Here is a 55,969-nt window from a genome sequence, read left to right on the forward strand (position 1 = left end):
TCCGACTCATTCGGCGGTACCTGCAGGCAGGAGTCATGGAAAACGGTATGACAAAAGCAAATGACATGGGGACACCGCAAGGAAGTCCCTTAAGCACGCTCCTATCTAATATTGTCCTGGATGAACTGGATAAGGAACTGGAAAAGAGGGGAGTCTCCTTTGTCCGTTACGCCGACGACTGCCAGATCTATGCAGGATCGAAGAAAGCAGCCCAGAGGGTGTACCAAAACATGCTCACGTTTATCGAGAAGAAGCTGAAACTGAAAGTCAATCGAGAAAAGAGCAGAATCGACCGACCCTGGAAACGGAAATTTCTTGGATTCAGCTTCACTCCGTCTGTCCAAGGAAAATCAAGAATTCGAATACACCAGAAGTCTATCGAAAGGGCAAAAGAACGGATACGAGCGCTGACTTCCAGAAGAAAGAGTATCTCTATGAAAGTCCGCCTCGAAAAGTTGAACCTGTTCTTCACCGGATGGAAGAACTATTTCGGTCTCGCAGAGACCCCGTCTACCTTTCGCAGGCTAATGGAATGGATACGACGAAGACTCCGGATGCTCAGGTGGAAGGAATGGAAGCGACCCAAAACACGAATCAGAGAACTGACCGCTTTAGGAGTATCCAAAGCAAAAGCGCACCAGTGGGGGAACACAAGAAAAGGCTACTGGCGTATTGCCTGTAGCCCAATCCTCCACCATACGCTAAATGACCAATACTGGCGACGTATGGGATTAAAGTCGTTGATATAACCACGTGGATTTTCATGAAACCGCCGAGTACGGATCCGTACGCTCGGTGGTGTGAGAGGTCGGGGGTTAATCACCCCCTCCTACTCGATTGGAAACAAAAGGGGGGCGGAAAGGGATTATAGAAGCCAGAGAGCACTTACAGAATGGGAAAAGCGTTTTAGTTGTCAAAAGGCTGATGCCGGCGGACGACGGCACGACAGACTGATCCAAAAGAACAAACCGTCTTTTGGTCATTCTGTGCGTGTCGCTTTGGTTCTAAACGGATCGATAACCACGGTCTGTACGGCTGACGTCGACTTGCCGTGCTCGCCGAATTGATCCACTGAATCCAGAATCTAAACGATTACAAGCCGGGAGGGCTGTCATAACAATGGTTAATGAGTGCCTGAGAGAAAGAAATAGCTTTTCCATTGAAACCACTCTGTCTGGAAAAAATATTATAGCCCAAATGGAGAGAGCGAAAAAAATGGATTTGTAACACTACAATTTACTACCAGAAATATAAAAAGAAGTATTCAAATTTATTGAACTAAAACCCACAAATAAAACTGTAGACACGGCGAATCGGATTGACTACTTCATATTGAATATTTGCAAAATACATAGAAATGTTGAGAAGTGTGTAATAATACCAGAAAGTGCTAAGTTTATAGAAGGAATAAGATAAAATAGATTTATCGTTTAGGTGGAATAAAAACAACAGCTTTTATACTAGTTTGCTAATATTAAGGTCATGTAGTTCGAGTATGGTTTTAATTCACTGGTGTATAGAGACGTTCTTCTAATGCTTCTTTTAAGATATCAACAAAGTCATCACTAAGCTTTAATTCCTTAGCCTTCGTGTATGCTTCCAGTAATTCAGAAGTTGATAATTCTTCTAATACCATGTAAACCATTCCTACTCATATATTCTCACGATGCAAATTTTAACTTAAATTCGTGCTTTTAAAAATAACTATTCTATTAAAATCATATTACAGATTAGTAGGTTGATCCTTATTGGCTAAAAAATCGTTTTTTGAAAGTTGATCGCTTTTCATTTTTATCGGTTTAACGAAGTCAAGTCATCAGGAGATCATAATCTTCATATTCCCGTAACGAATTTTGATAGATGACATAAGATTGAGAAAGTTAAGAAGAAACCGAACTGGATGATTTGATGCCTAATATAGCAGGATTTCACAGTGTTTGTGAATCAATATTCCCCGAGAAAGAATTTAGGGATGACTCAAAGTCTTTCTTTTGACCTCGCAGAACACAATATTCGCGTAAAAATTAGCTGAGGGAAATATCTCCAAATATAAGAATAAAAATAATGAGTAGTCTACCCTATTTTTATCGAGTGGGAAAGTTTTGCTCTTAAGAAACAATGATTACAAGGGCTGAAACAAAAAATTTTAGTCTCGACTTTGGTGGTTAAAATCACAACCAAAAAGGTTAAAAACAGTTTACATTATTCCAAAAATAATCCCGTATCACCATAAAAGTGGTACGAGATAATTGTTTTGGTACATCCCTGTCATCTACGAAATAGAAGCAAAGCTCTCCTGTTACTAAACATTAGCTACTTTTTGAAATATTATCATTCTCTTCTTTTGATTTTCTTTCTTCGAGCCTTTTCTCTAGCTCATCCATAGCAATTGCATCGCTTATCAGTTCTTCTTTATTTTCTTTAATAAGTTCTTCTAAAGTAGAACGTTTTGGTTTTCTCATCATTCACGCCCTCCTTTTTATGTTAATCTGCGCTCTCCACTTTTCTATTGTAACGATAAACATAGTAAATATGTTGGGAAAAGTTTAAAGAATTTTTGAACAATTATGATGATTGAAACACGTATATGGAAAAAACGAATTAACTCCTCTTTTCTAAACAACCCCTTAATAATGGGGAATTCCACTCAACATTCATAATTTCAATTACCGTACTTAAAAAATTAAATAAAAATAAAAAAATATTCGTTTGCCCATGATAAGTCAGCCATAAGAAGTTTCTACACCAAGTGGTAGATTAATAAAAGGGACATCCGGTCTTTCTTCAGGAAAACGTATAATGGAATTATCACATTTAATAAAAAAAGTATAAATGAACACAGATACGTAATACTTAAACGTAACAGTTTATTTGAACCCTTCACCCGCTTCTTTTCTTTCATTCTAGGGTACTGCCGACAAAACGCGGATATTATACGATAAGACATTTTTTGGAAATAAAAACCCTGATTTTTCTACGCTAAGCAGAAGAATCAGGGTTTAATATTTTCTTCGTATTCTTTTGTGGGTATTCGGATTATCGTGTAGAAGACCTTAAAATATTTTCTTTTTAAATTAATATATAGGAACCTGACTGTTCATAATCAACAGGTTCCTATATCATTTATGCCTTAGACTGATAAAATTGCTTAAAGTGAAGGTTGATTGTTTTGTTTGCGAAATTCGCTAAAATAATGATACACAAAATCTTGAAATTTACGTGCCGCAATGGACAAGTATCGATCTTCGAGCCATGCTATTTGGTAGGTACGCTGACAAAATGGCTTATCAATATGCAAAAGGCGAAAAGGTACATTTTTATCTTCTATTAAAGTTTCTGGCAAAAAAGCAACACCAATACCGGTGCGAATGAAATGACTTATTGCAGAAAGTTCGTCAACTTCACAAACTACATTTGGAGTAAAACCTTCTTTTTTACAAAAATCATCCGTCATTGCCCGAAAAGGATTCCCATCTTTTATACTTATAAAAGCATCGTCAGATAACTCGCTCAGGTCGACACTTTTCCGGTTAGCGAATCGATGCTTGAAAGGAACAGCTAGTAATATTTCTTCAGTGAGAAAGGATTGCCCGCTTATTCCTTCTACTTCAAGTGGTGGAAAAGTAATGCAAAAATCGATATCGCCATTTCTTAGTTGTTTCACCTTTTCGTATGTTGAAGCTTGGCTGATTTGGAGTTTAATATCAGGATGCTCCGATATGAAAGAGCCTATGAGGTCAGAAAAACATTTATGAGTGGTTGTTGATAAATAAACACGCCCTCGTTCCATCCCCGCAAGATCCTCGACTTCTTTTCTCCCTTCTTCAAGTGCCGAAAGTGCAATCTCCACTTTTTTCAAAAATACCTTTCCAAACGAATTGAGTCGGATATTCCTTCCCTTACGGTCAAATAATGGTACACCCAAATCCTCTTCCAATCGGGCAATGGTTTTACTGAGAGCGGGTTGCGCAATGCGAATTTCTTGCGCCGCTTTTGTCATATGTTCTAACCTGGCAACCATTCGAAAATATTGTAGTTGCAACAGTTCCATTTTTGCTCCTCCTATTAATATACTCAAGGTTATATATTTATATAAATATATATATTTTAATTTATTTATTATTTATCATAAGATAATTATTACAAGATAACAACAGATTTTACTGGCAAGAAGGAGATGTAACCGATGAAACTAAACCACATGAATCTTACTGTCACTGACGTTAATGCTACTCGAAAGTTTTTTGAGAAATATTTTAACGTTCAGACCAAAGGTAATCATAGCGATTCATTCGCTATAATGGTCGATGAAGACGGATTTTTGCTCGCCTTAATGAAAGGTTCCAATGTCGACTACCCCAAGTCTTTTCATATAGGTTTTGAACAGGAGAGCAAAGAGCATGTAAATGAAATCAATCAACGATTAAAGGATGATGGATATAATGTAAAACCGCCAATAAGGACTCATCGTTGGACTTTCTATGTTAAAGCTCCTGGTGGATTTACTGTTGAGGTTTTCAGCTGACTAAAGAAACATCCGATAACCTTTTATAGAAATGTAAGTGGAATTTGAAAAGGAGAGATGTTATATGCGAGTAGCAGCATTTTCTAGTTATGGGCCTCCGGAAGTGTTGCGAGTAATGGAATTTGATGACCCACAAGTTGGAGCAGGTCAAGTTCGAGTTCGGGTCAAAACTGCTGGCGTCCAACCGTTTGATTGTGCTGTACGCAATAGTGGTTGGACACCACCGGGACTAAAGATCATTTTCCCACAGATTCTTGGCAACGAGTTCTCTGGAATGATCGATCATGTCGGGGAAGATGTCACAGGCTTTAATGTCGGCGATGAGGTGTTAGGCTGGGCGTTAATGACTTGTTATGCCGAATATGTAGTCGTAAGTATCGATCAAATTGTACAAAAGCCACAGGGTATGCCTTGGGAGCATGCTGGTGTTATAACAGCCTCTGGCCAAACCGCTCACACGGCATTACGTGAGCTAGATGTTGGCAAGGGGGACACCGTATTGATTCACGCTGCAGCTGGTGGAGTTGGTACCTTCGCAGTACAACTGGCACAAGCATGGGGAGCAGCAACAGTCATCGGCACCGCCAGCGAACGCAATCACGATTACCTTCGTTCACTAGGTGCAATCCCTGTTACCTATGGAGAAGGACTTGTCGACAGAGTACGTTCACTCTCCCCGAAAGGTGTAGACGTTGCCTTTGATGCCGCTGGGGGTGACGCTTTGGAAGCTTCAGTGAAGCTTGTCGAAAACAAGAAGCGTATTGGCACAATTGTTGCGTTCGATCTTGTAGAGGAACTTGGTGTTCGCCCTATACGAAGCGAACGTTCAACTGATCGGCTTTCTGAACTCGTTAACCTTTACATTCAAGGGAAGATAAACATACACATTAGAAATACATTCCCACTTGATGACGTTGTAAAGGCACATCGAGAAGTCGAAACTGGTCACGGTTACGGAAAAATTGTACTGACAATCGACTAGATATGTTGTTAAACCGTATTTTTAGAGACTGATAACTGGAGGCTGTCCCCAAAAATTTACTTTTGGTGACAACCTCTTTTTCATTTCTCTTTAATCCTTAACAACTAAAGGTAAGGCGGATTAATACAACTATCATGAAAGGAAAAAAATAAATGATAACCAATATGCTCAACCTGCCAAACTTTATTATTCTTGATATGACAGAGAGTGAGAGTGATTACCGATTCTTAGTAGAGACAAGTCCTACACCACCCTCACACTGTCACTTTAGCTATTTTCGATTGCTTTTCGTAATACAAAAGTTAAAAATATCATATATTTGCTAGCCTCACATTCGTTCGCAGAGCGTTTGAGAGGCTTTTTTGTTGTTACTTAACTCAAGCTCAAGAGGTTGTTGGGCTTACCCATAAGAACCATAGGTTGTTTCTACTACCTTTGACAAAATAGCTTAAGATGTTATTATGAACATGTTCATAATATGAACGTATTCATATTGGTAGAATATTAAATTTTTTATAGGGGGAAGAGAATGCAAAAAAATAAGGTTGATCATTCCATTTTTTGGCCATCGATCACTTTAATTGTTGTAGCAACGGTTTTGTTAGTGGTCTTCCGGGGTACGGCAGGTCCAGTTATATCAAACATGATGACAGGGATTACATTCCGTTTAGACTGGGCATTTGAGTTTTTGACAATTGGACTTTTCGTTATTCTTCTTTGGTTGATATTTGGGAGATGTGGAAAAATTAAACTGGGTAATGCAGAGGACCGGCCTGAATTTTCTCGTTTTAGCTGGGGAGGAATGCTTTTTTGTGCCAGTATGGGAACTAGTATCATGTTCTGGTCTATTGTTGAACCTTTGTATTATTACACGGGACCACCTTTTGGAATAGAAGGTAAAAGTACAGAGAGTGCTGAATTCGCAGTTAGTTATGGATTATTTCATTGGGGAATTTCTGCTTGGGCCCTTTACGCACTTCCAGCAGTTGTTATGGCCTATAGTTTCTTTGTAAGGAAGAATCACTCATTGAAAATAAGTGCAGCATGTCGAGGAGTATTGGGTAAACATGCGGATGGATTCCTGGGGAAAGCGATTGATGTTCTAGTCATATGGAGTATGATTGGGGGACTCGGGACATCATTGGGACTTGGTGTGCCAATGGTGGCAGCCGTGCTTGGTAACCTGTTGGGAATTGAGCCTTCTTTATGGCTGAATATTGTCATTATTATTATTTGGACGTTTATTTTCAGCTCCAGTGCTTATTTAGGATTATACAAAGGAATTAGAAAGTTAAGTGATTGGAATGTATATATGGCACTAGGCATTGCTTTGTTCGTCATTATTGTAGGCCCCACCCTTTTTATCTTATCTTATTTTACCAACAGTTTTGGTCTGATGCTTGATAACTTTATGAAAATGAGCTTATATACGGACCCAATCAATAAAGGTGGATTTCCGCAAGCTTGGACCGTTTTCTATTGGGCCTGGTTTGCAGCTACAGCCCCTTTCATTGGTATTTTCGTTGCCCGTATCTCAAAAGGAAGAAGCTTGAGGGAATTGGTTTCTAATGTTCTTTTATGGGGATCCGCAGGCAGTTGGCTGTACTTTGGAGTGTTCGGCGGGTATGCGATGGATCTTGAATTAAACACTCCATTGGATCTAACTAAGATATTAACTGAACAAGGAGGACCTGCAGTAATAGTGGAAGTATTAAATTCGCTGCCATTATCTATTGTTGTTTCAATCTTCTTTGTTATATTAGGGTTCATATTTTTAGCAACCTCCCTGGATTCAGCAAGCTACGTGATCGCTAGTGTGGCGACGAAAGAATTGCACGATCAGGATGAACCAGCTCGCTGGCACCGTCTCCTATGGGGGGTATTACTTTCTGCACTAGCTATTAGCTTGACCATAGTAGGGGGGCTGGATGTGGTTCAAACCTCTTCAGTCTTAGTTTCCGTACCAGTACTGATCATGTACGCTTTAATGACCATGTCTTTAGTCAAATGGTTGAAGGAAGATGAAAGTATTCATATTTATATAAATACAAAAACTGTACAAAAGGAAGTGAATAAATGACAGCTGGACGTAAAGGGGTTCAAAGAGCTCGGATGTGGAAGTATTTTCTAGATGCTGCTACTCAAACGATTGAAGAAGAAGGGATTGATCAAGTAACGATACGAAAAATTGCGGCACGTGCTGGTTTTACTAGTTCTACGGCCTACAATTACTTTAAAGATTTGTCCCATCTGAAATTTTTTGCTGCCATGAGGTTCACAAAAGATTATACAGATGAACTGCCCTCGTATATGGAAAAAGGTACAAACACTATTGAGAAATGGTTATATTCTTGGGAGTGTTTTTGTAAGCACTCTTTTAAAGAACCTCGAATCTACTCGGTTATTTTTATGGATGATCTAGGTTATTCACCGGAAGATTTATTAGATGATTATTACAAAATTTATGAGAGTGAGTTAATTGGACTGCCTTTAGAAATCAAATCGATCATTATGAAGCATAACTTTTCTAAGAGGAGTGCTCTGTTCATTCAACAAGCTGTAGAGGAAGGGTATCTAAATCAAGAGGATGTTGATTTGATTTCTGATCTTACTTTGATGGTCTGGAAAGGGATGATGAATACCTATTTAAATAATAGGTCTAACTCATCAAAAGAAGAAGCGGCCAAACAAACGATCTACTTTTTATCTAAAAATATAATGAGATTTGTTACGCCAGAGTATAAAGAAAAAATTAACTATGTCATACCTGACGACTTCAGTTCATGATCATAAGGGAGAGAGAAAAATGGTCTTTAACATAAAAGATTCTCAAAAACGTACGGTAAAAACTGATTTTCCAAGAGAAGTAAAAAAAGAGCAGCACGTGAAAATTCCTATGTCCGATGGTAGTTATTTAGCAGCAACAATTTGGATCCCTAAAGATGCACAAACGAATCCGGTCCCAGCAATCTTGGAATATATTCCATATCGAAAAAATGATTTTACAGCAATCCGAGATTCTGTCCGTCATCCTTATTTCGCAGGACATGGGTATGCGAGCATAAGGGTGGATATCCGTGGATCTGGCGATTCTGATGGGGTATTGAAGGATGAATACCTTAAACAAGAACAAGACGATGCGCTTGAGGTGCTGGATTGGATAACTGATCAGCCATGGTCCACCGGTTCTATTGGGATGATCGGGAAATCCTGGGGAGGATTTAACAGCTTACAAGTGGCCGCAAGACAGCATCCATCCTTAAAAGCCATAATTACTTTATGTTCGACAGACGATCGTTATGCGGATGACGTCCATTATAGAGGAGGCAATGTCTTAGCTTCAGATATGCTTTGGTGGGCTTCAACTATGTTCGTTTATAATGCACGCCCTCAAGATCCGGAAGTAGTGGGAGAAAGCTGGAGGGGAAATTGGTTAGACAGACTGGAGAATACACCTCCTTTTGTGGAGGAATGGATGCGCCATCAGCGAAGAGACGATTACTGGAAGCATGGATCGGTGTGTGAAAATTATAATGATATTCAAATCCCTGTATTTGCGGTCAGTGGATGGCAGGATGGATATACAGACGCCGTGCTCCGTCTGTTGAAGAACCTTCCATATGATAGTAAAGGATTGATTGGTCCATGGGCCCATGAGTATCCAGAAGTAGCAACGCCCGAACCCGCCATCGGATTCTTACAGGAGTGCTTGCGCTGGTGGAATCAGTGGTTAAAAGGCGAGGATACAGGAATCATGGAGGAGCCTAAATTGATCTCGTGGATTCAAAACAGCGAGAAGCCTGCCGTCAGCTATAAGGAAAGACCAGGAAAATGGGTGGCGGATGACGCTTGGCCTTCTGAAAATGTTGCTCCGAAGAAATTATGGATCAGTGATGGGAAGTTGAAAGTGACGGATAAAATCGGGGAAGGTTCATATATTATTCCTAGCGTGCAAGAGCACGGATTTTATGCAGGTGTCTTTTGTCCATTTGGTCAGTCTGGAGACCTCCCAGCAGATCAACGGTTAGAAAATGGCAAGTCTGTTGTTTTTACGAGCGAGCCTTTTCAAGCGACTACAGACCTGCTTGGCCACCCTGTGTTTAACGCAGAATTGAGCTCTGATAAAGAAAACGCCTTAGTAGCAGTTAGGCTATGTGATAAAGCACCAACGGGAGAATCGACGCTGATCAGCTGGGGAATGCTGAACCTTAACCATAAACATTCTCATGAGTATCCGGAAAAACTGGAACCAGGGAAAAAGTTCAAAGTATCAATAAAATTAGATGCACTAGGCCAGCAAATTCCAGAAGGTCATCGTTTGGAGGTGGCTATATCTCCAACCTATTGGCCACAAGCATGGCCATCACCTGAACCTGTACAGCTTACGTTACATGAATCAAGTGATACCTATTTAAGTCTGCCAGTACGTAAATTTACGGAAGATAAGGATTTCACTACCTTTTTTGAGAATCCAGAAACTGCAGTAGTTATGGATCGCGAAATCATTAGAGAAGAAGATAGAACAAGAGAAGTGATCCATAATCCAATTGATCGCGTTTGGAAATTGGAAGATTTCTCTGATGAAGGAATGCGTCGTCTACCTGAGAATGGATTAGAATATGGAAGTAAGAATAAAAATACCTTCATGATTAAAGAGGGAGACCCTTTGTCTGCTACAGTTCAGTGTGAATGGGAATTACATGTAGGAAGGGGAGAGTGGCAAACGAAGCTTGAAGCTTTTTGCAAAATGACCTCTGATTCAACTAAGTTTTACTTGGTTAATAAGATGAATGCATATGAAGGAAACAATCGTGTTTTTTCTAAAACTTGGGAGGAAGAAATAGAACGCGACTATGTGTAATGATGTTGATAGAAGTTGTAAGGGATGCCTGTTTTAAAACAGGCATCCCTACATGTGTATAAACAATATTGATACGATAGAAAAAGCAGGAAACCCGATAAGCATGGCTGAAGAAAAAACAAACATTACGAAAAGTAACTTATATAAGTACATGAATACTCTACTAAACACTGGTTTTGTCCAAAAAAGCTGGGTCTGTGGATTACCAGTTGGGTAGTCGATTGGTTAAATACGGGATGTCATCTTTAGGGAAACAAGGTAAGTAGAAATGGTTAGACCTTATTAAAAAACAATCAGTGAGTCCAGCCAAAGTTCTCAGTTGAGACAAACCAGGCATCCGTCGTGGCGAAAATTTGAAACTCTACAGATACATTGAAATTAGGGCGAGTATTGGTACGGTTTTACCACCAAACTTATCCACTGGTAATATTTAAAATACTTTTTCTGTTAAATATGGAGAAATTGATACCGGTGAGAAAAGTGAGATTAATGAAAATAACATTGCATTTGCTAGTGAACCAATTGTTGAATCCATTTCGTCTGTTTCAGGTGACATACATTTTGACATACTTCCATTCATTTTTCGTTATATCTTAATAGACTAAGTGATTATTCGAACCATATGAAAGTGTTTATCTCCCGATGTTTCGACCTCTATAATCCTTTATATAACATACCGAAACCATGGGCGGCATGATGTAACAACGCTTAGAATGTTTCCGCTGACCAATGTAGACCCGCATCTTTCTTTTTAGAAATTGTTTCTGCAACATACCCCTCTGTTGTCACCTTTGATTGATGGCCCACTGTTTTTTGAACTTGTTCAATCGGTAGTCCTAGGGTTAAAACAGAGTAATTCACAAAGAAATGGCGGAAGAAATGGGGGGTAACTGGCCCTTTAACCTTCAGCCATGAAAACCCTGTTTCCTGTATAATCCTCGTTACATACTGACTTAGATATTTAAACCCGTACGCTTTCCCCTTATTCGTAGTAAACAAAGGGCAAAGATCCTCAGCGTTTACATCTACGGAAAGACCTCTTCTTTTTCTAAAGCGTTGAATACTTTCCAAGGTTGAGGGCAAAATTACGGCATGTCTCTTCACATCATTTTTTCCTATTACCTTTAAGAAGTAGGTGCCTCCGTTAATGGAAGGATCATAATACAAATCTCCCCACTTTGCTTTCGCTACCTCTTGTACTCTCAGGCCAGTAGTCGCTAGCAACAATAAAATCGCATGGTTAATCGGGTGATCTTTGTAGTAGTCCATCAAAGATTTTACTTCCTCATAGGTTAGTTCCCGCTTTGGTTTATCTTTTTTTCGTACGGTGCTCTTTTTAAACGCCACTTGTAACGGAAACTCCACGATTTCTTCCTCATATAAAAACTCTAAAAAGCTTCTAACCACGGTAATTTTTCTCGCACGAGTTGCCACCGCGTACCCTTGTTTTCTATGCATAAATTCCCCATCCTTTAACCACTCTTGGTAAGCTCTGACGTGTTTCTTCCTTATATAAGGGAACAAAGTAGAAGAGACTTCTTCATTCTGCAGCTGCACTTGAAGGAATGTATAAAACTGGAGAAGATCTCGGAGGTATTCTTTTTTGGTTTGGCTTTTCCGGTTTTTGGCTTCATCGTCATGCGTTTCTCGATGGACATAGAAATACAGCACCTCTAGATCAGATAACGAAGAAAAAGTAGGCAGCATCGCATCTTCGTTTTCTTCCATTTTGGAATAAACTGATGGAAGGTAGGTAGCATTACTCAGCTGTGCAAGCAACTGATTTTTATGAGATAAAAGAACGTCTTTTTCATTTGTATGTATGGAAGCATGATCCATTAATGTATAAGAAAAAGGCATATCAGAAAACCACCTCTATTATTTTAAAGTTAGGTAATAACTTTATTTAGAAACATGTTTTCTATAATTATTATTTTACTTGATGTTTAGTTAAATGCCAATTCTTTCTCTACACGAATAAGAACTTATTTTTCATGTATGAAGGTAATAATAAAAATAATAACTTTAATATGATTTAATTTACAATAAAACATGTAGATATGTTTTGTAATTAAGTAACATATAAATTCTATTAAATGATAGATTACTATAAAAGCTTTATGTATAATAATGAACATAGATATTAGTGGTATGATAATACCTTTTATAAATTTGTTAAGTTGCTAAGTTTATATTATCTGTTTGAACAAACGATAAAGCGAGGGAGAGAGAATGGATAAATCTTATTATGTATCGAAAGATTTAGCGAAATTGTTAGAGGTATCTGAAGCGACCATTTATAAGTACATAAAAGATGGAAAAGTAATTCCTTATAATAAAGAGACATGGAATATTGATGGAGAATATCGTTTTTCTGAAGAAGAGGCCTTAAAGGGACTGGAAGCGCAAGAAGAAAAGCCGGGAATGACCACCAAAGATATAGCAGAACAATTAGGAATTACAGCATATACGGTAAGTCGTCATATTAAAAGCGGGAAGTTACCAGCAGAAAAGATAATGTATAAAGGATTAGAGCGATACTTTGTGACAGAAGAAGATTTTCACACCTATGCTTCTTCGATTCAAGAGACGAAACAAGAAAAAGTGTATAACAAAGACTTAGAATTTTATTTGTTTGAACCCTTGTATAATCATCAAGGAGAACTCGTGGCAAGAGTATTAAATGCAGAAGAGCCTGTCATTCAAAGTAAAAGTGGAAAAGAGCTTTCGGTAGAGGAGGCCCTTCCATTACAGCGTTCTGATGAGAAAATAAACGTAATGAAGGGGAAAATCGTCCGAAAACCCGGGTATGCGGTGTTTTCTTTTCCAAAAAGTGATAATATCTTTTCTTCTACATATCAATTTATGCATTACCTTATTTCCCATGTCCATATAAACAATGTGATTGTTAAACAAGAAGATTCGATGATTACTTTTATGGTACGAAGCTTTGATGTTCCTTTCCCTGAGGAAGAATCCATTCAAATCGAAGAGATGATGAAATACTTAGTGAAGGGAACTTGGATACAGCGACCTAATTCTTTTTATATAGATAGTGAAACAGAAGTCGTACAAGCTAATATACATTCTGATACAAAAGGAAAGTTAAAAAGAGAAGCTATAGCAGAAGGACTGAGTATGAATGATTATGTGGGAAAGCTATTAAACCATCTATATGAAGATAAGTCTAATAGAAATTCTTAACGCTTATTCAAACGTTTGTTTGACATTTGGCATGAAGCAAACATGATCCACTTCCTTTGATATAAAGAATTTCGTATGCTTACTACCTTATTTGCCTAGAGTTAAATATTGGTAATAGTTGGTGGATTAGATATTCCGTTCATTGAGAAAACAAAGGAACTTATATTAAATACTGAACCAAATTACGATGAGGAAGAAATGGAAGAACTCATGAACACCAGTGAGGGAGCTGGGGATCATGAAAAAGTCTAAACAATCGTATAAAAAGAAATCATCAGAAAAGGTTAAAGAAGAGATCAATCGACTTACAGAGGGGATGAAAAAAAGGATTTCAAACCATTTCCATTCTCCTGAACAAAGGAAAGACTATCTAGACTTTATGGGGAAGTTCCATCGGTATTCTCCATGTAATACAGCACTCATTGATTCACAGTTTCCGGGAGCTGAGGCAGTAGGTTCCTACGCCTTCTAGAAAGACAAAGGGTTCTCCGTAAACAAAGGAGAGAAAAGTCTAAAGGTTCTTGTGCCTAACCGATTAGGACAACAGTTTAAAGATGAAGAGGGCGAATGGAAACCTTTGAAATATGCGACGAAAACAGAAAAGCAGCAAGTAAAAGACGGCCAACTCGATAAAAGAGATGGTCGTCTTGTTTATTCAACTGGAAGTGTTTTCGATGTTTCGCAGACAACAGCCACTCAAAAAGATCTGCCTCAAATCTTTCCTAACAAATGGATCGATGGGAAGGTTCAAAATTACAGTCAGATTCGACAAGGGATGGAAGCAATAGCTGATAACAATAACATTAAAATTGTAGAGCCTTATGAAGAGTTAGGAGCAGCTAAAGGCGTAAGTTACACAGGAAGAGGTGAAGTCGCTCTTAATCCGCGTAACTCTGAGCGACAAGTTACAAAAACTCTGTTACATGAACTAACCCATGCCAAACTTCATACAGAAGAAAACGTTAATGACTATACCAAGCCGGAGAAAGAGTTTCAGGCGGAAATGACTGCTTATACCGTTGCTTCTTATTTCAACATCGATACCAGCATCATTCGGATTATTAATTTCACCAGGTGCAGATATGATCTTATTAACTAATAACACCATCAATAAGGGAAAAGGAATAGGGATTATTACAGCTATCGGAACACTAAGTGGCGCTTTTGTTCATATTCTTTTGGTTATTGTAGGAGTATCGACTATCATTGCAACATCTCCTATTCTTTATAACGGTTTGAAATGGGGAGGGGCATTATACTTAATTTACGTGGGAATAACCACTTTAATAAGCTCTATGGGTAAATCTGACCCTACTGTAGATAATCATATCCATCATACTGGCCCAAGCAAAAAGACTTCGATATATGGACAAGCATTTCTGATTAATGTATTGAATCCTAAAGTCATTATATTCTTTATGAGCTTTTTTCCACAATTCATTACTAAAAAAGCTCATTATACTCTAGAGTTAATTCAATTAGGTACTGTTTTTTTATTGATCGGTTTCTTATGGATGACGATTTACACTGTTCTAATTTCTACCATTCGTCCACTCATTCAGACACCTTTCATTCAAAAGATTATTAATGGTACAACAGGCTCTTTGTTCATTATAATTGCTCTATTTTTATTAGTATCTACATAAAATCCTAAAAGTAAGGGGCGAATATTTATTGGAATATCGCCCCAGATTGTGTAATAAAGTACTCTTAAATAATTCCTACTTATATACGGTGAAAAGAATAACACCAATAATAATTAATAAAAAATATAGGAAGAAACTTTCCCAATGCCAAAACGGAAACTTATCTCTAGTTTTGAGATGTAACTCATCAACTATCCACTTTGATTGCATCACGTAAAAAAAGCCAAAATGAGTGATGAGGTGGGTGGCAATTGCCTGTTTCGAAAGTGAAATATGATAAAACTCATTCTCAATTTCTTTCAGACGTGTCTTGTAAGCTTGCATTTCTGATTGATCATTGGATTCCTTCACTTCATTATACATGCTTCGTAATTCATTGAATAAAGATAGAAGTTTTTTGCCATTAACTTCATAGATATCTTTGTTGTCACCGTGGAAATCTAAAACTAATCCTATAATACCGATGATAATCAATAATGCAGAAAATAAATCACCAATATCATTTTGGACGTACACTTTGTATAAATTCGTTAGTTGTATGATACCAATACAGATAGTTGCACAACTAATAAACCTTGGAAAGATCCGGTACAAGTCATATGTCATAAAATGTTTTTTTGCCCCAAATCCAACGTTATACCCCGACTCAGCTATGTTTCTGAGTAATGTTTCTTTTTTCATTTATAACTCCTTAACGCGGGTAATATGAACCAAAAATTTTTCTCCAAGTTTGATATGCAATAATTGGATACTTTTCATCATCGCTAATAGCTTCTAACGCGTTTGAGTATCCTCTTTTTGCCTTATTTTCAAATTTTCCAGTTCGATAAACCTTTACATTACTTCCCTTAGCCCGCCAATAGGTCTGGTTCGGATCTCTCTCTGATAAATACTTCAAAAAGTCTCTAGTCATCCAATCATAATACGTATAACCTTTATCTTTATATGAATAACCATCTAAAAAATTCATAACAAGTGTTTCAAGCAGCATTCCTGATATAGGAACACTATTTGTTTTTCTCCATGCTTTCATGATTCGAACCAACTTTTTTACGTTTTTATTATACTTATTGTTCAATTCATTAATGGCTTCTACCTCTGCAACAGGGTATGTTTTTCTCCATGTCCCCCCATTATTTGAATCAGGATATGTATAACTTGTTCCATCTTTATTAATAAAAGCTGGAACAACTTCAAATCTCATGGTGTCACTAAACTGCACAACGACAACTTGTCCATCCCCACCGACGTCAGTAGCTGAATAAGTTTTACTGATTGATTTTTTAACCTCTTGTAATAGTGCAGACTGCCCATTCCCAAGGTATTTATTGTATCTGTCGTATATTGAATCAGGTAATTGCATCAATAAATCAACATCACTAAACCCTCTTATCGCCGTTCCTCTCCCATAAGAACCTACATACCTCGAATGAGATGTGGATGACTCAGTGTCCCAATACTCTATGTTTAACCTTTTGGTTATTTTCCCACATCGCTCAGTTACAGTTGAATGGTTGAGTGTTCGTGTATTTTGAACCAGCTTTGAAAAATTATCGTATGTACCCACTTTATCCCCCATAGAAATATTTTCTAATTTAAATAAAAAAATCCCACCAAATCAACATAAATATCTTAAACTATGTATTATCGAAATAATATTACTTTCATGTTTTATTTTACATTTATTGTATTAATAAGTCACCACAAGGTAATTATCTCGAAACTGAGTCTTCCACAATCCTGCCCTTTACTTGAAGACTCAGTTTCGAGATAAACGCCCAAACATTGAATAAAAATACACGTTAATGCACTTAATAACGCCTTTATTTATACACCTTGTCTAATAAACATGTTGCCAAAACCTACAAAGAATAAATGCCATATGCACCCTGGTAAATGACAGGTCATTTTGCGGTAAATTCCCTCTCATTCACTGGTACAAATTATGGCATAAGTGGTACATTTGGGTGGCTGTAATCAATCTAGGTCCCAACCAGCCTCAAACATGTTTCTACAAGTAGGGGGTGGACAGTATAGCGGACGGGATCAGAGTCCCACGGGGGCGAACGCCCTACCCGGCTACTTTAAGAATAACCTATAAAAAAAATAGGTCAACCAGATAAACTGGTTAACCTTATAATACGATTGGGGGTAGCTTTTGAAAGTATGGAAGTAGGTTAATGGGCGAAAGTTTTTAATGGAAGAGTACAACCTATAGGATGATAAAGTCTTAGATAATAATAATACCATTATCCATACAATGGTATTATTATTTAATTTGAGTATATCAAATTAAATTATGGAGGGGAAAAAACGTTCGGAAAAGAAAGTAGTACATTAAAAAACCTTAAAGGGAAGCCAATTACACACAGAGATCGTGATCCAGGGGTAAAAGAACCTTTCATTGAAGTTCAAAAGGAATATGACAATCCTTACAACAATTCAGGAAGTTAACCACAATGGTGTCTCCAGGTTACACTTAGCTGGACAGATTCGCTTAGTGAGTTTTCACTGAGCAAACAATTAAAAAGAAAACAAAGACCAGTTAATTTTGATTGATGTTTTTCTTTTTAAGCTATTGAGAGATAATGAGATTGGAAGGGAAATTATTATTTAACATTTTATACTTATAAAGGAAAAAATGAAAAACCAAAATGCTTTTTTCACATTTTTTTTAGATAATAACCAGCTCCAGGAGAATTAATAATAGTTGTTGGATTTGTTCCATTATCTCCTATTTTTCGTCTGAGTTTTTTGATGTAGTGCCGAACACGCTCTTTATCGGTAATTTCATCCCATATAGATTTTAATATTTCATCTGTTGTAATAATTTTTCCTTTATTTGAAGCAAGTAAATATAAGAGTTCATACTCTTTTTTAGGTAAAGGATAATATTTACCATTTCTAATAATATTCCACCCTTTTACATCAAAGATACTTTCAGCGTTTATCAAAATGTGATCTTTATTTTTTTTATAAAGCATACCTAATGTTTCACTAAAGTTGACAAGAATTCTTAAATATTCAGATGCTGGATTTGTAATACAGACTTCGCAACCATAGCTCATAAGTTTTAACCTGTTATTTGTAGAAACTTCTTGAGTTAAAACTATAGTTTTTGTCTGGTGTGATCTATGTATGAATTCTTTTAAAAAAATATCCAAATCCATATCTATATCTTTACATTTTGGTAAATCAAGGATAATCCCCTTTACGTACTTACTTTTTTTATCCCTTTTTGCTTTTCGTATATCTCTTTCATAAATAACTTCCTCTTTCTTTAGATTAAAAATTCTGTGTACATACCTAAAGTTTTCTAGGTTTTTACTAACTATTAATATCTTCACAACTCTTCCCTTCCATCTATGAATGAGTATTTTTTTATATAAAAAAATACTCATAGTTAGTATTATAATCAAACGTCAGTTTAGTCTATTAAATTAGTAAGATATTTAAAACGTGGGGATATAAATAAATTTTACATATATAAATACGGGGTTTTAGGTTTAATTAAGTTTTTTTTCTCAAATCTATCTAATCTAAGTTGGGTTAACAAATCACTTCTTTTTTCTTCTAATAATTCATTAGCAATTTCTTGTCCTACAGCAGGAGATATCTTAAAACCGCCTCCGCTAAAACCAGTAGCTAGGTATACACCATCTACTTCATTAAGATTTCCTATAATTGGATGTTTATCAGGAGTATACGCATCAAAACCACATCTGCCACCCATAGGTTTAAAAGATTTTGGAGATATTCGTTGAGTTATAGATTTATAGGCTTTATTAATATCTTCAGTGCTTAACACGTCTCTTAGTTCATCGCTTCTACTTTCTTGGTTATTAGCAGACACGCCTACTAAAATCTGATCTTTTGAAAGAGACCGAAAATAACACCCTTTAGTATCATCAATATAAGTTAACAAAGGATTGCTCTGATTATCTTTTCTCCATTTAAAAAAACTAATTCCTATTTGTTTCCTTTGTAAAGGAATAGCAACATTCAAAGGTTGTAGTAATTGAGCAGTCCAAGCTCCTCCACAAAGAATCACTTTTTCAGAATATATGTCACCAATATTTGTTTTTACCCCTTTAACTTTTTCTCCTTCTACTAAAAGTTCGATTACTTTAGTTCCTTCCAATAGTTCAAGGCCATTTTGCTTGGCCCTGTTAATAAAAGACGCTGCAGCTAAAGCAGGGTCTCCATATCCACTCATGGGTTCATAGGCTATAGAAGAGACTCCTTTCATAGATACATAAGGCTGCATCTTTTTAAAGTCATCAGGGGTTATAAGAGTGGTAGGAATTCCTATTTTTTGCATTTCACAAACATTTTTAAATAAATTTTTTTTTGAATTATCTCCTGCAAGTAAAGCAAAACCAGATTGATTAAAATCACAGCTCCCACCAATAATCTCTGACCAATTAGAAAAAACAGAATAGCTTTTCCACGCTAATTTTGTTTGAATGTCATTCGTATGATTCATTCTAATCAACCCACCGGACATTTTAGTTGCGCCAATTCCCGGTGGGCGATCTTGCTCACATAAAACAACATTTTTTTGACCAGCATTAGTGAGATAATGAGCTGTACTTGCACCGATTATTCCACCGCCTATAATAACGATATCAGTGTTAATACTCATTAAAGCACCTCTATTAAAAATATAATATTTATACTGTTTCTAGTTCTAAAGTTTTCTTTTTATTTAAGTCATCGAACATTTTTTTTGCTTTTAAAGCCATCATACTAAATGAAGTTGCATCACTTATACCATGAGTACGTTCTGTAATTCCGTTTGCATATAAACCCACATTGAAGTTACTTGCTGTTCTAATGTTATAATCTCTAGAAATGCTTATATCTCCGTCTTCTTCTAATTCTAAATAGCTTAGAATATTATTAAGAGAGGGTGGGATTTTTTCCTCTGTAAATCCTGTACATACGATAACTCCATCAACATTAATCATTTTTTCTTTATCATGGTATATATCTTTTAATTCTATTTGATATTTTTCATTATTCTTTTTCATATCTTGGATTTTCTGGCACCTCAATAAGTGAATTTTTTCCTCTCCTAATATGTTTTGTTCATATACTTTCCAATAAAGATCTGTACTAGTATGAGGGCCAATAGCTGAATAATTTGTTGCCTTCATTTGGTCGTCAAATAATTTTTGTCTTTCTTCTTTTGATAAATTATAAAAATAATCTACAAACTCCGGGTGGTAAACTTCATTACTAAATTGACCTAAATCATATGTTTTAAAGCCTAAATTTCTGTGTACTGAGTAAATATGAGAATTTGGAAATCTATTCGATAATTCAAGAATTATTTCAGCGGCATTTTGACCTGAACCAATAACAGCGAAAGTTGGAGTATCTTCTTTTTTAAAATGCTGAAGTTTTGTCTTGAAACATGAAGAATGAAAAACTTTTTTTCCCATGAAAGGTCTAAACATATCAGGTACAAAAGGCATTCGGCCAGAGTTAATAGCCAAATTTTTAGCTGTTAATTTATTCTTTTCTTTTGAAATTTTATCTTCTGTTATAACTTCTACATAATCAACTGTCCCATCTGTATTCTTTAATGGCTCTACGCGGAGAACATTCTGATTATATCTAACTGATCCCTCTAACTGTTCTGCTACCCATGAAATATAATCGTTCCATTCGATACGACCGGGAGTTAAATCAAGTAATCCAAATTCAAAAAGCCGTCCTTTATTTTGCAAATAATTTGCAAAAGTGAATTTACTTCGAGGATTATATGGAGTAGCAAAATCCCGAAAAAAATGATGTTGAATATGAGCTTTTTCTAAAAGCATATCTGATTGCCAAGTTGAATCTTTAGATCTCTCTATAAAAAGTTTTCTTAATGGACGCTCATCTTCGAGCTTTTCTTCATAATCTTCAATCGCTACTCCAAGTGCTATTCCTGCCGGTCCAAAACCTATTCCTATTAAATCGTATATTTCCTCTGTGTTTTCATTCATTTGTAGCCTCCTGATAATACATTATTGAGTTATGGTAAATTTTTGTCCTTCTAATTTCCACAAAGATAAAGGAGCATTTAACATTTCACCATTCTTAGTAAATTTTATTTTTCCTAGTATAGTTGAAAAGGAATTTTCATTTATAACTGTTAATAAATCTTGATCTAAATTATCTGCGTTGTTTATAGATTGTAGCAACACTTCAACTGCTGCGTATGTTGAAGCTGCATAAAATCCGGGTTTTAAACCTACTATTTCTTCATACTCATTAATAAATTGCTTAGCATTCGAATTTTCAGGTATTGACGGAGGACCAACAGCCCAAATATTATCTGGTGTACAATTTAAACTATCTGCATAATCCTTAACTATTACATCATCCCCAAATATAATAGGTATATTTGGTAGAATGTTACGGATGGTGTTTGTAAATTCTACAGCTATATGAAAACGCCCGGAAAAAATAATTAATTCAGGAGAAAAGCTAAGTAATTTTTGAATTAGTCCTTGATCTTTACTATTTGCTTCCCATGTTAATTTTATAGTTTTTATATTTCTGTTATTTAAATTTACAATATCGTTTTCGATATACCCAATATGGTTTAAACCGTAATAACTTTTATCATCTATCAAGGCTATTCGATTTGCTTGTAAATAGTTTATAGATTGATCAAGAATTAATGGACTTGTTTGATCGTCTCTTGAGCATAGTCTAAATACATTTTTAAATTCAGTTAAAGATGGATTAGTAGCAGCTGGGAGTAATAATGGAATACCTTTATCCATGTAAATTGGTGCTGCGTTCAAGGCACATTCACTACTGAAGTGACCAACTACTCCTTTTACTTCTTGATTTGCTAAATGTTCTGCGGCTCTGAGAGCTTTTTCTTTTGAGGCTTCATCATCAGACCAAACTATTTTTGCTTTTAAGGCATGATATTTATTCCAATTATCTACTGCAAGTTTTGCTCCATAGTAAAATTGTGGGGTCAGAGGAGTTAAAGGACCATTAATTTTTTTAAGTGCTGCAGATGCCCCTATTTTAATCTGATTCTTTGACATTACATTGTAACCTTTTCATAAGGTAATAATTTATCAAAAACAGATGTAGGAACTTTTGTAAAAAAGGGGCTTGCAGGTTTTTTAGGTGAAATCAGAACCTCATTTTCTAAATCACTCCAAAGGTATTCCTTTTCTTTATTAATGGTGTCATTTCCCAAAAGAGCTTTAATTTTTTTAGAGAATTCTGGCATTATCGGTGTAGTAACTATTGCGAGAATTCTAAGAGTTTTAAGGTTCTCTTTTAATTCTGCTATATAGCACTCTTTATTATTTGAATCTAAATTTTCTAAATGAAGGATAGCCTCATAGTGAAGAATGGATTCATTTGCTATACCTAAAATTGCCTTAGCAGTTCTTTGTAGTGAAAAAGTTTCTGCTTTATGACAATTAACGATGATTTCCAAATATTCATCCACTTTCTTTTGTAAGCATGTAGAGGAATGAGTTCTATTTTCTTTGTTTAGAAGAAAAGCGTCATATTTAGAAGCTCGATCCAATAGGCTTGTTAACCAAGTGTTCCACTTGTTTGCTAAATCGTTATTAACAAGCGATTTAAAATTATCGATTTGAAAGTCAGTTTCCTCATTTTCTGGAGCTGTTAAGCAAAGATAGAAGCGAACTACATCTGGATCTATAAGGCGAAAAATATCAGAGCCCCATATTGCATGGTTTCTGCTTGTAGAGATTTTTTGTTGATCAATTCCGTAAAATTTATTAGTTATAACAGTATCGGGATAAGTATATTTATCCTGTGCCATTAACATCCCAGGATAAAACACTCCATGGGAGAAAGTGCAATCAAAACCTACGAAAGCTACCCAGCTTGTATCTTCAGATTTCCAGTAATCTTCCCATTTATTCTTATTCGATAAATTTGAAGCCCAATCAATACAAGCACTAATGTATCCGGCAGGTCCTCCATACCATGTATCTAGTATATGGTCTGTCATATTATCTAAAGGTACTTCAACACCAAGTTCTGCTTTTCTAGTTATCGGTGCATCTACTTCATTATTAAGAATTTCTTTGCATAACTTTTCTGCATCAACTCTCCAATTCCGTTTTTCAAAGTATTTTTGCAGACTTTCTCTATATTTAACTAAAGAAAAATAGATTCTCTTCTCTGTACGTGTTTCTAGGCTCTTTTGACAAGTTGTACATTTGGCATTAACCAATTTCCCTGCTTCTTGTGGGTGACCACAATTTTCACAATAATTTGCATCAGATTTGCTGCCACAATAATGACATTCACCACGAGCATAAGCTTCATAGCAATGATTTTCACACTCGGAACAATAGAAAGTAGGTACCTCTTTTATTTCTAAACTGCCATAATTATATAGGTCTGTGAAAATTTCTTGCATAATTTGCTTGTGCTGAGGAAGAGATTTTGTTCCAGGAAAATGATCTGGTAACATTTTTGCCAATTTTAATGTCTTACCCATTGCATTTGTATAATAACCTGAAACTTCCTTTGGTGATTGATTTGTTTCCCTAGCTTTCCTATCTACGTAATCTTGATAGTCATCTCCATAGGAAATGTATAGTACATCGTTCTCTAACATACGTTGAAATCTCGAAAATACATCTGCACCTAGGAAAGGGCCTGCTAGATGGCCGATATGTAAGTTACCGTTAGATGTTGGAGGAGCAGCTGTAATTAAAAACTTTTTTTTACTCATTGTTACCTCCCGGGGATAATTTTAAATATGAAACTCACTCGAATTTTCTTCTTGTGCTGACCCGTCCCACCAAATACTTACAAATTCTAAGTCTTGTTCACCTATGTTTGTAATACTATGTTCTGTAAAAGGAGTAAAATATACAGTATCTCCTTCTTTAACTTCTTTATATTCATCTCCACTTTGAGCTTTTCCTACCCCTTTTACAATAATAAACACTTCTTTCTCATCGTGGTTATGAGGGGATGATTGTTGATTAGGAGGTAAAACGCACCAAGCCCCGCCGAATGGCGGATTAACTACTCCTTTCCATGGAAAATTTCTCTGGGCATATAAATCATATTCGTATTTCAAATTATCGCGCTCTAAATTTTTAATATGCATAGTTACCCTCCTTTGATAGAATTTGATTCTTTTTTACAACTCATAATTTACCGTATGAATTTTTTATATACTATGTATTTAACGTGTGTTTTTTGTGTAAAAATGTAATAATTTGGAATGAAGGTAAAGGAAAAGGGCCACTCTATTAGACAGAAGGTGACTCTAAAACGAGATTTCACCCTTATGGTGGAGGACTGTTTCTTTATTTGGCGAGATATGAATATCAAAAGGATTTTCTCGTTGGAATGTGTGTTTAAAAATAATGGATTTTTTTTCGGTATTTGAGGTTCTTTTTTTACGTGTGTCTGTACCGAACTATGCCGAGCAAAAAGAAAGGTTAAAAGTGTTATTGGTCCATATCAAGAGTAATAGCTCGTTCTGCCGAGTCGACCTTCGTTGATTCGATAAGGCTCGTACTGAATTTGGACTGGTCGATATCTCGCCTTAATTGCTGAAACAGGTGCAATGGAGAGCTGCCTGTTCAAAAATAAGAGAACAAACATAAAAACTGGTCGTAAAATTGTTATTTCACGACCAGTTTTTATGTTGTTATTTATTGTCATCCTCTTCAAACCAAGCACGTTGAAGGGATTTGATCCCTTCAGTGATTTGATCATTTGTTAATCCTCCGAATCCTAATTGAACCATAGCAGTTTTCATTTGATTTGGGTTCTCCCAATGTTTTGATACTGGGTAGACTTTAACTCCGAATTTTTTCGCTCTTTTTATCAGATGCCCTTCACTCTTACCTTGATATACTTCTAATAAAATGTGTAATCCTGCACCTTTTCCGATGATACGTACTTTCCCTTTCATAAAGTTTTGTATAGTAGAGATCAAGGTGTGTTGTTTTTTTTGATACACTATTCTCATTTTCCGTAAGTGTTTTTCCCAATGCCCATTTTCCATAAACCATTGTAATGTTGTTTGATGAATTCTTGAGACTGTTTGGTCGTAAAGTTGAAAATTATTTTCGTACCGTTTTAACAAAATAGATGGCAGCACCATGTATCCTATACGAAGGGATGGAAGAAGAGATTTTGAAAAGGTTCCTAGGTAAATAACTCTGTCATTTGTATCTATACCTTGTAAAGAAGGGATTGGTTTTCCAATATATCTAAACTCACTGTCGTAATCATCCTCAATAATAAAACTATCCTCTTCCTTAGCCCACTGTAATAGTTGCATTCTTTTTAAAAAAGGCATAACCATTCCACAAGGAAACTGATGGGAAGGGGTGATATAGACTAGCTTTGCATTATTCTTATATAGATCTTGAACATCAAGTCCATCTTTTTCCAAAGGAATAGAATTAATTATAAATCCATGATTCCGAAAAACCATTCTAACTCCATCGTATCCGGGGTTTTCCATTGCGAATGAGTTGTCAGTTACTTTAATGAGTTGAGCTAGTAAACTAAGTAGTTGCTGAATCCCAGCTCCAACAATAATTTGCTCTGGTGAACAATTGACACCACGAGAATAATGAAGATATTTGGCTATCTCCACACGAAGTCCAGGTTCTCCTTTAGGATCTCCATAAGAAAAAAGTTCCTGCTGGTCAGGGCTCAAACATTTATTAGTAAATTTTTTCCATACACTGAATGGAAAATGCTCTAAATCAACATTGCCGTAACGAAAGTCATAATCGATAAATTGCTGATTTGTTTGCTTGATATCAAAAGTTAGTTGCTGGTTCGAATAAAATGAGGGTAGTTCTTTATCAAACGCAATTACATAAAGGCCACTCCGAGGTCTACTTTGAACATATCCTTCTGATACTAACTGTTGATAAGCTAATTCAACGGTGTTTCTACTTATATTCAAATGTAATGATAAACCACGAATTGGCGGTAATCGAGTTTCAGGCAGAATCGTTCCACTTATAATTTTTCTTTTTATGTATTCATAAAGTTGAATATATAAAGGTTTTTTTGATTTGACATCGAGTTGAGGAGTTATTTCGACCATAATAGTTCACCTCTCTATAAGTCAATATTTTTTGTCCCCATATTTTAATTTAAAACTGTCACTATGAAAAGGGTCAACCAGCAATTACAATTAAATTTATTAAAATGAATTTCTTAATAAAAGGAGAATGTTCTCATGGTAAAACCAGAAGTGAGGAAAGCTGAACTGAAAGATTTAACCCCTTTAACTAAACTTATGAATGAGTATATTGTGGACTTTTACCTATGCACCAAACCGGAAGATGAAAAGTTACACAATTTAATTCGCACTCTATTGAATGAAAAAGAAGGTATTCAGTTTATAGCATTAAAAGAGGAAAAAATGGTGGGATTTGCAACATTATATTTTAGTTATGCCACAACTAGTGCAGATAAAATTACAATTATGAACGATTTATATACTGTTAAGGAAGTAAGAGGAGAAGGGATAGCTGCTGAATTATTCAACGCTTGTCATACATATACACAGGAAAATAATTACTACTGCATGAAATGGGAAACAGCAAGAAGCAATAAAAGAGCCCAGCAATTTTATAAAAAAATGGGTGCAGTCCCAGGTGATTGGATTACATACAATTTATAAAATATTGCCTACATAATAAGGACGTGTTTTGATGTTTAAATTTCATTATGGGTGGATTGCTTTATTGTTATCGTTTTTAGCCTTGCTTGCTGTTCAAGGTATACGCTCTTCTTTTGGAGCCTTTGTTGAACCATGGGAAACTGAGTTTAGAGCAAATAGAGGAACAGTCTCACTTATTGCTTTACTCAGCTTTTTTATTTATGGAATTTCGCAACCAATTATTGGTTACTTCATAGATCGTGTAGGTGCTCGAAAAGTACTTTCTTACAGTACTTTACTCGTTGGGGTAAGTACGTGTCTTACTTTTTTTGTTACATCATTCTGGCAGTTAATATTACTATATGGCATTGTATCATCGGTTGGTTTTGGTGGAGCATCTGGTGTAGCTGGATCAGTGATTGCAACAAACTGGTTTCACCGTAGAAAAGGAGTTGCTTTGGGAATCATTACATCTGGAATGAGCGCTGGACAGCTAGTCATTGTTCCTTTTTGCCTAATCTTAATCAATTGGATAGGTTGGCAACTTACCGTTCTTATTTTAGGAGTAACTCTCATGTTTGTTGTTTTTCCTATTTTGATCATTTTTTTAAGGTCGCATCCTGCAGAAAAAGGGTTATCACCCTATGGTGAAAACAATGATAACTATCAGGAAAACATAGATACTTCTTCATCGGAGAATCAAAATTCACTATCTAGGAAGAGTTTTTTTAATATTATTAGCAACCGGGGTTTCTGGTTCCTAGCGATCCCTTATATGATCTGTGGTTTTACAGCTGTAGGATTAATGGAGACACACTTGATCCCATTTGCTCACGATCACGGTCATTCTTCTAATATTGCTGGAACTACTGTAACCGTGCTCGCAACCTTCAATATCATAGGGACCTTACTTTCCGGTCAAATTGCTGATCATGTGAACAACAAAAAATTTCTTTTTTTATTATACTTTTCTCGTGGACTAACGATCATCCTTCTTCTTTTAAGTGAGCAAGTTTTCTTGTTGTTTGTTTTTGCCTTTCTATTTGGATTAGTTGATTTTGCTACGGTTGCACCAACTATGATGTTAGCAAATAAGTATTTTAGTAAACAGTCAATTGGATTTGTTTTCGGTTTATTATCTTTCAGTCATCAAATAGGCTCAGCTCTAGGTGCATACATCCCTGGTCTACTGTATGACTTATCAGGTAATTATATTTCCTCCTTTGTTTCTGCTATTTTTCTATTGATAGGAGCAGCTTTTATGTGTATTTTTCTTCCTGCAATCGACAAATATGAATCCGTTGAATTAGATAAAGACAATAATAAAGATATAGGTGTATAACAATGTATAGTTTTAGTTATATACTTGTCTTTCTAATAGTTTGAAATATTAAAAGTTATATGAAAAGGAGGTGTTCTTATTAAACCATCGATCAATTTACCTCAAGGCATTGCTTTATATATTGCTGCTATATTAGGTTCAGGAGTCCTTTTCATTTCCGGAACAGCCGCTTCTATAGCTGGGCCTGCTTCCTTAATTTCATGGGGTATTGTTATTTTCATTACTTTTCCTTTAGCATACTCTTTTGCATGTTTATCACAAAAATATCCGGACGCAGGAGGTGCAGCTACTTTTGTAAGGCATTCATTTGGGTATCATATGGGAAACCTGGTTGGATGGTTTTACTTTATTTGTGCTGCCGTTGGACAAACCATTGTCTCCTTAACAGGAGCTTTTTATGTTGAAAATGCTTTTCCGTTTCCCATTCCAACCATGTGGACCGCCATTCTTATTCTCTTTATCGGAGTCCTAATGAATTTTTTTGGTATCCAAATTAGTGGGAGGGTAGCTATATATATAAGCTCTTGTTTAGTTTTTCTTTTATTATCTGTTGTTTTTTTATCCTTACCATTTATTGAATTCGGTCACTTTTTTCCCTTCCGTCCATTTGGGTGGGAATCCATTGGAACTGCTGCAGCTATCATTTTTTGGTCTTACTTTGGATGGGAAGCTATATGTAATCTTGCTCCCCAATTTAAAAACCCACAAAAAGATATCATTGCTAGCACCTGGGTTAGTGCTATATTGATTGGTATTATTTTTTTACTTTTAAGTGTAATAACGATTGGAACTGGAACATATGGGAGTGTGGAAAACGATCTTTCCCCTATCGGCGTTATGATGGAACAATCACTGGGAGTAGGGGCAAAAGTAATAACAGCTATTTTAGCTTTTATTGTTTGTGTGGGAACCGTTAATGCCTTTGTGGCTAGTTTAGGACAACTTGGTTATTCTTTAAGTCGAGACGGTGCTTTTCCAAAATGGATGATCACAGGTAACACCCAAGTTCATTCTCCTAAACGTGTTGTTTTGTTTGTGTTTTTTTTCTCTGGTTTTGGAATAGTAGCAACGGAAATTATAAGAGTAGGTTTTTATGATATCTTGTTTATTCCTACTTCTTTAGGGGTTTGCGTTTATATACTTTCAATGGCAGCCGCAGTTAAATTATTTGATAAAGGGACACTACCTTGGAATGCCTCGCTTTTTTCCTTATCAGCATGTTTGCTCATTCTTCCGTTTTTTCAGCTATATATTGTTGTTCCTATCGTTATATTACTCCTTTATATTTTGTATATAAAATTCAAGAATACCAGTAGCCAGGCAGAGCAAAAAGTAAACCCATTTTAATGGCAGTCTATTCAACGGGATGTTATTACATTATTTTTTGGATTTTCTTGTCCTTCTAAGGTCCCGAAAGGGAAATAAGATTTCTAGCCTAAAAAATAAGAAAGGGAGATTAATATGAAGATCTTAACAGATAGCTATAAAAAACGTCCTATAAGATGTCTCGAAATTTGGGAATACGATAAATGGAAAATGAAGCTTTATAGTATTTCTTGTAACAAAGAGAAGATTTCAAAAATCGTTGTAGATACAACAAAAAGGATCACCGAACAAGACATATTAGAATCAAAAAATAATTCATATAAATTGGGGTTTTCGATTGCTCATCAAGCTCGTGAAGCTGTATTTATATTAGTAAATTGGTGGATTAAAGATAATATGTTAAGAAGTCATATATATCGTTCTCCTCTTCATTCACCAGAAAAGATAATCAATGTAACTAGTACAGGTGAAAGTATGTGTATATGGGAAATATACGTGCTTAATTTTGAGCGAAATGCCTGGGTAAAACATGTTTTACAAAATCAAAGCAAAGAAAGTATAAGTAATTACTTACATTGTCAATTAAACGATGAAATTTAATATGCATCTCCAAACCAAAATTTCGTTTATTTACACACCTAATTGCCGATTGAAGGGATTCAATTGGACAATTTTAGCTATGTTTATGTTCACAAGCAACAAGTTAAAAGTAGCGGAAAAAAGACTCCGTAATATAACTGTATAATTTTGTTAATAAATGAACAAAAATTTTGAGTAATATTAACTAAAAAATTTCTTCTGAACATAAAGTAAGTAGATTCTTTTCTAATTAATACTTCGATAGATAAGTAACCATATTTAAGTGATTAAATTATAAATACGAAAATATTCATTATTCTGGGGGACGGCGGAAATGAACCGGACGCAAGTGGTAATTGATTTGTAGAAAAACACACGAAAGCGTTTAAACCTGGTTCAGATATGTCGCTCTTGCTACTTATTATAGTAAAAAAATGGAGGCAACATTTGATATCGAAACTGAAAGTGTATTGTATCGGGGACAAAAATTCTCAGTTTCTTCTGCTGCTAGCAAAGCCAAAGAAGACATTTCAGGGAAAAGCACTTCAACAAATGGGTGGAAGTTTTGGAAGTATAGGAATGAACTTGGGGAAGAAAGGTTTATAGATGATTTTAGGAAGTGAAATAAAAATATAATGATGAGTGCGTATGTCAATGAATCTCACTTTTACGACTGGATTATGACTGGATATTGTTCATAAATATTTATATCTTATTTAACCTGGACTTAAGATAGGCAGCTTATAACACCTAATATAAAGGCACCTTTCACTCTTATCTTTAAGTATTTAATTCACACAGAGTATGGGCGGCATGATGTAATTACGCCAAAAACCCTATTATAAAGGCGCTCATAGCCTAATGTAATCCCTGAATGACATACTTTTTGTCATTCAAAAGGCAAAATATAAGCCTCTCATTAGTTCACAGAACTTATGAGAGGTTTTTTGTGTAAATAATTTTAATCATAAAAGTGGTAAAACCTTATGCTATAAGAGTTTCACAGTAAATAAGAAGTCTATCAGTACAAGAAAGAATCTTTCAAGAATTAACTTAATCGCGGATATGTAATTCCTGAATCTTAATGTATAACACTAACTTCTCCTCCAAAATCCTAACCTCCAGTAAAATAACGTCACGATCTATTTTACTAAAGTAGTAGGTTGATTGAGCAAAAGTGTAAAATCCTATCGAGCAAAAAGTGTCAACTTTATTCTAGCGTTTACACCTCTCAAGAGTTCATAAACTTTTGAGAGGCTTTTGTTTTATTGTAAGCGACGATTGTATCTGGGATTCGAATTCCATTGGATTCTTCTAAGAAGTGCTCTTATAAGTATCATATGAGGGGGCAAATCTGGAACTAAAAGGTTTGGCTCTTTATTTATGTCCAGGAAAGGATAGCACTATTAAATGGTGATGATTAAATTGGTTGACAGTGATATTACCAATCCAACAGAAGGCAAGGCTGCTGCGAGCTTTTTTTATTCATCTGATAAACAATTTGAAAATTTCTCCTGAATTTTTTTTATAAATATATCAGCAGCTGTGGAAAAAATTTGATGTTTTTTCCAAACAATATTTAAGCCTGATTCAAGTCTTGGCTCCAGCGGTCTAAAACAAAGGTTGCTTTCATTAGATGTATTTACTATTTTATCAAGTACTACAGCATAACCAATGCCCCCTTCAACCATAATAGAAGCATTATATGCAAGATTGTATGTAGTCACGACGTTTAATTTATCAAAATCTTCACCAAACCAATCCGCAAATTCATTTTTAGAAAATGTCTCTTTCATAACCTGGCGAGAACAGATTAGTGGAACATTTACTAAATCCACTGCTTGAATGGAATCTTTGAAAGCAAGAGGACTGTCTTTCCTCATCACTACACCCCAAACATCTTTGGCAGGTATGTTGATGTAATGGTATTTTGATAAATCAGCTGGTTCTATTAAAATGCCAAAGTCTAGCAACCCCTTGTCAAGCCGTTCAGTCACATCGTCTTCGTTTCCACTGTAGAGGTGATACCGTATATTTGGATAATTTAACTGTAAATCTTTTGCTACCCGTGAAATCTGTTTCATGGCTTCTGTTTCCCCGCTACCTATGTAAACATCCCCACTTATTGTATCTTCCATGGAATTAAATTCTGCCTCGGTTTTATTGACCATATCAATAATTTCTTCTGCCCTCTTTCGGAGAAGGATTCCTTCATCCGTAAGAATAATATGGTGACTGCTCCGAATAAATAATTTTTTCCCTAACGATTTTTCAAGATCTTTTAATTGTCTGGACAAAGTTGGCTGTGTCACATGCAGATAATCAGCAGCCCTCGTAATGCTTCCTTCTCTTGCAACAGTAAGAAAATAACGCAAAACTCTAAATTCCATCCTGTGATCCTCCTTTTAGTAGTCTTAGTATATCCATTTTAAGAATGCTCCTCAAGCATAACTTGATATATGATATAGGTATTTGATATATGCAATACCCCCAGCTAAAGTAAATAACAAAGTGGTGAAATAAACCGTAAGAGGGGAGTCATCAACTCAGTCTTCAAAACAAAATAAGAAAGGGTGTTTTTTATAATGAAAAGAAAATATACGATTACGCTGGTATTCACAGTGATAGCACTTGGTTTGATTTTATCCGCAACCGTATTTGCATCTTCGAACGGCGATAGTGAAGCATTCTCAACCAGCGATAGCGAAGCATCCGTTACCGAAGTTGACATCGACGATGCCTACACGCCGGACATGTCCAATGGAGCAGACAACTTTTATCAGAGCGAGGAGGTAACCATGCAGAAGGTTTCATTTGAAAATCAATACAACATGGAGGTTGCGGGGAATGTTTTTATTCCCGAAGATTTGAATAGAAACAAAAAACATCCTGCGATCATTGTCGGACATCCTATGGGAGCAGTAAAAGAGCAAAGTGCGAATTTGTATGCCCAGAAAATGGCTGAACGGGGATTCGTTACTTTATCCTTGGATTTGTCTTTCTGGGGAGAGAGTGAGGGTCAGCCACGCAACGCAGTGTCACCAGATATCTATGCCGAGGATTTCAGTGCCGCGGTCGATTATCTGGACACCCAAGACTTTGTCGATAGAGAGCGAATTGGTGTTCTTGGTATCTGTGGCAGTGGGAGTTTTGCGATTAGTGCAGCCAAAATTGACCCTCGTATGAAGGCCATTGCAACTGTGAGTATGTACAATATGGGGGCGGCCAACCGTAATGGATTAAACCACTCACAGACTGTAGAGCAAAGAAAAGAAATCATCGCAGGAGCTGCAGAGCAACGTTATGTCGAGTTTACAGGCGGTGAAACTCAATATACTGGTGGTACGGTGCATGAATTGACAGATAACACGGATCCGATTCAGCGTGAGTTTTATGATTTCTATCGTACGTCGAGAGGGGAATATACGCCTGAAGGTTCATCTCCTGAGCTGACAACTCACCCGACTCTAACTAGTAACACGAAGTTCATGAATTTTTATCCGTTCGAAGATATCGAGACGATTTCTCCGCGTCCGATGCTGTTCATTACGGGGGATGAGGCTCATTCCATCGAATTCAGTCAAGATGCGTACGAGCGTGCAGCTGAACCAAAAGAACTTTACATTGTTCCAGGTGCAGGGCATGTGGATCTGTACGACCGTGTGGATTTAATCCCTTTTGACAAGCTCGACTCCTTCTTCAAAGAAAATCTAAAGAAAAAATAATGACGAGTGATAAAAAATCGTGTAAGTTTGCATGACAATGGGACTAGGAGTGCAAACATGGTGTGAATCCCGCATATCTGGGTGGGATTCACTTTTTTTATTCTAATGAAAGAAAACTCCTTAGAATGGGATTTATTTTATTTGTCCCTACCCTAAGTTCAAATTTTCATGTCTTGTGAAAGAAACAAATCAAGTAGGAAAGTAAAGCGATAGGGAAGGTACTAGAACATAATTTAGCGTATCATTTCTATTTTACTAATGCTTATAGAGCATATTGTGATATTAGATATAAGTATTTGTTATGTGTAAAAGGCGCAGTTAAAATAATTAACAGAAGGTGAATAACACAAAAAAGAAAGGATGTTTCTAATAATGTCTACTATTCAAGATAAAGTTGTTGTCATAATGGGTGCATCAAGTGGGATTGGTGAAGCAACAACTAAGTTACTTGCTCAACAAGGTGCCAAACTAATCATAGCTGCACGACGTTTGGAGCGTTTAGAGGCCATCAAAGAAGAATACCCGGAGGGCGATATTCATATTCAACAAGCAGATGTCACCAACTATGAAGATGTCAAAAAAGTAGTGGGGCTTGCTATGGACACCTATGGCAGAATTGATGTTCTTTATAACAATGCAGGGATTATGCCGACTGCGCCAATTGTGGAAGGTCGTCGTGAAGAATGGCAGCAAATGTTGGATATCAATGTAATGGGAGTTTTAAACGGCATTGCTGCGGTGGTACCTATTATGGCAATTCAAAAATCGGGGCATATTATCGCAACGGATTCTGTAGCTGGTCATGTGGTATATCCTGATTCAGCCATATATTGTGGAACAAAGTTTGCTGTGCGTGCGATTATGGAAGGTCTACGACAAGAACAACGGGAGAATAATATTAAATCAACTATTATATCACCTGGAGCTGTGGCAACCGAGCTATATCAAACCATTAATGACAAAAATGTCTCAGAAGATCTCCATAAGGCACAAAAAGAATGGGGATTAGTTGCGGATGATATTGCATCAGCTGTGGTGTTTGCGATTGATACACCTGGTCGAATGGCAGTTAGTGACATGATTGTTCGTCCGACAACTCAACCCATGTAAGCCTATAAAGCTGCACTGCTCTTTCTTTTACGAGTAAGCCAAAAGAAGGAATGACCATTCTCAGCCTTTAAAGGGAGGGACTTATTATAATGAAGAATCTAAAAAACAAAGTCGTTATCATTACAGGTGCTTCAAGTGGCATTGGAAAAGCAAATGCGTTGTATCTCGCAGAGAATGGAGCAAAAGTTGTTTTAGGAGATGTACGTGAAGAGCGTTTGCAAACAGTAGTTGATGAAATTAAAAGTGTAGATGGGGAAGTTTCGTCGCAGGTGACAGATGTGACAAAGCGAAATCAAGTCGAAACCCTCGTGGCTAAAGGTATGGATAGCTTTGGTAGCATTGACGTTATCATAAATTGCGCCGGTGTCATGCCACAATCCTACCTGTGCGAAAATAATTACGAGGAATGGGAACGCGGCATAGACACAAACATTAAAGGAGTACTTTATGGGATAGGGGCCGTTCTTCCCATCATGCATAAACAACAGACAGGGCACATCATTAACATTTCGTCAATTGGCGCACATAACGTTATACCTGGAGGAGCCGTATACAGCGCAACTAAATATGCTGTTAAAGCTATAACCGAAGGATTGCGTAAGGAAGAGGCCGAAAATAATAAAAGCATTCGTGTAACAAGTATCTCACCTGGATCCATAGATACAGAATTTACTCATTCTATTGCAGATCCTGAAATTAGAGCTAAATTTGATGAATTAAGCGAAAATGCAATAGAACCTGAATCAGTAGCTCGTTTAATTGCATTTGCAATTAACGAAGAAGAACATGTTGCACTAAATGAAGTGATTATCCGTCCTACTGAACAGATCCTATAAAAGGGACAACCCTATCGAGAAACCCCTAAGCTCGTCTTTAGAGTTACCAAAGCTAATATAGATCCTAATAAGGAGGGAGAAGAGTGAACCTAGAAAATCAACACCTTATCCTTTCATTTGGAGATGAGAAACTTAAAGCGTCATTAGAGAACAATGCCACAGTTAGACAGTTTATCAAGAACCTACCCGTTACGTACTCGATGAATGATTTATTTAATCGTGAAAAATTTGTAGAAGTAAACGACTTAGAAGTAGAGCGAACTGTCTCCAGCTACGGTAAAGGAGATATCTCCTACTGGACACCAGGAAAGGCATTGGTGATTTATTATAATGATGATGATGAACCTATCCAAGGTCTTGTGAAGCTCGGCGAAATCTTGGAAGGCACTGAGCGATTAGAAAATTATCCTGGAACTATCGAAGTAACGATAAATATAGAGTAATAAACAAACCAAAAGTGGATAATACAAACCGATGTGAGGATTCTAAGAAGTAGTGAAAGATAGGCAGGGGATTTCAAACATGAATATGGAAGAATTTATTGAATTTTGCAAAGAAGGAAATCCTATCTCTGGAGAGGATAAGGAGCTCCATGGATTGTTAACACAATGTAGCTTCGAAGCTCAAAGAATTACGATGGATTTAAATACATCCTATCATTCAAAAGAAGAAATTGTAGAGATTTTCAGTGAATTGACAGGATACAAAGTTGACTCATCTTTTATGTGTTTTCCGTCATTCTACACTGACTTTGGCAAAAATATCACTATTGGGAAAAACGTATTTTTTAATACAGGCTGCTCGTTCCAAGATAGAGGCGGAATTTTTGTTGGAAACGGTTCACTGATAGGTATGAATGTTACGATTTCTACACTAAATCATGGCTTATCCATAGAAACAAGAAACACAACATACCCCTTGCCAGTCAAAATTGGCGAAAATGTATGGATTGGATCGAGCTCATCAATACTGCCTGGTGTAACGATTGGGGACAACGCTGTTGTTGCAGCAGGAGCAGTTGTCACTAAGGATGTTCCACAAAACACTGTTGTAGCAGGCGTACCAGCAAAGGTAATTAAAAAACTAGTTTAGTTATTACATTAAAAGTAAGTCATTTAAATAAAAAGGAAGTGTTGGAAATGTCCATCTACTTCCTTTACTTTCTGTATTCCACGAATTACTTCCAAACACTATTTATTTAAAGATTAAAAATTATTTACCATTCCCCATTTCTTAAGAACTTCTACTCCTAAATTCCAATTAAAATCCACAAACTATGTTGATAAATGTTATTGGCTTAAAATTTCAAAATGGCCATATATTTGATGCCTCTTTGTAATTTCTTTTGTGAAAAACGAATATAGGAGGAGACAAACTTGATGAAAAAAGTGTTAAAATCATCTGAATTTCATATACAGATTTATATTAACAAACATTACGCATTTCCCTTGCCTATAATCTTAGGACATAAAGGGCTTAGGTGTAATCAAAAGAGCAAGAAAAAATGGATAAGGAGACTAATGATATGAAAAAATTGTTGACGTTAGCTTCTGCTATTATGATTGTCTTTACCCTTTCAGCATGTGGAGATGATAACAACGAAGGAAGTAATTCTAATGACAGTGAGACTAGAAGTAATCCAGATAACGAACAAGAGAATACATCTGAGGAAATAAATAATGAAAACACTCAGAATTCTACAGGGAATAATGATGATTCGGATAATTCAGAAGAAAAAATAATAGTGACTCTTGACAACGGGGAAATCATTATAAATGTTTATGATAATCCGACTAGTAGGGAATTTTTAGCACAACTTCCTTTGACACTAACATTCGAGGAATTTGGGGGATTTGAAAAACTTAGTTATCCACCGGAAGAATTAACTACGGAAGGGGCACCTTCTGGCTATACACCTGAACGTGAAGATTTTGCTTATTATTCTCCATGGGGAGATGTGGCCATGTTTTATGATGATCATAGATACTCTAATGGACTTGTTAAATTAGGAGAAATTGAGTCTGGGGTAGAATTACTTGAAAGTATGAATGATGACTTTACAGTTTCCATTGAAAGAATGGATTAAAGGAAATCTAGTAATTAACTACTAAACTATTGAGAACATCTATTAATATTCAATTTGAGGATGTTAAATAAAAAAGCCAATTATTCGAAAAATCAGCAATACTATAAACTTACTAGACGGGGAGTGAATAAATTGAAAACAGTAAAAATTGCCGGGAGAGAAATTTTTCCAATAGGTTTAGGTACTTGGAACATGGGAGATGACAAGGAAAAGTATACACAAGAATTAAATGCTTTAAGAGCGGGTTTAGAGGCGGGTGTCCAAGTCATTGATACAGCAGAAATGTATGGTAACGGGAATTCTGAAAGATTAGTAGGTAACGCCATTGAACTATTTGAACGAGAAAAGCTATTATTAGTATCAAAAGTACTTCCTGAAAACGCATCGAAAAAACAATTATCCATAAGTCTAGATAACTCCTTAAAACGATTGAAAACAGATTATCTAGATCTTTATTTACTTCATTGGAAAGGTAGTATTCCAATTGAAGAAACAATAGAAGCAATGGAAAAGGCTAAAATGCAAGGGACAATTAAATCCTGGGGAGTTTCAAATTTTGATGTAAATCAAATGAAAAAATTATTAAATCTGCCCAATGGTCATAACTGCGTCACAAATCAAGTACGTTATAACTTAGGAGATCGAGGGATAGATTTCGATTTAGTTCCTATGATGAAAGAAAATAGAAAGCCACTAATGGCATATGCTCCTGTAGCTAGAGGAGATAAATTAGGTTCTGCTCTAACGAAACAACAAGTTTTACTGGATATTTCTAAAAAGTATAATGTAGATGTTTTTCAAATTCTATTGGCCTGGAGTATCCGTAATGGAGAGACCATTCCTATACCACAATCTAGTAATCCTAAGCATGTAATAAAGAATGTAAAAGCTGTTAACATTGAGCTTACAGAAGAGGATTTAAAGAAAATAGATTCTGTCTATCCAGAACCAAGTGTGAGTGAGCCACTAGCTTTGTGGTAATTAACCTTAATTACAAAGGTACTAGTATTTGTATGGGCTCCCACAGAAAACTGTAAACTAAAAAAGTCTAACACTGATTAATAGGTAATTAGGAATTGATGGTTTCGTAATGAGGGAAACAGATAGTTTCCGCTTTGCAGTTCTAGGATTTATTTCTTCATTCAATTTGCGTACCACACATTTTTTTAAAATGTTTAGTTCATACGGTTAAAGAACCATTTCTTTTATTCTGAATTCTAGGTGATGTTTTTAGTGACTGGATTATGACTGGATACTGTTCATAAAGTATTAAAACTTATTGTGGTTTATAAATTCACTTTGCGTTGGAAACCTTGGTATAACAAGGTTCTGAGGGTCTTATTATTGTCCTATTAAATAGCCGAGTGAATGGGCGGCATGATGTAGTAACTCCCAAAATCCTTTAATGACAAGGGTTTTGAAGTTTAGAAGGCCTGAAATGACTGGATTTTAAGATTAAATATAAAATTAAGAAGCCCCTCAAGAGTTTTTTGAACCTTTTGAGGGGCTTCTTTACCTGCAGGATATTCTTAGATTTTTATAACGATCTAATAATTGTTAAGAGACCTCTTATTTAAACTTTTTTCTTTTGGTAAGGATATTAGCGCTGATGCCATTGTCTCGAATCAAAGGAACGAGTAGCGCATAAATCCTCACAACATTATGGGGGCTATTTACAATGAATGAATTTGCTGATTGGAATTCCAGAATGGACATAAAAGCTCAATTACAAGTTGAATTAATTCTATTCCTATCTCTAGTATGAGAGAGCTTGAGAATCCTCGTGGCCACAGTACTTAGCGCACGCTTCCACGAAATGTAACCGCTCTAGTGATGGTGGGAAATGAAACAAATAGACTAGGAGGAAGAATAGATTTCTCGGGATCTCATTTTGGTTTACATTTTTACGATCTTGACTATTTTGAAATCAATTGGTAGAGTTGTGAAAAATGTAAATATTTCTTATCAAGAGAGGTGGAGGGACTGGCCCTTAGAAACCTCAGCAGCAGATCTTTAAGACACTGTGCTAATTCCAGAGGGTGATCTTACCTGATAGATAGGAGCTTCTTTTATTTGTCGGAAACGCACTCGTTTAGAGTGCGTTTTTTTCTTGAGGAGGGAAGTAGTCTTACTTTTTGTTCAACATTTTCAAAAGTATTAGGAGAGTGCCGTTATGAAGTCACAAGGTCAAAAATTTAAAAGGGAAATGAAAACGCGGCATTTAGTGATGCTGTCTCTTGGAGGTGTAATTGGTACAGGGCTTTTCTTAAGTTCCGGATATACGATTCAACAAGCGGGCCCCTTTGGCACAGTGCTTGCCTATTTAATAGGAGCATTAGTTGTTTATCTAGTCATGCTCTGCTTAGGTGAACTTTCTGTACATATGCCGGAAACTGGCGCCTTTCACAGCTATGCAGCTAATTATATTGGTCCTGGTACAGGCTATACGGTTGCCTGGTTGTACTGGCTCACCTGGACAGTAGCACTGGGTTCAGAATTCACAGCAGCAGGTTTAATGATGCAGTTATGGTTTCCATCTGTCAGTGTTTGGATTTGGAGCGCTTTTTTTGCCGGAATAATTTTTCTGCTTAATGCGTTTACTGTGAAATTTTTTGCTGAGTCTGAATTTTGGTTTTCTTCAATCAAAGTAATTGCTATTATTCTTTTTATTATTTTGGGTACTGCTGCAATGGTGGGATTAGTTCCATTAAATGATTCAGAGCCTGCACCATTTTTATCAAATTTCACAGGTGGAGGACTGTTTCCTAATGGTGCGTTTGCTATCCTAATGACTATGCTTGCTGTGAACTTCGCCTTTTCAGGAACAGAGCTCATTGGAATCGCAGCAGGGGAAACCGTTGATCCTGAAAAAACAATTCCAAAGGCTATTCGAACCACTTTAATTAGGTTAGGGGTATTTTTTGTTGGGACGATTATTGTCCTGTCTGCTTTGCTTCCAACAAGGGAAGCCGGAGTGATTGAGAGCCCCTTTGTTGCGGTGCTAAAAAACATTGGGATTCCGTATGCCGCGGATCTTATGAATTTTGTGATTATCACTGCTATTCTATCAGCAGCTAACTCAGGGCTCTATGCATCATCCCGCATGTTGTGGTCACTTGCCGATCGACAAACTATTTCACCGGCTTTTGCAAAATTGACCAAACGAGGCATTCCTTTGAACGCTATTGTATTCAGCATGCTTGGCGGCGGGCTTGCTCTGCTTACAAGTGTTATTGCCCCAGACACCGTCTATATTGTGCTCGTATCAATTTCAGGGCTGGCTGTTGTAGTGGTTTGGATGAGTATCAGCGCTGCCCAATTTAATTTTCGCAGGCAATATTTAAGAGAAGGGAACCGATTGGAGGACTTGGCCTATCGTACACCGTTTTATCCCTTGGTACCGATCGTTTCGTTTATCCTCTGCCTTACATCCTGCATTGGAATAGCTTTCGATCCCACTCAACGAATTGCCCTTTATTGTGGAATTCCATTTATCCTATTTTGCTATGGAAGTTATTATATAGGACAGCATTTAAAGAAAAGAGGAACCAGATATGTCGAACCAAGCAAGTCAAAAGCACAATCCCATTGATTCAATTTTGCAGAAGTATTCCCCTGTCATTCTTGATGGGGCGTTAGCGACGGAGCTTGAAAAGCACGGATGTGATTTGGATGATCCGCTTTGGTCAGCACGAGTCTTGCTGGAAAAGCCTGAAGCCATTGTCAGGGTACATGCGGATTATTTCCGCAAAGGAGCAGACATAGCTATTACGTCAAGCTACCAGGCGACAATTGACGGGTTTGCTAAGCGCGATATTAAAAAAGAGGAAGCAATAGAATTAATTAAAAAGACGGTACATCTAGCAAGACAGGCTAGAGATGAGGTTTGGAATGAGGAAGAAAACACAGGCCGCCCTAAACCTTTAGTTGCTGCCTCCGTAGGACCATATGGAGCCTATCTTGCCGATGGCTCTGAATACGCAGGAAACTACGGTGTGTCTGATAAACGTTTAGCAGACTTTCACCGCCCAAGAATGGAAGCTTTGATTGAAGCAGGTGCGGATCTTTTAGCTATAGAAACCATTCCGTCTTTTCAGGAAGCGAAAGTACTTGCTTCCTTACTGAAAGAATTTCCGGATACATCTGCCTGGCTGTCTTTTTCCTTAAGAAGTGGAGATGCCATAAGTGATGGTACGAACCTAAAGGGATGTGCAGAAACATTTAATGATCATAAGCAAATCGCTGCCATTGGTGTGAATTGTGCCCCAATCCCTTTTGCTATAGAAGCTGTGAAAGATCTGCGTGGAAACACTGAGAAGCCAATTATTGTTTATCCGAATTCAGGAGAAATTTATAATCCTGAAACCAAAACATGGCATAGCGAAGAAGCTTGTGACCCATTCGATATTCAGTCGGAAGCCTGGTATGAAGAGGGAGCGCGCATTATTGGCGGTTGCTGCCGAACAACACCAGAGCATATTGAATCGCTAGCTAAGAAATGGAGATAACCTTTGTGCAATGATTACAGGAGGATGATTGACTATAATAATCGAAAGTTTATTTCTGTGGAAAATACGGAGAATGGGGAAGTTTCTTCAAAAACTTATTTTCACTACTACCAGGAGGGGCGCATTCTTTATGCAGATTACGAGGGTGGAGACATTGTAAAAGGAAAGCTGATTGGAATTGTGAATGAAGATGATACAATAGAATTCCGACGATACAACCACATTAACATCTCCGATGAAATAAGAGGAGGGAAATGTAAGTCCACGCCGGTAATACGGATGAAGGGAAAATCGAGCTCTATGAAAAATGGCAATGGATTGATGAAGAGCAGACAAAAGGCGAATCAGTGATTAAAGAAGTGTAAATAGAAGAGAGGATCCTTACAAGGGTCCTCTATCTTCTTCAACCTTTGACCGTTGGATCAATCAGTACAAAAACGCGAGTTCCTTTAAGGGTCCTCTCGAGGGAACTAAGAAGAACTCTTGATATGAATGTCAAAGACCCTTTAGAAATTTTTGTGGATCATGACAAAGTGATTCTGCAGAAATACAAGGCTAACAAAGCATGTGCCGTAACAGGGGAAATTACAGCCGACAAGGGCAGAAATGGGGCAGGATTTCATTATTATTGCCCCATTTCTATTTGGTTACATCAGATTTAATCCCCAAAGACGTTAATTTGCTGGTATTACAACCATCCTCATAAAGTTAATCATGTGCACTCCAATAGGTGTTACTTCCGACTGGATATTGACTGGATTTTCTTTATTAATATTGATATCTTATTTAATCTCATATTAATATCGTAAAGTTGGAAAGCCGAGTATATAGGGGTTTTTACATCTTATTTTTAATTATTTAGTTAATACAGTGAATGGGCGGCATGATGTATCACTGCAATTACTGTTATTAACTCACAAACCTATTCCCGAATAATAAAACTCCTTATGGGTCTATTTAGACGATTAAGGAGTTTCATTCTTTTCTTTCTATGAATGAACTATAAGCGGTGGTATTAACGTAAGGTACGTGAAATTATTATTTGCAGAGCATTTACATCACTTGATATCTAAATTAATTTTTTGTTTCTTGTTACATAAAAATATTCAGTTTATATATTAAAAGAAACGTTTTAGTTTCAAAAATATGAGAAGAATTTTTCTTCAGTCTCCATTTGGAGATGTTCCTCGTGGTCACACATCTTGTAATTGAAAAGAGAAGACCTGACCTTTTTTTATTTTTTTAAAAGACTGGTATGATGATTCTTATAGGGGTAGGACGACTAGTGAGGGGAGCGTACTTTTTACGGTTATCTTCCTATTCCTTGAATTCTTTGGACTGTCATAAATTCTACCTCCTTATTTGTAATGGTGGTTGATTTTTCGGAGGACCTTAGTTCCCCGTTACGTGGGTAGGAGGCATTGGATGAGAGTAATTATTAAGACGAAAGATACAAAGGAATACTTCAGCGGATATTTTGATCCGGTAACAAGCAAGGATTTAAAATCTCTTGCTTTATGGTTTTTCAACTGGTTGGAGGAGTACGAAAACCCCAACCGCCAGGTGTATAAACTGACAATAGCGGGGAATGATGTAATACAGGCTGCCATTTCATTTGAATACAGGGATGGGTATGTGCTGGTAGAAAATCTTGAATCCGCCAATTGGGGGAAAGAAAGCAAAAGTGGAATTAATGTAGCTCCTACGATGCTTGCCGCTGTATGTCAACTAAGCGTACAAGCCGGGCATGAGGGATTTGTATTAATTACCTCCAAGCACAATAAAAAACTTATGGATTATTACGCTAAATTAGGAGCTCAACAAATTGGCAGCACCAGCCGTATGGCCATCAATGAAGTTGCATCACAGAAGCTTATTGACGTATACTTACATAAAGGAGGAGGTAGTATTCATGGCGAAAAATGATACGAATTCCAAACGAGAATTCACCGTTGGAGAGCTTGCTCATATTATTGACACGGAACACAACGGCATTTATGCCTATCCTCACAAGTCGGAAGAAGAACGAAAAGAAAGCGATCGATTAATGCAAGATTTCATAAAAAAGAGCAAAGCCAAACGTAAATATGCGAAAAAATAACAAGTCCTCTGGCAAAGAGGGCTTTTTTATGCTGAATAACCTATTTAACACCATCGGGGATGGAAAAACCAAGAGCATAACATAAATTACCGTGTTTGATAACTCTCAGTCATAAGTACTCTTATTCTAATATATTTTATTCCATATTCGGTTGCTACAGGAAGAATAAAAGGAAGCGGTATATGTTCATTTTGTCTTTCTTGACTAATATAAATTCTCATTACTGACATCAGATTTTTTAGTTACTGGAAAATGATAACAAATTGAATGTTTAATAGGATTCAAAAAGAGATATATTCCATTACAGGAAATTTTTAATAAATACATATAGCAAGGAGACCAATTTATGCTAAAATGGATGAAAGTTTTTAGTGTTGCTATGCTTATTGGAGTGTTCACTTTACTTACTGCTTCACCGACAGAAGCTGCACCATCAAATCCAAAATCAGTTATAGACGAAGAACCAGATGCTGGGGGCTATTGGATGGGTCCATCAAGTAGCGGAGATCCTTCTTCAGAAGGTGATACTGTTACTGACGCTACTAGTACAGCCGGAGTAGCTTCGGCATTAGCTGGAGGTGTTCCTGGTGTAACTGCAAAAATAGTTGGTGGTAGTGGGGGGGTAGCTTCAGCTATTGCTGCATTAAATATAGATACTACATATTACTATCAATATGACTATATAGCATCAGAAGTATCTGGTTATTCAGTGGAAACAGCTACTGTAACTTACTATTTTTCGGAAAGCACTAGAGATGCCGAATCCTATATAGATTCATCAGTCTCCTATGGAAGTAAGACTGAATAATTAAAGAACATTTTTTACCCCTGAGATATAAAGATTGCTTTGATGGCAGCCTTCTTTGTTTATTTGCTTAGGGTAATAAAACACTACTCTAAATTTTTGATAGGCACGTATCCAATTTTTAATGAGAAATTTTATTAATTTAAAAGATTTGTGTAATTTATTGATAATCTCTAAAGGAAAATAAAACAAAGAAGAATAAATTGGAAGATTTGAAAGTCATTGAAAAGGGAGTGTTCTTATGTCAAAGAAGACAAATTTAATTAGCTCGATGGGAATTTTCATTATTATATTACCTTTAATTTATGCTGCACTCACAGGTACATCCGTACAATCTTATCCACCAATAATAGTTGCGACCTTCTTAGTTATAGGAAGTATTATTTTGATAAGTAGTTTGATTTACTATTTTACTACTAAAAAAAAATAAAGAAGAATATAAACGTTCAAACCGAATTATTGACCAATTGAATGAATGACCTCTTAAATGTTTGTAAAAAACTTTTTAAGGGGTCACTTTAGTTTTTAAGCTTCAATTAAGGATCTTGACTTAAAACACATGGGTAAAGGAGAAATAATCGTAGTTATTTTGGAACACGAATTAAAGAGATATCTAGATTTATACCATTTTGATATTTTGTGATGAAATTCAACGAAAGAATACCAAAGTATTTTAGTACTATCCCTATTGTATAGCAAATTATTTACTGATATTTCCAAATAGTGCAACATCATATTTGGAACGATTTTGTATCAGGAGGGGTATAGATGCGTAAAATATATGAATATTTGGATATTAATCAAAAGAAAGAAGCATTAGAGCATCTTAAGATAGACAAGAAGCAATTAGAAGAAGAATATTTATTTCATTTTTAAAACCCTTTACCTCAAAGGTCTTACTATATTGACATTATAAGGGTATTTTTGCATATCCCCCCGAAAGAAGTGGCTGAATGACATACTCATTTGCATACTTTTTTTCACTTTTGATTATGTCCTTTTAATCATGGTAAGGGAGATATGCCTTTCTTAACTTATAATCACATATGATTTGGACATTATTTTTCATTATTTATCTTAGGCAACCTATGGGCGGCATGTTGTAATAATAACTTAAAGAATTAATTATCCTTCTTTCTAAAAACTGTCATAGGTTTTTGGGACTCAAAAGTTTAGTTCCTTTGTTTTAGAGAGGGTAATTTTAAATTAAAATTAAATCATAAAGAAAAGACTAATTTTTAATCGCCAATTTTAGTCTTTTCTTTTTTACTTTACTGAAAACCATCTCTCTAGTGGCTTTTGGTACTGATTGATGTTTCTCCATGGGCGCCCTCCATTATGAACATTTGTCAGCTTCTTAAAATAGTACAAAAGTAGAAAATTTTTAAATACCTTTCTTATACCTTACTTTAACCATTACTATGAAGACAAGGTGAGCTTCTGAATTTGGTTTGTCTTTGTTTTACTCGAAGAGAAAGGAGTGTCGAAATGGTCTCTAAGATACCTGGAAATTTAGAAATTAAAGGCACCACAACTACAATAATTGAATATTGGCAATGGGCATATTCAGACCTGTTAAGTAACACAAATCGGGGAATATTAGCTGAGTTTTTAGTGGCAAATGCTTTGGGAATAACAAATAAACCGAGGATTGAGTGGGATAAAGCCGATTTTCTATATGAGGGAAATTTTATAGAAGTGAAGTCTTCTGCCTATATCCAGTCCTGGAAACAAAACCAGCCTTCTAGGATTGTTTTTTATATACCTAAAGCAAGAGCGTGGGACTATACTACAGGGGAAATGGGTAAAGTTTATTTTTATCCACCGCTTTTCCCCCTTGAATAGTCCTTTATTCCTCCTACGATTATATTCAATTTTATCCTAAATACTATAAAATGTAATCATCTTCCAGTTATTTATTTTTCTTCATTCTCTTTAAGACCTGAATTGTATCAGGTTCTATCGAAGTTAGGAAGCTCTCATAGGCAAAGTTTACCTGGGACACGGGAAACGCAATCGAAATTGCATGCCTCTCGCGTTGGAAATAATAAATGTCATCAGAAAATGAAGAAACAATATCACTTGTCATAATATAATTGACATGAAGCTGATGAAAGGAGGGCTCAAATCGTCTGCCGCGATAATAAGCTTTGTGATAACCTAGTTCTGTTTTTTTTTATTTTTGGGACTGTATACAACTGCCACTGTTTTGTGATTTGTGCAACGGTCATCATCTCCTCGGGAGGAACTACTACTTTTAAATAGGTCATGCCATCACCGCTTGCGGAAGGATCAGTTCAGAATTAAATACAAAGAAGGGGAAGAAGAACTCTCTGTTTTTCCTAATCCATCATCCCAGATTGTTGTTACATAAAAATATTCAGTATATATATTAAATGAAACGTTTTAGTTTTTATGAAAGTGAAAAGATATTTCTTAGTAATAGGAGAACTAGTGCGGGTGAGTGACCTACGAAAGGGGAAAAACAAATGAGCATCAATAAGACAAGAGGATTTTTATATCAATTGGAGTGTACTGTCACTTTATAACGCAAAGGGGTTTAAAGATTTTTAACAATGAGTAATATATTAGCTGGGTTAGCAATTATAATAGCATTAAGAACATTAAACTTTAGCAATAGGTCGATTATTGTTAAGGAAAGTTACGATCCTTTACTTGGTCACTTGAAATTTAATCAAATATAATCTTCGTCCAATGATCTGTAAAAGCTCTCCACAATGTATTGGAGAGCTTTTAGGATTAAACTTAAACTTGAAACTGCTTGGAGTACAACTGAGAATACGTACCTTCTCTTTCAAGTAAGGACTCTTAAAGCTCCATTTGTGAACCAATAAAGATATCTTCCTTATTTTATCAAAGCTCCCTAAAACGGAAGACTTGATATCAAGATATTCATACTTATATTTAATTTAATCTCCCCATCAATAAACGTATTGTAGTAATTATGTCAAGGCCGGCTGAAACTTCCCCAAAATCGCCGGTTTAAATTCCCTAGAAGGGAGGAGCTTATTCCCCCTTCCCTTTGATCTCCTTATTTTCGATCTTGGCACTCTGCTTTTGCCTTCTCGTTGATTTTTTTCTAAAGCCTGTCTCCGCCCACTCCTTATCCTCCCTTCGGTCCGGTATCGTGGACGAAGATCAGGCATTGAGAGCTTCTAGGAGCTTCTGTGAGAGATTTTACATAGAGAAATAGGGTTAAACTAGGTTCTAACCTTCAGCATTGATTAAAAAACTGTCAAAGCATTGCATGAAGGAGGGCACCCTCTTTTAGGATTTTTACTTTTGATTAGAACTAAATAGCTTTTTGAAAAATTGATATACATTGTAATAAAAATCACTGAAAAAGTAAGATACAAAAAGTCGTACAAGATAAAAGAAAACAGCAATGACAGTTATTAAGAGTATTAAAGTTAAACCATCTTGAATTACTTGAAAAATTTTCTGTCCCTCCTTTTTAAAATATGATTTTGTATATTTTTTACATAAATGTTATCTTGAGAAAAGTATTTGCAAACATTATTTTATCACTTTAGGAGGCTATATTTATTTTGAAATTAAGAAAAAATACTGTTTTACTATCTGCTCCACTTTTTTGGGCATCCATGTTATTGCTTAGCCCTGATCTTGAAAATATCCACTATATCCATTGAGGTGAATGAACATGAACAAATGGCTCTACCTTAAATATTTTCTTATCGTTTGGTTAGTGGTACATGGTATAGGAGCAATTACCTTTGGTATATTGCAATTCAATGATCCAAATGCGTACAAAACACCCATCATCGCAATCTCTTCTATATGCATTGGTTTAGTTGCCTTCTTTGCTACGGACCGAAAGATTAATAAACTGAGAAAGAATAACGATCCAGTTAAAAACTAATAAAGTTATTTTTAACATTAAAGCTGTTGAGCGAATTACTCAGCAGCTTTTTATTATCTTAAACGCCAATTTTTATGTCTTTCGGTTACTACTCTTATTCTTAATATAGGGTGTCACTTTTTGGATTTATTTTGCACAATAAATAGTGGAAATTTTGAAGAGTCTGTTCTTTCTTACAATCATGCAGACTGGTACGTAGACGATGTAATGGCGTATGCCGATAGTTATGTAGATGGATATGTAGAAATTGATATTGGAGAATTACCAAGTGGCGCAACCGAAGAACTTGTGCAAGTTGGAACCGAGTGGATTGGTAACTCCAAGTATGTATTCGGAGGAGGGAGAAATCTACGGGAGCAAACGGCTGGAAAATTTGACTGTTCCAGTTTTGTTTACTGGGCCTTTGATCAAGTCGGAATGTCATTAGGTGATTTAGGGTCAGTTTCGACAGAAACCTTAAAACATATGGGAGAAAGTGTGTCTGTCGATAATATACAGCCAGGGGATCACGTATTCTTTGATACCTATAAACGAGATGGACATGTAGCGATCTATGCAGGCGATGGCCAATTTATTGGTGCTCAATCATCAACGGGGGTAGCTTTTGAAAGTATGGAAGAAGGTTTATTGGGCGAAAGTTTTTAATGGAAGAGTACAACGTATAGGGTGATGAGGTGAGAAGGTGTTTGGCGTTACATTAAACTAAATATTGAAGATGCGTTGGAACGTACAATGGAACAGCAAGTGCAAGAACAAAAGTAATTCTTAGAAATGGGAAGCTATAGCTGCACTTTATAGAAAAAGTGAGCAAAGATACAAAAAGTTTTCGCAGTATACGGGTACGTTCATAATACACTTATTTTTAGGTTGTGTTCGCCGTTAGAATGGCTGATGCAACGAGATTTCATAAGCATCAAAAAAAGAACTCATATTAAATCTTCTTTTTTTTTCCAATATACTTTTCTCCAGTCAATAAGTTATTTAGTTAGATAGCAATATATCAAAAAATTCCTACTTTTATTTTATCATAGGAGCATGACCCTTATTAGATTTATAAATTTTTTCCTTATTTTATTTTCAAATTCTTAAATTTTGTATCATATGACTTTCACCCACTTGATACATCATTGAAACCTTGATATAATCGCATTTACTGTCACTTTTGGAGTTATTTTGCACCCTTTTCAAGTGCTATTTTGCACTATATGTAAATATAAAAAGGTCCGATTTCCCAGCATTAAAATTGGGAAATTAGACCTTTTTTGTTACTTCACAAAAGCGCCTGATTGCTGAAGATCGTTATTAAAGGAAAGCGCCCGTTAGTTCAAGAATTATTATTTCCTTACCCATTAGAAGACTTGATTTCAAGATAATCTTAAAAGACATAACTAATGTTTTTCCACTATTGCACCCGTTAGTGACACAAGAATATTAAAAAAGGAACAACGCTCAACGTCGCCCCTTTCATTTACTATCCTTTTTTTATTTTTAACATTGAATTAGCATTTGTTTGGAATTCATATGGTACTTTAACTTCTTCAACTGTACATCCAATGTCGGATAGATAGCTTATTAATTTATCTAAATCTTTATATCTTTTCCCTTCCAAATCAACTAAAGGAAAAATTCGAATTTCCTCTTTCGAAACCCTTAATAACTCATTTAGGGTTTCTTTATGAAATTGGTAATCTAATCTATCTGCATACATAAATAGAAAATGTGCAGATAGAAGAATATCAAATTCACCATTCTTAAACGGCAAAGAAGGTAAAGTGACTGGAATGTATCTTTCGCTGCTTTCCTTCATATCATTGGCACAATCGGTTAAGGCACTTAAACGATGTTTTCTAAGATCCTCTATATCATTAAAATAATCCCATTTATAATTGTCTTTGGCTTTTTGCATATGATCCATAGCGTGTTCAATATCCTTGAGACCTTTATTTTTTAGGTCTTCACCCGAATGATAATATGCAATATCACAAGCTGTAACATCTAAACCTGATTTGTTACCAACAGCAGTAAACGAACAAGCTCCTGCTGGACAATCGAGTATTTTTTTTCCTTGTAGTTCTTCTTTTGAAAGCGAGAACATATCCAAATACTCTTCAAAGGTTCTCCCGATAAAAACAATTCGTTCTAAATCTAACTTTGTACTCTGCTCAACTTTACTCAACTAAACTCACCTCTTCTAAAAGATTAAATTAATACTATCACAATTAATTGGTAATGTTAACCTTTTTTTAGTTATCTTGTTGAGCTAATCTGCCCGTTAGGATAAGTGCTTTTATTGTTTAGAATAGGCGTATTTTGAAGTGCAAAATAGCACTTAAAACAGGTGCAATTTACCGATTAAAGTGACACGCATTTACAGTGTATCAAATGAGTGTTTCAAAATAATATTAAAAATTTATATTAAAGTGGGTGGATAATACATGATCTACGGATACAGCAGAGTTTCCAGTAAAGGACAAAATCTACAAGTTCAAATAGACAATCTCAAAGAGTTTGGTTGTGAAAAAATATTCAAAGAAAAAATTAGTGGTCGTTCAATGAACCAACGAAAGCAATTTAATAAGCTGCTGGATACCGTAAGTGATGGAGACACCATTGTGGTTACGAAGTTAGATCGTTTTGCCAGAAGTACCAAAGACGCGCTCAACACCATTGATTTTTTGAATAATAAAGGGGTTTTCCTTGTGGTACTGAATATGGGTGGGGAAAAAGTGGACACACGAACCCCGATTGGAAAGTTCATGGTAACGATGCTGGCAGGTGTCGCAGAATTTGAAGCAGACATGATTCGAGAAAGGCAACTAGAAGGGATTGAGAAAGCTAAAGAAAGAGGGGTATACAAAGGGAGACCGAAAACGTACACAAATAACCATAAGGGCTTAGAATCAGCCTTAGATGATCTTCAGAACAGGGATAAAAACGGCCTAACTGTGAACGAGATTTGTGAGACGTATAAAATAAGCAGAGCTACACTTTATAGGGAGGCTAGAAAGAAGTGAAAATAACAAAGTTCAGTAAATAATTTGATAACATTGTACACCAAGAGTTAGCATATTATGAAAAATTACTTGAGCATTTAAAGGGTGAATACAGCTATCCCTAAGAGCTACGCAAGACAAAAAGGAGAACAGGGGGAGGACAAAATCTAGAGCACCTCTCGGACAAAAAAGAGAGCCACTTGGACGAACGTTGTCCAAGCAGCTGGTCTCTCTTATCCTTTCACAAAGGCAGGGAATTCAAAAGGGGGGCGATCGTCCCCCTTTGGTTATTTTAAAATCTTCGTATTTTTTAATGCTCCGATTAATGCTTCGAAATCTTCGTTTACTTGATTAATAACTTCCTCTTCTTTCCCTTTGGCTGAAAGGCTTGGGTCAATTTCTAATAGGTGCCCTCCTTTAAATGTAATTTCCATTCTTTTTGGAGGGGTATTATCGTCAAACCTATACTGAGCAAAATGTTCCTTCATGGAAATGATTTCGTCTGTAAACCATGTTTCCTTTGTCACGTTCTTACTTGAATCAACACTTAGAACCGTTAGGGTACAATCATTTCTGTTCACGATGAAAAGTTTATTCTCTTTAGGAGAAAGAACTTCTAAAGGTTTGTAGATGTCTGATTCGAATACCTCTTCTGTGAACTCTAATACAGCAGCAGCACGTAAATTCTGTTCGAGCGAAGTATTACTTAATCTTTCGTTAATGGCGATTCCCATTAAAATAAAACCCTCCCAAAATTTGTATTACACTTACAAAGATTCCCATTCTATGGAAGATAAAACCCATATATAGAAAATGAATCGATGTTACTACCGTATCAGGGTACTAAAGATAGGGAGTCGATAACAGCACAAATCTTCTAACCTTCCAGCAGGTAGGACGCCCGAACCTTTCCTGCTGGAAGCTAAGAAGATTAAAAAACCGTCAATACACTTTCACGGCATAGCCTTCACTTCATTTCGGTATTCCATGGTTTTATGGACGGTTTCCTATAAGGCGTTGTGAGATTCTCCATAGCAAAAGGGAAAAATAATCCCCCTTTAGGGAACCCACTTCGCTTCGGAGTTCCAAAGGAAAAAATAAGGAGGAAAACCCCATTAGTAATTTAATTCGGTCAATGCTCCAACTTCCATTTCCCCACTCATCCTTATCGCTGGACCTTCAATGATTTGATCTAAGAAAATGTGAAGTTAAAGTTTGAACCATTACAAACAGGGGGATATGTTCACTGAAAAATATAAATTTATTTAGAGGAGTGATTAAAATGTCACAATATGAATTTGAGGGCGCATTATTTAAACCAGATACTACTATAAAGTGTTCTCCATTCGATGGCTATGTATCGTTTACGTTTGAGGACAAATATAAACGCAATTTTGGTTTAATTGACTTTTATAAGTTTGGAACAGAATATGAGATTTCACAGCTGGATGATATTGATAAAGAACGCTTAAATAAAATAGTGTCTGATAAAGATGGCTTGATTAAATTTCTAGAAACAAAGGTGAATGAGTTACTCGATGGGGGGGAACCTCCGCATGACCATGCTATGAGCCGAGAAGAGGTGAAAGCAGATGTAGAGAATCAAATAAAATTAATAAATCTTGACCGAAATTTGTAAATATTTACGTCAGGCAGCCTCATCCTTATACATTTGGAATGTTGCCTTTTCGGTAAATCTTGAAAACAAACCATTTAGAAAATATGACAAGTAGCCGTACCTTAATTTTTGAGGTATGGTTTTTTTTGTGCTTTCAGGGGGTTCAAGGGAGTAAGACAAGATCAAAAGAAAAGGCCCATGGACAGTGAACTGTAACCCTAAAAATGGACAGTATAATAAAAAGCGCTAAGCTGCTATGAGATGACCTCGGTATTGGGCCGGGGTCATTTTTTGTAAGGACCACTGGTATCTATGGTTGTTGTAATACTCCATATAGGTTTCGATCGCTTCCTTAACTTCAAATATAGATGAGCACGACTTGAAATCAATTCCGTCTTTCATGTGTCCAAAGAAAGATTCCATCGGGGAATTGTCCCAACAGTTCCCTCTCCGAGACATCGACTGATCCAAGCCCAGGTCCCTCACTTTCTTCTGGAAATCCGGGTGGGTGTAGTGCACGCCCTGGTCCGAATGAATCAAACATTCGGGATGAGGGAGGAAGTCCTCGCGTTCCATTAACTTATCAAGCGTGGTGTACACGATATCCATCTTTAAAGAGGTCGAGAGATAGTAAGCCAGGATTTCCCGGGTCGCTCCATCTTTAATGGCGGACAGATCCTTCGCATAATAGATATACGAGATATCTGTTAAGAGGACTCTGTGGGGTTCTTGTTGATCGAACTGACGCTCCAGCTTATTGTCACATGTTTTATGTTCTTGCGTCGCTTGAGCTATTTGTTTATAAGGGTTCGCTCTGCGAATCTTACACATCAGGTTATATTTTTTCATGATACGCCGAATACGCTTATGGTTCATTACAATATGTTCATCGTTCTCTACCATCATTTTGATTTGGAGAGCTCCCACTTTACCGTGACGTTGATCATATACTTTCTTGATGATCTCATAGTCCGCCTCATCTTTTCGTTCTCTCTTTTGGCGAGTGTCCTCTGCTTTCAACCAGTTGTAATACCCCGAACGGCTTACGTTTGCCATCTCACAAAAATACTGAATCAAATGGGGGAATCCATGAGTCCTTACGACTGGTTCAATGAGTTGAAATTTCTCTGATGTCGTTATTTCTTCTTCTTCGCCTGCCTTTCGCGTTCGTCGAGCTTTTTTACGAAGTCCAATTCTGCCTCCAGATACGCAATACGTGCTTCTGCTTTTTTCAATTTTTCCTCGGAAGACAGGTCTTTCGTAGAAGGTCGTCCTGTGGCACCTTTTCCTCTTCGCTCTGTATAGAACCCGTCTTCTCCGTATTTTCGAAATGTCTCGCGCCATCGCTTCACACACTGTCGGGGTTTTTTGAAACCAATCACGGACATATCAAATCCGTGTTCTACAAAGATGTGATAAGGACTTTTGCCTTCATCGTTTTCTTTCACAGCCTTCACTTTGAATTCCGACGCATAGGTGATGGAACGATCAGATACTTTGATGACGTTTGGGTTGGATTCTAATACTTTTCTTTGTGTTTCCGTAAACATAATTTTAGACATGTCTTTACCCTCGCTCTTCATTGTTAATTTGATTATAAAGGGATATTCGAGGTCGCGAAACACAAAAACCCCGAATAGGTGCTGCACCCCAAAAGTTAGAGTAAAAAACTAACGTTTGGGGTGTTTTTATATGGCTAAATATAGTGATGGTTTTAAATTTAACGTGGTGAAAGAGTATCTAGAAGGTTCGTTGGTGTATAGGTTGTTGGCAAAAAAACACAATATACCGAATAAACAACAAGTAAGAAAATGGGTAAAGGCATACAAGAATCTTGGTAAGGAAGGGTTAAAGAGAAAGCGTTCAAACACAGTTTACCCTGTTCAGTTTAAGTTAGGTGTATTAACAGACAAAATCATGGAACAGTTGCAGGAAGGAGTCATACCATGGCGGCCCGTGGATCAATGGTTGGGCTGTCCGTTGGAAAACACAGCAAGCGTACAGGGGCATCAATAGGATGATTCTCCCTGAAGGGGACTATGCTACTTTCAAACAGATTCAGGAAGCTGGCGGAAAGGTAAAGAAAGGATCAAAAAGTTCCTTAGTTGTGTTCTGGAAGTGGTTAGAAAAAGAAGATAAAAAGTCAGGAGAGATAGATAAGATTC

At 36.3% G+C, this 55,969-nt stretch carries 52 protein-coding genes, 1 pseudogene and 1 riboswitch; of the genes and pseudogenes, 36 read left to right on the plus strand and 17 right to left on the minus strand.

The genetic code is table 11. From position 1 onward, the window contains the following. The coding region (locus tag ACE4RR_RS17565; protein WP_375536750.1) for a reverse transcriptase domain-containing protein at positions 1-749 on the plus strand (749 nt) is incomplete at its 5' end. Positions 750-1,501: 752 nt separating this feature from the next. Here ACE4RR_RS17565 and sda read toward each other — a convergent pair. The 3 genes from sda to ACE4RR_RS17580 form a co-directional block, all read right to left on the minus strand. Further along, the gene (gene sda, locus ACE4RR_RS17570; RefSeq protein WP_375536751.1) at positions 1,502-1,645 is read right to left on the minus strand and encodes a sporulation histidine kinase inhibitor Sda; all 144 of its coding nucleotides are present in this window, start codon (positions 1,643-1,645) and stop codon (positions 1,502-1,504) included. 664 nt (positions 1,646-2,309) lie between these two features. After that, positions 2,310-2,465: an FbpB family small basic protein gene (locus ACE4RR_RS17575; RefSeq protein ID WP_375536752.1), complete on the minus strand. Its 156-nt coding sequence runs from the start codon at positions 2,463-2,465 to the stop codon at positions 2,310-2,312. A gap of 683 nt (positions 2,466-3,148) precedes the next feature. Then, entirely contained in the window at positions 3,149-4,051 is a 903-nt protein-coding gene (locus ACE4RR_RS17580; protein ID WP_375536753.1) for a LysR family transcriptional regulator, read from the minus strand. A gap of 135 nt (positions 4,052-4,186) precedes the next feature. On the opposite strand from ACE4RR_RS17580, the gene ACE4RR_RS17585 reads away from it, so the two are divergent. From ACE4RR_RS17585 to ACE4RR_RS17605, 5 genes are all read left to right on the plus strand, one after another. Next, entirely contained in the window at positions 4,187-4,525 is a 339-nt protein-coding gene (locus ACE4RR_RS17585; RefSeq protein ID WP_375536754.1) for a VOC family protein, read from the plus strand. Between the two features lie 64 nt (positions 4,526-4,589). Then, complete coding sequence (locus ACE4RR_RS17590) at positions 4,590-5,507, plus strand: NADP-dependent oxidoreductase (RefSeq protein WP_375536755.1); 918 nt, start codon at positions 4,590-4,592, stop codon at positions 5,505-5,507. A 529-nt stretch (positions 5,508-6,036) separates the two neighbouring features. Then, entirely contained in the window at positions 6,037-7,587 is a 1,551-nt protein-coding gene (locus tag ACE4RR_RS17595) for a BCCT family transporter (protein WP_375536756.1), read from the plus strand. Continuing rightward, positions 7,584-8,294, plus strand: a complete 711-nt coding sequence (locus ACE4RR_RS17600) for a TetR/AcrR family transcriptional regulator (protein WP_375536757.1) — start codon at positions 7,584-7,586, stop codon at positions 8,292-8,294. Before ACE4RR_RS17595 ends, ACE4RR_RS17600 begins: the two co-directional genes overlap by 4 nt. Positions 8,295-8,313: 19 nt before the next feature. Next, entirely contained in the window at positions 8,314-10,368 is a 2,055-nt protein-coding gene (locus tag ACE4RR_RS17605; RefSeq protein ID WP_375536758.1) for a CocE/NonD family hydrolase, read from the plus strand. 708 nt (positions 10,369-11,076) lie between these two features. On the opposite strand, the gene ACE4RR_RS17610 is transcribed toward ACE4RR_RS17605, so the two are convergent. Beyond that, positions 11,077-12,228, minus strand: coding sequence for a tyrosine-type recombinase/integrase (locus ACE4RR_RS17610; RefSeq protein ID WP_375536759.1), 1,152 nt, complete (start codon positions 12,226-12,228; stop codon positions 11,077-11,079). Positions 12,229-12,600: 372 nt separating this feature from the next. On the opposite strand from ACE4RR_RS17610, the gene ACE4RR_RS17615 reads away from it, so the two are divergent. From ACE4RR_RS17615 to ACE4RR_RS17635, 5 genes are all read left to right on the plus strand, one after another. Further along, on the plus strand, positions 12,601-13,572 hold the full coding sequence (locus ACE4RR_RS17615) for a helix-turn-helix domain-containing protein (protein WP_375536760.1): 972 nt from the start codon (positions 12,601-12,603) through the stop codon (positions 13,570-13,572). 108 nt (positions 13,573-13,680) lie between these two features. Continuing rightward, positions 13,681-13,824 (plus strand): hypothetical protein, encoded by a 144-nt coding sequence (locus ACE4RR_RS17620; protein ID WP_375536761.1) that lies wholly within the window; start codon positions 13,681-13,683, stop codon positions 13,822-13,824. Then, the gene (locus ACE4RR_RS17625) at positions 13,811-14,044 is read left to right on the plus strand and encodes a hypothetical protein (protein ID WP_375536762.1); all 234 of its coding nucleotides are present in this window, start codon (positions 13,811-13,813) and stop codon (positions 14,042-14,044) included. The genes ACE4RR_RS17620 and ACE4RR_RS17625 overlap by 14 nt, the downstream gene beginning before the upstream one ends. Before the next feature lie 51 nt (positions 14,045-14,095). Further along, positions 14,096-14,671 (plus strand): ImmA/IrrE family metallo-endopeptidase, encoded by a 576-nt coding sequence (locus ACE4RR_RS17630; protein WP_375536763.1) that lies wholly within the window; start codon positions 14,096-14,098, stop codon positions 14,669-14,671. After that, the gene (locus ACE4RR_RS17635; RefSeq protein WP_375536764.1) at positions 14,655-15,218 is read left to right on the plus strand and encodes a LysE family translocator; all 564 of its coding nucleotides are present in this window, start codon (positions 14,655-14,657) and stop codon (positions 15,216-15,218) included. The genes ACE4RR_RS17630 and ACE4RR_RS17635 overlap by 17 nt, the downstream gene beginning before the upstream one ends. Positions 15,219-15,293: 75 nt before the next feature. On the opposite strand, the gene ACE4RR_RS17640 is transcribed toward ACE4RR_RS17635, so the two are convergent. From ACE4RR_RS17640 to pdxR, 9 genes are all read right to left on the minus strand, one after another. After that, positions 15,294-15,899 (minus strand): SLATT domain-containing protein, encoded by a 606-nt coding sequence (locus tag ACE4RR_RS17640; protein WP_375536765.1) that lies wholly within the window; start codon positions 15,897-15,899, stop codon positions 15,294-15,296. A 10-nt stretch (positions 15,900-15,909) separates the two neighbouring features. Continuing rightward, a complete protein-coding gene (locus ACE4RR_RS17645; RefSeq protein WP_375536766.1) occupies positions 15,910-16,785 on the minus strand; it encodes an SMODS domain-containing nucleotidyltransferase in 876 nt (291 codons plus the stop codon). Between the two features lie 1,096 nt (positions 16,786-17,881). Further along, a complete protein-coding gene (locus tag ACE4RR_RS17650) occupies positions 17,882-18,565 on the minus strand; it encodes a winged helix-turn-helix domain-containing protein (protein ID WP_375536767.1) in 684 nt (227 codons plus the stop codon). Between the two features lie 131 nt (positions 18,566-18,696). After that, positions 18,697-19,863 (minus strand): NAD(P)/FAD-dependent oxidoreductase, encoded by a 1,167-nt coding sequence (locus tag ACE4RR_RS17655; RefSeq protein ID WP_375536768.1) that lies wholly within the window; start codon positions 19,861-19,863, stop codon positions 18,697-18,699. Positions 19,864-19,891: 28 nt separating this feature from the next. After that, positions 19,892-21,214, minus strand: a complete 1,323-nt coding sequence (locus ACE4RR_RS17660; protein ID WP_375536769.1) for a SidA/IucD/PvdA family monooxygenase — start codon at positions 21,212-21,214, stop codon at positions 19,892-19,894. A gap of 21 nt (positions 21,215-21,235) precedes the next feature. Beyond that, positions 21,236-22,276: a branched-chain amino acid ABC transporter substrate-binding protein gene (locus tag ACE4RR_RS17665; RefSeq protein WP_375536770.1), complete on the minus strand. Its 1,041-nt coding sequence runs from the start codon at positions 22,274-22,276 to the stop codon at positions 21,236-21,238. Continuing rightward, entirely contained in the window at positions 22,276-23,958 is a 1,683-nt protein-coding gene (locus tag ACE4RR_RS17670; protein ID WP_375536771.1) for a class I tRNA ligase family protein, read from the minus strand. Before ACE4RR_RS17670 ends, ACE4RR_RS17665 begins: the two co-directional genes overlap by 1 nt. A 21-nt stretch (positions 23,959-23,979) precedes the next feature. Further along, positions 23,980-24,342: a cupin domain-containing protein gene (locus ACE4RR_RS17675; RefSeq protein WP_375536772.1), complete on the minus strand. Its 363-nt coding sequence runs from the start codon at positions 24,340-24,342 to the stop codon at positions 23,980-23,982. Between the two features lie 549 nt (positions 24,343-24,891). After that, positions 24,892-26,313, minus strand: coding sequence for a MocR-like pyridoxine biosynthesis transcription factor PdxR (gene pdxR, locus ACE4RR_RS17680; protein ID WP_375536773.1), 1,422 nt, complete (start codon positions 26,311-26,313; stop codon positions 24,892-24,894). 135 nt (positions 26,314-26,448) lie between these two features. Here pdxR and ACE4RR_RS17685 point away from each other — a divergent pair, with 135 nt between their 5' ends. From ACE4RR_RS17685 to ACE4RR_RS17700, 4 genes are all read left to right on the plus strand, one after another. Then, the gene (locus ACE4RR_RS17685; RefSeq protein ID WP_375536774.1) at positions 26,449-26,895 is read left to right on the plus strand and encodes a GNAT family N-acetyltransferase; all 447 of its coding nucleotides are present in this window, start codon (positions 26,449-26,451) and stop codon (positions 26,893-26,895) included. Positions 26,896-26,926: 31 nt separating this feature from the next. After that, entirely contained in the window at positions 26,927-28,216 is a 1,290-nt protein-coding gene (locus tag ACE4RR_RS17690; protein WP_375536775.1) for an MFS transporter, read from the plus strand. Between the two features lie 78 nt (positions 28,217-28,294). Beyond that, positions 28,295-29,563: an APC family permease gene (locus ACE4RR_RS17695; protein ID WP_375536800.1), complete on the plus strand. Its 1,269-nt coding sequence runs from the start codon at positions 28,295-28,297 to the stop codon at positions 29,561-29,563. A 114-nt stretch (positions 29,564-29,677) separates the two neighbouring features. Continuing rightward, positions 29,678-30,142 (plus strand): hypothetical protein, encoded by a 465-nt coding sequence (locus ACE4RR_RS17700; protein WP_375536776.1) that lies wholly within the window; start codon positions 29,678-29,680, stop codon positions 30,140-30,142. A 1,460-nt stretch (positions 30,143-31,602) separates the two neighbouring features. On the opposite strand, the gene ACE4RR_RS17705 is transcribed toward ACE4RR_RS17700, so the two are convergent. Continuing rightward, positions 31,603-32,511, minus strand: coding sequence for a LysR family transcriptional regulator (locus ACE4RR_RS17705; RefSeq protein WP_375536777.1), 909 nt, complete (start codon positions 32,509-32,511; stop codon positions 31,603-31,605). A 195-nt stretch (positions 32,512-32,706) separates the two neighbouring features. On the opposite strand from ACE4RR_RS17705, the gene ACE4RR_RS17710 reads away from it, so the two are divergent. From ACE4RR_RS17710 to ACE4RR_RS17790, 17 genes and pseudogenes are all read left to right on the plus strand, one after another. Next, a complete protein-coding gene (locus tag ACE4RR_RS17710; RefSeq protein WP_375536778.1) occupies positions 32,707-33,846 on the plus strand; it encodes an alpha/beta hydrolase in 1,140 nt (379 codons plus the stop codon). A 372-nt stretch (positions 33,847-34,218) separates the two neighbouring features. Then, positions 34,219-34,956, plus strand: coding sequence for an SDR family oxidoreductase (locus ACE4RR_RS17715; protein ID WP_375536779.1), 738 nt, complete (start codon positions 34,219-34,221; stop codon positions 34,954-34,956). 89 nt (positions 34,957-35,045) lie between these two features. Further along, positions 35,046-35,792 carry an SDR family oxidoreductase gene (locus tag ACE4RR_RS17720; protein ID WP_375536780.1) on the plus strand — a complete coding sequence of 249 codons (747 nt, stop codon included), beginning with the start codon at positions 35,046-35,048 and terminating at the stop codon, positions 35,790-35,792. 83 nt (positions 35,793-35,875) lie between these two features. Further along, positions 35,876-36,235, plus strand: coding sequence for a cyclophilin-like fold protein (locus ACE4RR_RS17725; RefSeq protein ID WP_375536781.1), 360 nt, complete (start codon positions 35,876-35,878; stop codon positions 36,233-36,235). Positions 36,236-36,314: 79 nt separating this feature from the next. Continuing rightward, a complete protein-coding gene (locus tag ACE4RR_RS17730) occupies positions 36,315-36,884 on the plus strand; it encodes a DapH/DapD/GlmU-related protein (RefSeq protein WP_375536782.1) in 570 nt (189 codons plus the stop codon). 433 nt (positions 36,885-37,317) lie between these two features. Continuing rightward, on the plus strand, positions 37,318-37,878 hold the full coding sequence (locus ACE4RR_RS17735) for a cyclophilin-like fold protein (RefSeq protein WP_375536783.1): 561 nt from the start codon (positions 37,318-37,320) through the stop codon (positions 37,876-37,878). A 123-nt stretch (positions 37,879-38,001) separates the two neighbouring features. Continuing rightward, entirely contained in the window at positions 38,002-38,859 is an 858-nt protein-coding gene (locus ACE4RR_RS17740) for an aldo/keto reductase (protein WP_375536801.1), read from the plus strand. A 978-nt stretch (positions 38,860-39,837) separates the two neighbouring features. Next, positions 39,838-39,941, plus strand: a riboswitch (SAM riboswitch). A gap of 110 nt (positions 39,942-40,051) precedes the next feature. Then, positions 40,052-41,470: an S-methylmethionine permease gene (gene mmuP / locus ACE4RR_RS17745; RefSeq protein ID WP_375536784.1), complete on the plus strand. Its 1,419-nt coding sequence runs from the start codon at positions 40,052-40,054 to the stop codon at positions 41,468-41,470. Next, positions 41,433-42,386 carry a homocysteine S-methyltransferase gene (mmuM, locus tag ACE4RR_RS17750; protein WP_375536785.1) on the plus strand — a complete coding sequence of 318 codons (954 nt, stop codon included), beginning with the start codon at positions 41,433-41,435 and terminating at the stop codon, positions 42,384-42,386. The genes mmuP and mmuM overlap by 38 nt, the downstream gene beginning before the upstream one ends. Before the next feature lie 24 nt (positions 42,387-42,410). Continuing rightward, positions 42,411-42,751, plus strand: a pseudogene (locus tag ACE4RR_RS17755) (avidin-fold protein). A gap of 123 nt (positions 42,752-42,874) precedes the next feature. Then, positions 42,875-43,048: a hypothetical protein gene (locus ACE4RR_RS17760; protein ID WP_375536787.1), complete on the plus strand. Its 174-nt coding sequence runs from the start codon at positions 42,875-42,877 to the stop codon at positions 43,046-43,048. 763 nt (positions 43,049-43,811) lie between these two features. Next, complete coding sequence (locus ACE4RR_RS17765) at positions 43,812-44,312, plus strand: hypothetical protein (protein WP_375536788.1); 501 nt, start codon at positions 43,812-43,814, stop codon at positions 44,310-44,312. Next, positions 44,299-44,487 (plus strand): hypothetical protein, encoded by a 189-nt coding sequence (locus tag ACE4RR_RS17770; RefSeq protein ID WP_375536789.1) that lies wholly within the window; start codon positions 44,299-44,301, stop codon positions 44,485-44,487. The genes ACE4RR_RS17765 and ACE4RR_RS17770 overlap by 14 nt, the downstream gene beginning before the upstream one ends. A gap of 346 nt (positions 44,488-44,833) precedes the next feature. Continuing rightward, complete coding sequence (locus tag ACE4RR_RS17775; protein ID WP_375536790.1) at positions 44,834-45,295, plus strand: hypothetical protein; 462 nt, start codon at positions 44,834-44,836, stop codon at positions 45,293-45,295. A gap of 1,485 nt (positions 45,296-46,780) precedes the next feature. Then, complete coding sequence (locus ACE4RR_RS17780; RefSeq protein WP_375536791.1) at positions 46,781-47,137, plus strand: hypothetical protein; 357 nt, start codon at positions 46,781-46,783, stop codon at positions 47,135-47,137. 1,837 nt (positions 47,138-48,974) lie between these two features. Beyond that, on the plus strand, positions 48,975-49,193 hold the full coding sequence (locus tag ACE4RR_RS17785; RefSeq protein WP_375536792.1) for a hypothetical protein: 219 nt from the start codon (positions 48,975-48,977) through the stop codon (positions 49,191-49,193). A 120-nt stretch (positions 49,194-49,313) separates the two neighbouring features. Beyond that, positions 49,314-49,838 carry a C40 family peptidase gene (locus ACE4RR_RS17790; protein ID WP_375536793.1) on the plus strand — a complete coding sequence of 175 codons (525 nt, stop codon included), beginning with the start codon at positions 49,314-49,316 and terminating at the stop codon, positions 49,836-49,838. A gap of 826 nt (positions 49,839-50,664) precedes the next feature. On the opposite strand, the gene ACE4RR_RS17795 is transcribed toward ACE4RR_RS17790, so the two are convergent. Further along, on the minus strand, positions 50,665-51,369 hold the full coding sequence (locus ACE4RR_RS17795; RefSeq protein WP_375536794.1) for an SAM-dependent methyltransferase: 705 nt from the start codon (positions 51,367-51,369) through the stop codon (positions 50,665-50,667). Between the two features lie 259 nt (positions 51,370-51,628). On the opposite strand from ACE4RR_RS17795, the gene ACE4RR_RS17800 reads away from it, so the two are divergent. Continuing rightward, positions 51,629-52,207: a recombinase family protein gene (locus ACE4RR_RS17800; protein WP_375536795.1), complete on the plus strand. Its 579-nt coding sequence runs from the start codon at positions 51,629-51,631 to the stop codon at positions 52,205-52,207. A gap of 266 nt (positions 52,208-52,473) precedes the next feature. Here ACE4RR_RS17800 and ACE4RR_RS17805 read toward each other — a convergent pair whose 3' ends face one another. Beyond that, entirely contained in the window at positions 52,474-52,920 is a 447-nt protein-coding gene (locus ACE4RR_RS17805) for a hypothetical protein (RefSeq protein ID WP_375536796.1), read from the minus strand. A 548-nt stretch (positions 52,921-53,468) separates the two neighbouring features. Here ACE4RR_RS17805 and ACE4RR_RS17810 point away from each other — a divergent pair. Next, a complete protein-coding gene (locus ACE4RR_RS17810) occupies positions 53,469-53,825 on the plus strand; it encodes a hypothetical protein (RefSeq protein WP_375536797.1) in 357 nt (118 codons plus the stop codon). A 225-nt stretch (positions 53,826-54,050) separates the two neighbouring features. Here ACE4RR_RS17810 and ACE4RR_RS17815 read toward each other — a convergent pair. Then, a protein-coding gene (locus ACE4RR_RS17815) for an IS3 family transposase (protein ID WP_375536798.1) occupies positions 54,051-55,366 on the minus strand; the annotation gives its coding sequence in 2 pieces (ribosomal slippage) (positions 54,051-54,994 and positions 54,994-55,366; 1,317 coding nt in all). 130 nt (positions 55,367-55,496) lie between these two features. On the opposite strand from ACE4RR_RS17815, the gene ACE4RR_RS17820 reads away from it, so the two are divergent. Both ACE4RR_RS17820 and ACE4RR_RS17825 read left to right on the plus strand, forming a co-directional pair. Beyond that, positions 55,497-55,820 (plus strand): helix-turn-helix domain-containing protein, encoded by a 324-nt coding sequence (locus ACE4RR_RS17820; RefSeq protein ID WP_375536799.1) that lies wholly within the window; start codon positions 55,497-55,499, stop codon positions 55,818-55,820. After that, on the plus strand, positions 55,813-55,969 hold a 157-nt coding region (locus tag ACE4RR_RS17825), incomplete at its 3' end, for an ArdC-like ssDNA-binding domain-containing protein (RefSeq protein WP_375536802.1). The genes ACE4RR_RS17820 and ACE4RR_RS17825, both read left to right, overlap by 8 nt.

Source organism: Alteribacillus sp. HJP-4 (assembly GCF_042139015.1).
In the GTDB taxonomy this organism is placed as follows: Bacteria; Bacillota; Bacilli; order Bacillales; family Marinococcaceae; genus JBHIKY01.

Coding starts and splice junctions, on each gene's coding strand:
- sda (WP_375536751.1), bottom strand. CDS start 1,645: ATGGTTTACATGGTATTAGAAGAATTATCAACTTCTGAATTACTGGAA.
- ACE4RR_RS17575 (WP_375536752.1), bottom strand. CDS start 2,465: ATGATGAGAAAACCAAAACGTTCTACTTTAGAAGAACTTATTAAAGAA.
- ACE4RR_RS17580 (WP_375536753.1), bottom strand. CDS start 4,051: ATGGAACTGTTGCAACTACAATATTTTCGAATGGTTGCCAGGTTAGAA.
- ACE4RR_RS17585 (WP_375536754.1), top strand. CDS start 4,187: ATGAAACTAAACCACATGAATCTTACTGTCACTGACGTTAATGCTACT.
- ACE4RR_RS17590 (WP_375536755.1), top strand. CDS start 4,590: ATGCGAGTAGCAGCATTTTCTAGTTATGGGCCTCCGGAAGTGTTGCGA.
- ACE4RR_RS17595 (WP_375536756.1), top strand. CDS start 6,037: ATGCAAAAAAATAAGGTTGATCATTCCATTTTTTGGCCATCGATCACT.
- ACE4RR_RS17600 (WP_375536757.1), top strand. CDS start 7,584: ATGACAGCTGGACGTAAAGGGGTTCAAAGAGCTCGGATGTGGAAGTAT.
- ACE4RR_RS17605 (WP_375536758.1), top strand. CDS start 8,314: ATGGTCTTTAACATAAAAGATTCTCAAAAACGTACGGTAAAAACTGAT.
- ACE4RR_RS17610 (WP_375536759.1), bottom strand. CDS start 12,228: ATGCCTTTTTCTTATACATTAATGGATCATGCTTCCATACATACAAAT.
- ACE4RR_RS17615 (WP_375536760.1), top strand. CDS start 12,601: ATGGATAAATCTTATTATGTATCGAAAGATTTAGCGAAATTGTTAGAG.
- ACE4RR_RS17625 (WP_375536762.1), top strand. CDS start 13,811: ATGAAAAAGTCTAAACAATCGTATAAAAAGAAATCATCAGAAAAGGTT.
- ACE4RR_RS17635 (WP_375536764.1), top strand. CDS start 14,655: ATGATCTTATTAACTAATAACACCATCAATAAGGGAAAAGGAATAGGG.
- ACE4RR_RS17640 (WP_375536765.1), bottom strand. CDS start 15,899: ATGAAAAAAGAAACATTACTCAGAAACATAGCTGAGTCGGGGTATAAC.
- ACE4RR_RS17655 (WP_375536768.1), bottom strand. CDS start 19,863: ATGAGTATTAACACTGATATCGTTATTATAGGCGGTGGAATAATCGGT.
- ACE4RR_RS17660 (WP_375536769.1), bottom strand. CDS start 21,214: ATGAATGAAAACACAGAGGAAATATACGATTTAATAGGAATAGGTTTT.
- ACE4RR_RS17665 (WP_375536770.1), bottom strand. CDS start 22,276: ATGTCAAAGAATCAGATTAAAATAGGGGCATCTGCAGCACTTAAAAAA.
- ACE4RR_RS17670 (WP_375536771.1), bottom strand. CDS start 23,958: ATGAGTAAAAAAAAGTTTTTAATTACAGCTGCTCCTCCAACATCTAAC.
- ACE4RR_RS17675 (WP_375536772.1), bottom strand. CDS start 24,342: ATGCATATTAAAAATTTAGAGCGCGATAATTTGAAATACGAATATGAT.
- pdxR (WP_375536773.1), bottom strand. CDS start 26,313: ATGGTCGAAATAACTCCTCAACTCGATGTCAAATCAAAAAAACCTTTA.
- ACE4RR_RS17685 (WP_375536774.1), top strand. CDS start 26,449: ATGGTAAAACCAGAAGTGAGGAAAGCTGAACTGAAAGATTTAACCCCT.
- ACE4RR_RS17690 (WP_375536775.1), top strand. CDS start 26,927: ATGTTTAAATTTCATTATGGGTGGATTGCTTTATTGTTATCGTTTTTA.
- ACE4RR_RS17700 (WP_375536776.1), top strand. CDS start 29,678: ATGAAGATCTTAACAGATAGCTATAAAAAACGTCCTATAAGATGTCTC.
- ACE4RR_RS17705 (WP_375536777.1), bottom strand. CDS start 32,511: ATGGAATTTAGAGTTTTGCGTTATTTTCTTACTGTTGCAAGAGAAGGA.
- ACE4RR_RS17710 (WP_375536778.1), top strand. CDS start 32,707: ATGAAAAGAAAATATACGATTACGCTGGTATTCACAGTGATAGCACTT.
- ACE4RR_RS17715 (WP_375536779.1), top strand. CDS start 34,219: ATGTCTACTATTCAAGATAAAGTTGTTGTCATAATGGGTGCATCAAGT.
- ACE4RR_RS17720 (WP_375536780.1), top strand. CDS start 35,046: ATGAAGAATCTAAAAAACAAAGTCGTTATCATTACAGGTGCTTCAAGT.
- ACE4RR_RS17730 (WP_375536782.1), top strand. CDS start 36,315: ATGAATATGGAAGAATTTATTGAATTTTGCAAAGAAGGAAATCCTATC.
- ACE4RR_RS17735 (WP_375536783.1), top strand. CDS start 37,318: ATGAAAAAATTGTTGACGTTAGCTTCTGCTATTATGATTGTCTTTACC.
- mmuP (WP_375536784.1), top strand. CDS start 40,052: ATGAAGTCACAAGGTCAAAAATTTAAAAGGGAAATGAAAACGCGGCAT.
- mmuM (WP_375536785.1), top strand. CDS start 41,433: ATGTCGAACCAAGCAAGTCAAAAGCACAATCCCATTGATTCAATTTTG.
- ACE4RR_RS17760 (WP_375536787.1), top strand. CDS start 42,875: ATGAATGTCAAAGACCCTTTAGAAATTTTTGTGGATCATGACAAAGTG.
- ACE4RR_RS17765 (WP_375536788.1), top strand. CDS start 43,812: ATGAGAGTAATTATTAAGACGAAAGATACAAAGGAATACTTCAGCGGA.
- ACE4RR_RS17770 (WP_375536789.1), top strand. CDS start 44,299: ATGGCGAAAAATGATACGAATTCCAAACGAGAATTCACCGTTGGAGAG.
- ACE4RR_RS17775 (WP_375536790.1), top strand. CDS start 44,834: ATGCTAAAATGGATGAAAGTTTTTAGTGTTGCTATGCTTATTGGAGTG.
- ACE4RR_RS17780 (WP_375536791.1), top strand. CDS start 46,781: ATGGTCTCTAAGATACCTGGAAATTTAGAAATTAAAGGCACCACAACT.
- ACE4RR_RS17785 (WP_375536792.1), top strand. CDS start 48,975: ATGAACAAATGGCTCTACCTTAAATATTTTCTTATCGTTTGGTTAGTG.
- ACE4RR_RS17800 (WP_375536795.1), top strand. CDS start 51,629: ATGATCTACGGATACAGCAGAGTTTCCAGTAAAGGACAAAATCTACAA.
- ACE4RR_RS17805 (WP_375536796.1), bottom strand. CDS start 52,920: ATGGGAATCGCCATTAACGAAAGATTAAGTAATACTTCGCTCGAACAG.
- ACE4RR_RS17810 (WP_375536797.1), top strand. CDS start 53,469: ATGTCACAATATGAATTTGAGGGCGCATTATTTAAACCAGATACTACT.
- ACE4RR_RS17820 (WP_375536799.1), top strand. CDS start 55,497: ATGGCTAAATATAGTGATGGTTTTAAATTTAACGTGGTGAAAGAGTAT.